This is a genomic window from Niastella yeongjuensis (genome assembly GCF_900110245.1).
Taxonomy (GTDB): Bacteria; Bacteroidota; Bacteroidia; order Chitinophagales; family Chitinophagaceae; genus Niastella; species Niastella yeongjuensis.
On the sequence record NZ_FOCZ01000020.1, the window covers coordinates 1 to 57,671 of the forward strand.

Annotated in this window: 37 protein-coding genes and 1 pseudogene (1 of these 38 running past the window's edge); 13 read left to right on the top strand and 25 right to left on the bottom strand. The window is 42.5% G+C overall.

Annotation, left to right across the window (positions count from 1 at the left end; all coding sequences use genetic code 11):
- The 7 genes from BMX95_RS35360 to BMX95_RS31450 form a co-directional block, all read right to left on the bottom strand.
- On the bottom strand, positions 1-183 hold a 183-nt coding region (locus BMX95_RS35360; RefSeq protein WP_218149835.1), incomplete at its 3' end, for a hypothetical protein.
- 870 nt (positions 184-1,053) lie between these two features.
- Positions 1,054-1,179 carry a hypothetical protein gene (locus BMX95_RS35745; protein ID WP_262493615.1) on the bottom strand — a complete coding sequence of 42 codons (126 nt, stop codon included), beginning with the start codon at positions 1,177-1,179 and terminating at the stop codon, positions 1,054-1,056.
- 202 nt (positions 1,180-1,381) lie between these two features.
- The gene (locus tag BMX95_RS31430; protein WP_081203081.1) at positions 1,382-2,707 is read right to left on the bottom strand and encodes a YopA family protein; all 1,326 of its coding nucleotides are present in this window, start codon (positions 2,705-2,707) and stop codon (positions 1,382-1,384) included.
- Positions 2,708-3,128: 421 nt separating this feature from the next.
- Positions 3,129-3,737 (bottom strand): hypothetical protein, encoded by a 609-nt coding sequence (locus BMX95_RS31435; protein WP_081203082.1) that lies wholly within the window; start codon positions 3,735-3,737, stop codon positions 3,129-3,131.
- Positions 3,738-4,526: 789 nt separating this feature from the next.
- Positions 4,527-5,216: a hypothetical protein gene (locus tag BMX95_RS31440; RefSeq protein WP_081203083.1), complete on the bottom strand. Its 690-nt coding sequence runs from the start codon at positions 5,214-5,216 to the stop codon at positions 4,527-4,529.
- A gap of 274 nt (positions 5,217-5,490) precedes the next feature.
- The gene (locus BMX95_RS31445; RefSeq protein ID WP_081203084.1) at positions 5,491-7,872 is read right to left on the bottom strand and encodes an arylsulfatase; all 2,382 of its coding nucleotides are present in this window, start codon (positions 7,870-7,872) and stop codon (positions 5,491-5,493) included.
- A gap of 56 nt (positions 7,873-7,928) precedes the next feature.
- Complete coding sequence (locus tag BMX95_RS31450; RefSeq protein WP_218149836.1) at positions 7,929-10,244, bottom strand: arylsulfatase; 2,316 nt, start codon at positions 10,242-10,244, stop codon at positions 7,929-7,931.
- A 266-nt stretch (positions 10,245-10,510) separates the two neighbouring features.
- Between BMX95_RS31450 and BMX95_RS31455 the strand changes: the two genes are divergently transcribed.
- From BMX95_RS31455 to BMX95_RS31480, 5 genes are all read left to right on the top strand, one after another.
- Entirely contained in the window at positions 10,511-11,965 is a 1,455-nt protein-coding gene (locus tag BMX95_RS31455; RefSeq protein ID WP_207631627.1) for an arylsulfatase, read from the top strand.
- A gap of 410 nt (positions 11,966-12,375) precedes the next feature.
- Positions 12,376-12,990, top strand: a complete 615-nt coding sequence (locus BMX95_RS31460) for a sugar O-acetyltransferase (RefSeq protein WP_207631629.1) — start codon at positions 12,376-12,378, stop codon at positions 12,988-12,990.
- Positions 12,991-14,028: 1,038 nt separating this feature from the next.
- Complete coding sequence (locus tag BMX95_RS31470; RefSeq protein WP_081201842.1) at positions 14,029-14,769, top strand: SDR family NAD(P)-dependent oxidoreductase; 741 nt, start codon at positions 14,029-14,031, stop codon at positions 14,767-14,769.
- Positions 14,770-14,849: 80 nt separating this feature from the next.
- Entirely contained in the window at positions 14,850-15,452 is a 603-nt protein-coding gene (locus tag BMX95_RS31475) for a TetR/AcrR family transcriptional regulator (protein ID WP_081201845.1), read from the top strand.
- Between the two features lie 28 nt (positions 15,453-15,480).
- Positions 15,481-16,383, top strand: coding sequence for an NmrA family NAD(P)-binding protein (locus BMX95_RS31480; protein ID WP_081201975.1), 903 nt, complete (start codon positions 15,481-15,483; stop codon positions 16,381-16,383).
- A 46-nt stretch (positions 16,384-16,429) separates the two neighbouring features.
- Here the strand turns inward: BMX95_RS31480 and BMX95_RS35905 are convergent, their stop codons facing one another.
- The gene (locus BMX95_RS35905) at positions 16,430-16,525 is read right to left on the bottom strand and encodes a glyoxalase superfamily protein (RefSeq protein ID WP_394334988.1); all 96 of its coding nucleotides are present in this window, start codon (positions 16,523-16,525) and stop codon (positions 16,430-16,432) included.
- A 396-nt stretch (positions 16,526-16,921) separates the two neighbouring features.
- Positions 16,922-17,587, bottom strand: a complete 666-nt coding sequence (locus BMX95_RS31485) for a restriction endonuclease (protein WP_081201847.1) — start codon at positions 17,585-17,587, stop codon at positions 16,922-16,924.
- Between the two features lie 195 nt (positions 17,588-17,782).
- On the opposite strand from BMX95_RS31485, the gene BMX95_RS31490 reads away from it, so the two are divergent.
- Both BMX95_RS31490 and BMX95_RS35160 read left to right on the top strand, forming a co-directional pair.
- Positions 17,783-18,310 (top strand): hypothetical protein, encoded by a 528-nt coding sequence (locus BMX95_RS31490; protein WP_207631631.1) that lies wholly within the window; start codon positions 17,783-17,785, stop codon positions 18,308-18,310.
- 1 nt (position 18,311) lies between these two features.
- Entirely contained in the window at positions 18,312-18,488 is a 177-nt protein-coding gene (locus tag BMX95_RS35160) for a hypothetical protein (RefSeq protein WP_165758987.1), read from the top strand.
- 211 nt (positions 18,489-18,699) lie between these two features.
- On the opposite strand, the gene BMX95_RS31495 is transcribed toward BMX95_RS35160, so the two are convergent.
- The gene (locus BMX95_RS31495; protein WP_081201849.1) at positions 18,700-19,194 is read right to left on the bottom strand and encodes a reverse transcriptase domain-containing protein; all 495 of its coding nucleotides are present in this window, start codon (positions 19,192-19,194) and stop codon (positions 18,700-18,702) included.
- The gene (locus tag BMX95_RS35165; protein ID WP_165758989.1) at positions 19,195-19,359 is read right to left on the bottom strand and encodes a hypothetical protein; all 165 of its coding nucleotides are present in this window, start codon (positions 19,357-19,359) and stop codon (positions 19,195-19,197) included.
- A gap of 345 nt (positions 19,360-19,704) precedes the next feature.
- On the opposite strand from BMX95_RS35165, the gene BMX95_RS31500 reads away from it, so the two are divergent.
- Positions 19,705-20,295, top strand: coding sequence for a hypothetical protein (locus BMX95_RS31500; RefSeq protein ID WP_081201851.1), 591 nt, complete (start codon positions 19,705-19,707; stop codon positions 20,293-20,295).
- Positions 20,296-20,633: 338 nt separating this feature from the next.
- Here the strand turns inward: BMX95_RS31500 and BMX95_RS31505 are convergent, their stop codons facing one another.
- Together BMX95_RS31505 and BMX95_RS31510 are read right to left on the bottom strand one after the other, a co-directional pair.
- On the bottom strand, positions 20,634-21,779 hold the full coding sequence (locus BMX95_RS31505; protein WP_081201853.1) for a WG repeat-containing protein: 1,146 nt from the start codon (positions 21,777-21,779) through the stop codon (positions 20,634-20,636).
- A 1,735-nt stretch (positions 21,780-23,514) separates the two neighbouring features.
- The gene (locus BMX95_RS31510; RefSeq protein WP_081201977.1) at positions 23,515-25,635 is read right to left on the bottom strand and encodes a S9 family peptidase; all 2,121 of its coding nucleotides are present in this window, start codon (positions 25,633-25,635) and stop codon (positions 23,515-23,517) included.
- 612 nt (positions 25,636-26,247) lie between these two features.
- Here BMX95_RS31510 and BMX95_RS31515 point away from each other — a divergent pair.
- Positions 26,248-26,847, top strand: coding sequence for an HdeD family acid-resistance protein (locus BMX95_RS31515; protein ID WP_242673170.1), 600 nt, complete (start codon positions 26,248-26,250; stop codon positions 26,845-26,847).
- Positions 26,848-26,964: 117 nt separating this feature from the next.
- On the opposite strand, the gene BMX95_RS31520 is transcribed toward BMX95_RS31515, so the two are convergent.
- The 11 genes from BMX95_RS31520 to BMX95_RS31570 all read right to left on the bottom strand — a co-directional run bounded on the left by BMX95_RS31520 (position 26,965) and on the right by BMX95_RS31570 (position 54,260).
- On the bottom strand, positions 26,965-28,449 hold the full coding sequence (locus tag BMX95_RS31520) for a hypothetical protein (protein ID WP_081201858.1): 1,485 nt from the start codon (positions 28,447-28,449) through the stop codon (positions 26,965-26,967).
- A gap of 232 nt (positions 28,450-28,681) precedes the next feature.
- Complete coding sequence (locus BMX95_RS31525; RefSeq protein ID WP_081201860.1) at positions 28,682-29,116, bottom strand: DUF4265 domain-containing protein; 435 nt, start codon at positions 29,114-29,116, stop codon at positions 28,682-28,684.
- Between the two features lie 2 nt (positions 29,117-29,118).
- Positions 29,119-33,603: a DUF6443 domain-containing protein gene (locus tag BMX95_RS31530; protein WP_081201862.1), complete on the bottom strand. Its 4,485-nt coding sequence runs from the start codon at positions 33,601-33,603 to the stop codon at positions 29,119-29,121.
- Between the two features lie 67 nt (positions 33,604-33,670).
- Positions 33,671-37,645, bottom strand: coding sequence for a DUF5977 domain-containing protein (locus tag BMX95_RS31535; protein ID WP_081201864.1), 3,975 nt, complete (start codon positions 37,643-37,645; stop codon positions 33,671-33,673).
- Between the two features lie 72 nt (positions 37,646-37,717).
- On the bottom strand, positions 37,718-41,662 hold the full coding sequence (locus BMX95_RS31540; protein WP_081201866.1) for a DUF5977 domain-containing protein: 3,945 nt from the start codon (positions 41,660-41,662) through the stop codon (positions 37,718-37,720).
- Positions 41,663-41,994: 332 nt separating this feature from the next.
- The gene (locus tag BMX95_RS31545; RefSeq protein ID WP_081201868.1) at positions 41,995-45,942 is read right to left on the bottom strand and encodes a DUF5977 domain-containing protein; all 3,948 of its coding nucleotides are present in this window, start codon (positions 45,940-45,942) and stop codon (positions 41,995-41,997) included.
- A 45-nt stretch (positions 45,943-45,987) separates the two neighbouring features.
- Positions 45,988-46,530: a thioredoxin domain-containing protein gene (locus BMX95_RS31550; RefSeq protein WP_081201870.1), complete on the bottom strand. Its 543-nt coding sequence runs from the start codon at positions 46,528-46,530 to the stop codon at positions 45,988-45,990.
- 27 nt (positions 46,531-46,557) lie between these two features.
- Positions 46,558-50,724: a DUF5977 domain-containing protein gene (locus BMX95_RS31555; protein WP_081201871.1), complete on the bottom strand. Its 4,167-nt coding sequence runs from the start codon at positions 50,722-50,724 to the stop codon at positions 46,558-46,560.
- A 419-nt stretch (positions 50,725-51,143) separates the two neighbouring features.
- The gene (locus tag BMX95_RS31560; RefSeq protein WP_081201873.1) at positions 51,144-51,542 is read right to left on the bottom strand and encodes a hypothetical protein; all 399 of its coding nucleotides are present in this window, start codon (positions 51,540-51,542) and stop codon (positions 51,144-51,146) included.
- 62 nt (positions 51,543-51,604) lie between these two features.
- Positions 51,605-52,255 carry a response regulator transcription factor gene (locus tag BMX95_RS31565; protein ID WP_081201875.1) on the bottom strand — a complete coding sequence of 217 codons (651 nt, stop codon included), beginning with the start codon at positions 52,253-52,255 and terminating at the stop codon, positions 51,605-51,607.
- Entirely contained in the window at positions 52,245-54,260 is a 2,016-nt protein-coding gene (locus BMX95_RS31570; protein ID WP_165758990.1) for an ATP-binding protein, read from the bottom strand. The genes BMX95_RS31565 and BMX95_RS31570 overlap by 11 nt, the downstream gene beginning before the upstream one ends.
- 176 nt (positions 54,261-54,436) lie before the next feature.
- Between BMX95_RS31570 and BMX95_RS31575 the strand changes: the two genes are divergently transcribed.
- The 3 genes from BMX95_RS31575 (at position 54,437) to BMX95_RS31585 (ending at position 57,265) form a co-directional block, all read left to right on the top strand.
- On the top strand, positions 54,437-55,006 hold the full coding sequence (locus BMX95_RS31575; RefSeq protein ID WP_081201879.1) for a hypothetical protein: 570 nt from the start codon (positions 54,437-54,439) through the stop codon (positions 55,004-55,006).
- A 279-nt stretch (positions 55,007-55,285) separates the two neighbouring features.
- Complete coding sequence (locus tag BMX95_RS31580) at positions 55,286-56,944, top strand: ATP-binding protein (protein ID WP_081201881.1); 1,659 nt, start codon at positions 55,286-55,288, stop codon at positions 56,942-56,944.
- Positions 56,945-56,986: 42 nt separating this feature from the next.
- Complete coding sequence (locus tag BMX95_RS31585; protein ID WP_177193737.1) at positions 56,987-57,265, top strand: hypothetical protein; 279 nt, start codon at positions 56,987-56,989, stop codon at positions 57,263-57,265.
- A gap of 13 nt (positions 57,266-57,278) precedes the next feature.
- Here BMX95_RS31585 and BMX95_RS35765 read toward each other — a convergent pair.
- A pseudogene (locus BMX95_RS35765) lies at positions 57,279-57,428 on the bottom strand (sulfatase-like hydrolase/transferase); the annotation flags it as partial.
- Positions 57,429-57,644: 216 nt separating this feature from the next.
- Here BMX95_RS35765 and BMX95_RS31595 point away from each other — a divergent pair.
- Positions 57,645-57,671, top strand: partial view of a M57 family metalloprotease gene (locus tag BMX95_RS31595; RefSeq protein ID WP_081201883.1) — the beginning only. 714 nt of this gene lie beyond the right edge of the window; 27 of the gene's 741 nt are visible here — the first part of the coding sequence; it begins with the start codon at positions 57,645-57,647; its stop codon lies beyond the right edge, outside the window.

Here is a 57,671-nt window from a genome sequence, read left to right on the forward strand (position 1 = left end):
CCTGATAATCTGTTTTAATATACTCATCGTAATCGTTTTTCCAGCCATTCTTTGCAGTTGATGTTCAAAAAGCTGCAAAGCAAAACGATTACAGAAAAAGCGCCTGAAGTGGTCAGCATCGCCGGAATGGCAGACGCGTAAAGTCACGATGGTGGTCAACATTGCCGGAATGACATCTGGCAACTTTGTGCACCAGGGTGGTCAGCATCACCGGAATGATCCGGAACAAACCAACAAATAGGTGGTCAACATCACCGGAATAATCAAATCAACTTACTTAGAGAAGGGGTGGTCAGCATGGCCGGAACAAGTGGTCAGCATCATCGGTACAGGTGGTCAGGATGGATCGGATTATACATTATGGCACTGACACTAAGGTGGATCAATTCCTGAATTTGCACTTCAAAGAACAATTTCCGCTTCCTTCAAGTATCGTGGATATGCTGGGTGACCATTGTTCATATTACCGGTGGCTGCTTGATCTGGAAGGCCACGATTACAGTAAATTTTCTGCCGAGTGGGTATGGCACGCCTTTACAACCTATTACCAGCGGCACTTGAGAAAAAGCGCAGCCTTACGATCCAAGCTGCACGAGATTTTCACCAAAACCAAGCGTCAGGATATTGGCAACCTGCTAATCAAACTTTATGTCGGACCGGAGCTTTGAGCCGCCGCTGCTTACAAAATAACTGCAAAAAGATTTGATTTCTGTTACTCTTTTAAGTGCATTTTTACACTTAGGTCAGTTATCAACGCCAATTATGAATATAATCAAGAGGAAGTGCTGGCCGAGAGATGTAGCTTAAAAAGGCTGTAACTATTCAAAGTGTAATATATGGTGAAAGGGTTCAAATAAAAATACATTTCAGAACCTGGGTAAATTTTGTTACGGTTCATCGATAAGCGTTCCTAATATTTTCCGATAACTTATTTAGTTATTAACTCCTAAAAACACAGATACATGAATTTAGAGATACGGCTATAGTACTTTTGCGCAATCAAATTAAAATTTAGTATTGATTGTATTTAACGAAGCCACTAATACTCTAGCATTATTTACCTTTAGAATTAAGAAACATTCTATAATATTCTTCTTTGGTTGTTTTTTTCTTTTTGGTTACTTTATATGCAGGTTCAATATTTTTTTCTTTGTTAGCCAGCACTTCTATCTGTTCCATTATTTTTTGATATTCGAGGCTGAGAAAAGGGCTTAATTGTTTACGCAAATGTCAAAAAGTAGCAATTACTTCCGGTAAATCGATGTCCTTAGTTGTTTGTATCTTTTTAAGTGCTTTAGCCATGTTTTTTATATTTGTTCAATAATCATTTTACAAAGGCAATTGATTTAGTTTTTATAGAGAATGAACATTAATCCGTTAATTAGAATTTCTCTGTTTGAATAACGGAAGCATGGGTTACACATCTATTTGTATATTCCCCTTTATAATTCATGATGTATAAAAGTGTCAATTCTATGTATAATAAACCCAGTTGCATTGACTGATAAAGAGCTTCTCCCGAAATGTCCTTTAGCTTCTTTCGCTTATCTTCATTTCCATGAACTATTGCATTCCTAATTTCGACAATTATCTCAGGCCCGTCTTTGCCATCAGCGATTTGCTTAAGAAATTCTAAACCATCAGGGATTTCATGAGTTTGCTTAATTAAAAATAATAATAGTCGAATCTTATTTGATGCTGTAATGTTCCGAGAATCGCTTCCTTTAATAATTTTATTTTTTTCGACTACTTGCCAATTGAATAATAACTCCAAAGCATTTTGAATCATCATAATGGAGCCTTCGGCATAGCCAGAACCTTTATTGGCTTCAATATACCAATGAATTGAAGTTGTTAAACAGTCGAAATCATCGGGATCTTTATTAATAAGCAAGAAATTACTCCAAAGGTCTTTTAGGCCATCAATTCGAAATTTAGGAGACCACGACCAAACTGTTTTAAATTGATCAACGTGTCTTGAGTTATAATTTTGCCATATTAATTGTTCATTGGCGACTCCTTTAATGAACATTGCCGAGGTCCTGCTGCCGTTGACAAAACTCAAAAACCAATGCAAGCATTCTAGTGTTGTTTTTGCCTCGTCAAAGTTTAATGACCCCTTCTTTTTAGTGAGCATTCCTGAATAAAGAAATATATATCCTCCATAACTCTCTAATTTTCTATATTGAGTATTAAAATCAAATATTTTGTCCAGCGTGATAATGTATTTGTCATTCTCTAAAGTAATTCTGCCCTTCCTGACATTTGTACCCGTTTTAATACCTTCCCCAATAAATTCTTTCAAATTAGGAATCTCAAAAATTATTTTGTCAACTTGTATTTTTCTATCACCCCAGGTAATCTCTCCAGTGAGAATGCCCATATATGTAGTTCCCGAATCACTATTTATGGAATTTAATAATATTAATTTACCCAGCAAACTACTATCTATTAAGACATCCCGTTGCTCATTATTCATTTGTTCGTTTATAAGACTCTTGCCTTCTAGTATTTTAAAATGCACCCTTGTCTGAAAAGTGGGGAGCCAATTAAATGTTATAGAGCCTTCGCATAATCTTTGAAGATCTTTTTCTTTTAAAATAAATTGGCCATTATATATTGTAATTGTTTCACTTGGGCTATTTGTGGTGGTCATTGGAATATTCCCTTCTGGAACTTCCTTTAATAATTTTTCTATGATTTCCATTGCAGTTATTTTTGAGTCAATACATTGTATTAAACACCTAACTTAAAGATACCGGGAAATAAACTTCTTGGACCTAACATGATTCAGTAATATCTTTTCATAAGCAATTTTTGACAACTTTATCACGTTTACAGTTGTGTCAGTCCCGTTATGTAAAACAGCCTTGTACTCGCCATCCTGTACTACACGAAAAGCATCCTTTTCAGTACGCCAAAGTAAAAACCAGATATAAACTTAGCCATCCATACTCCAGATATACATATTTTATAATTAAGTAGAAAATTTAAAACCATTATAAACATACATATTCTTTCGCATAACCAAGCAATTGTACTGACACCCGGAGATAATAATCATCCAGGCTTAACTGATGTGAGCTTAATTACTGTTTAAGAAATTTACTACAATTGTTATAGGCTGCTTATTGTCTGTCCATAGGTTGAAAGTTATTAAAGACCCAACCGAAATGTCTTACCGATGATATTGCTCTATTTTTTGCGCTTGTCTCTAGTTTTTTCTTAAAAACGTCCGCGATGTTATCCTGCTTCGGCAAAAAGTCACGCCAAATTATTTTGTCATAAAAGTCTGGTTTAATAAAATGAATTTGGTCTGGATTGTAATTATATATTTCAAAAGTCCGATACTTTAACAAGTCAAGTATTTTTTGGTCGGTGTCTGTAAGTTTAGCCAAAAAAGCTGGAGTCAAAATGATATTGCTAAGGCAAGTGTATTTATAAAAATTATTTGGGTCGGAATAGATATGATTAAATTGTAAGTCTCTAAAGTCCCTTGTCTTTACCTTATTTGTCCAACAAAAAATGTCTTGTGCGCAGCGGTTGTCGTCATTCATAAAGTCATTGGTAATTTCTCCTCTTTTCGCTGGATTTCTGACGATTTTGAAAATATTTTGGTTATTCAAGTCACGAATGGTGTCGGGATGAGCGAAGTATGTCAGAGAAGCAATTGCTTGTTCTTTGCTTTTGAATTCACTTTTTTCAAGGATGTCTGTCAGTATTTTGTTACCATCCATAAATTGCCTATAATGTTTGTATTTGCGCTATTGTACGCTACTTTTTTCTAAAAAACAATCTTTGTAAATTATTATTTTTAAGCTATTTAGTAAAAAGAACGCGGGGATTACCAGGTAGCACAAATACAGCTACTTAAGTTGTAGATCATCACCTGGTATTAAATTTTTTTTGATACTCCATACCTTATTCCCACGAATAATTAGTTGAGTCATACAAACTTCCATAACAAGGTTTCGATATGGCAGCCATATGATTGTACTCCCCTAGTTGTAGTTACTACAAAATGTCAAAATTTGCAATATAATCAAACCATAATTATCGAGGTTTCAATATGTGAGGGTAAAAAACAGGTGATTTTCACGTTTTTTATTTAACTGTTTTGGTTACCCCGGTTCAGGAGCTTCAGTTAAGAATTAAAAAATGTATAAAGAGGAGGAGTTGCAGCGGTCGGTTTTGCCATTTTGTCATTTAAATTAAACGGCCACTTTCATTCTTACCAGTTCCCATTGAGGCTTACAAACGCACCTAAAATTTTTAAATCCTCGATCAACAGGTTAGACATTCGTCCGGCTGACCCGACCAAAAAATGAAACCCTTCAAATCTTTGAGTTTGAAGGGTTTTTTAATTTGAATAATATTGTATTCATTCTTTCCAAAAGCTTCATCGTGCTTATTTTGAATACCTTAGAGAAGGTTCGAATCCATTTGAAAGCACAGCTTCATTTTATTTAATATGCTATTTATTGACAACTGAAGGTAACTAGTACATTATCTGTTTCCTTGCTCCCTTAATAGTTTAAAGCATAAATTTTATTCTTCTGAAAAAGTCTTATTAATTTGTCGTATTCATCGATGTATGTTTTTATATCATTCAGTCGTGTTTTTTCATAATACGCATATGCTACGTGGTAACGTATAAGTTTGTATTTCGATTTAGAAGCGAGCTCAATACTTGTAGTTGTGCCATCCAGGAAGCCGATACTGTCCGAGATATTAAGAGCACTTAAGGTTTTTAGATTCCACAGATTTAGCAAATCTATACTATCAACTATTTTTGTTGAGAAGGTTTTCGATATGGCTAAAAAACTGTCGATTTTGGGTTGTGTAAAAGGGTTCTGGTTTCCAAAGTTGTCCTTGTCGTAGTTCTCTTTCGTGCAATAAACTCTGTAAAAACTTAAACTAACGGTTGAGTCCAATATTTTTAGAGAATAAATTTCTTCATCTGCAGCCATTCCAAAAACAGAGAACTGTCGCCAAACTCTTATCTCCAAACTGTCAGAGCCATCGTACAGTCTGTTTAAGCCAATTGCTTTGCAAATGTTATTATAATGGGCAAGTTCCTCGAAATCGAATTTAGCCCTTCGATTATTTGCTGTGTCTTCTAAAATTCTTTCAAACTTAGTTTGAACTAAATTTGGGTCAGGGTTTTTACAACAGAAAAGTGCTAAAAGTAAAAGTGGAAGTATTACAGTTTTCAAAATCAGGATAATTTTTATTTAGTAGTTTATAGTTTTAACAGGAAGTTATTTAGATTTCTGATTTCGTTAGGCAGAAGACCTAACTAAAATTTTATCCGACCTCTTTCAGTTTTAAACATTCAATATATGTGTAAACTGTTGAATTTCCAATATATCCATTAGAAGCAGGTTCGAAATTTGTCCAGTCCGCCCGACTTTATGCGATTTTGATCGATAATGAGTGATTTTGGTTATTTTTTGTCAGTTTTCAGCAGTTTATCTGTGATGGTGTTACCTATTGCCTTGCCATCGCAACCGTATATCGTTCTTCAGCGCCGATTATATGATCAGCATCCTTAGCTTTATCGTCTATGTCAATTTGTACCCAGTTTACCTTCCCATTGAATTTATTTCCTTTCGGCCCATAATCTGCTGAAACCGGTTCGCCCAGGTCGCATCCTATCTCCAACGTTTCATCCATCGAAAAAAATAAGGCATGTGTACGGTCAATGTGGCCTTCACCATCCTTTTGGCCGTCGATATAAAGGGAAACTGCACCTCCCTTGCCGATGCCGCCCCCATCATAGGTGAATTCCATTCTTACCTGGTATAGCCCAGTTTTCAATGATGTGGTGGAGGCTACTTCAAAGTGCAGCATACCCAGGAAATTGTAGTAATACTTTAATTTTCCCTCATGGGCATAAAAACTCCAGCCGCCCATGCTTCCCCCCTGGGCAACGATCACGCCTTTTGCCTCAGGTTGAGAAACTACAATCTCAGCCGTAACCGAGTGCGATTTGTTTTTGGTATTAATGACTGCGTTCTCCTGTATACGCCGCATACCTGGAAATAAAAGTTGCGTTGATCCATGTACAACTGATGGCCTGCCTGCAATATCAGGATTTGCCCGTTCTGCCTTACGGTCATCCAGGGGAAACACATTATACTTAGCTGCCTCCAAATCAAACAGGCGCTTAAGCTCGGCCAGTTTTGCCGGTCTTTGTTTTGCAAGATCCTGTGCCTGCGACCAGTCCTTTGTGGTGTCATAAAGTTCCCACACATCGTCTTCGAGTGGAGGTTGTGCGCCAACAACTACCCATGGCAGATTTCCATGTCTTGTAACGGCAGTCCAGCCTTTATGATAAATGCCGCGGTTGCAGACCATTTCAAAGTATTGTGTCTCGTGCCGTTCTGGAGCCTTAGCGTTATCAAACGAATAGATCATGCTAACGCCATGCATTGGCTCCTGCATAACGCCATTCACCAGCATTGGAGCCGGCAGCTTTGCAGCTTCGAGAATGGTAGGTGCTACATCAATTACATGGTGAAACTGTGAACGAATTTCTCCTTTGGTTTTAATGCCCTTAGGCCAGTAAATTATAGTACCGTTGCGTGTGCCACCGAAATGTGAGGCTACCTGTTTGGTCCATTGATAAGGAGTGTCCATAGCATGTGCCCAACCTACTGCATAATGGTTAAAGGCTTTTGGCCCACCGAAATCATCAATACTTTTAAGAAGGAATTCTGGCGTCATTAGATCCGGCGCTTCGCCTACAGCTATCTCGTTGAAGGAACCAATTAAGGTGCCTTCAGCCGAAGCTCCATTGTCCCCGATAATATAGTAAATGAGTGTATCATCCAGGATCCCCAGGTCGGTAAGCGAATCTATGACGCGGCCAGTGTGATAGTCGGCAAATTCCAAATAAGCTGCATAGATCTCCATCTGGCGTGCCAGTACTGGCCGAAGCCGTTCTTCAGTTTTGTCCCAGGCAGGAATTTCGGTTGGCCGTTTGGTTAATTCGCAATCAGGTGGAATTACGCCGAGTATTTTTTGGCGAGCAAAAGTTTCTTCCCTCACTGCATCCCAGCCCTGATCGAATTTGCCTTTATACTTAGCGATCCAGTCTTTGGGAACATGGTGTGGAGCATGTGTAGCGCCGGGAGCGAAGTAGATAAAGAAAGGCTTGTCGGGCATGAGTGATTTTTGTTGTCTTATCCAACTGATCGCCTTGTCTGCCAGATCTTCCATCAGGTGATATCCTTCTTCAGGTGTTCGGTCTGGTTCTATAGGAGTGGTGCCGTCATAAAGTGCCGGGTGGTACTGACTGTTTTCTCCACCAATGAACCCGTAAAAGTGCTCAAAACCAGACCCTGTTGGCCAATGTTGGAATGGGCCCAACGGACTCGACTCGAAGACAGGCACCTCATGACATTTGCCGAATTGGGCTGTTGAATAACCATTGAGTTTAAGTATTTCAGCCAGCGGCGCACAGGTGTTGGGTCGTAGCGAATTGTATCCTGGTGCCGAGGTGGCTATCTCCGTTATTCCACCCATTCCTACAGTATGATGATTGCGGCCAGAAAGCAATGCAGCCCGGCTTGGGGAACAGAGGGCCGTGGTATGAAACCGGTTGTATTTAAGTCCTTGTTTGGCAAGTTTCTCAGCCGTAGGGGTTTCACAAGGTCCGCCGAATGCACTTGATGCGCCGAACCCCACATCATCGAGAAGGATCACCAGTACGTTAGGGGCACCGGTTGGTGGTCGCAATGGGGTGATTGGCGGAAACTTTGTTTCCGGATCTTTTGCATCATACGTAGTTAAGCTAATCGGACGCCGGTCGGGAATTGGCAATATTTCACGCAGGATCAGATCATTTGGTTTTATTTGGTTTTCCATTATATAAATATTTTATCTGCTTATTTCATAGATTTCTAATTCAGGTTTCCATCAAATCACTGTATCGCCATAGCTAACCTGGCCCTGATCTCATGCTGGGCAGCCAGGTCTTCAAACGTTGCCTCACTGACATCAACCATAACTTTGATTATTTCACCGGTAAAGGCAAACGGCGATTCATATATATCCGAAACCGGTGAACAGGTGTCGCAGCCAACATCGAAACTCTCATTGGCTGTGAAAAAGCCAGCTATCTGTTGTTCAAAACGTCCTTCACCGATCTCTTTTTCACCCAGCCGAAGAATGACATTACCGCCGGTACCGAACTTTCCCTGTTTATCAACTTTTATTTCAGCAGATAGTATATGATGACCTGGCGGAATTTTTTCAGTAGATGACACCCGATAATGAATTTCATTGTAGTAATTATGTTCCCAATGAAGCTTGTCATCTTTAATAAAGAGCGTGAACCCTCCTGATAATCCGCCGCAGCATACAATCACTCCTTCAGCCCCGGTTTCGGGTATTTCCACCTCGGCAGCGAGGGTATGATGAACGTTTTTGGTATTGGGTGATGACCGCTCACCTATGCGGATGGTGCCAGCAGGATATACGAATTTTGTTTTGCCCCGAAGGTGACTCGGTCTTAATGATGGATCGGCACGTTGGGCAAAGCGGTCATCGAGCGGAAGTACATTATATTTTTCTGCTTCTTTCATAAAACGATCCTGCATTTCCCGAAGTTTCTTAGGCTCTTTATCAGCAAGGTCGTTGGCCTGCGAAAAGTCCTCCTCGATATTATAAAGCTCCCAGATATCCTTGTCAAAGCTGGCCCCACCGGCGGTTTCCCAGGGAAGCCTGCCGTGCAGACATCCGGCTACCCACCCTTCGTGATAAATGGCACGATTGCCAAGCATCTCAAAGTATTGGGTAATACGCTTGCCTTTGGCCTCCTTATCTGTGAAGGTGTAGGCCATGCTGATGCCCTCGATCGGTTTTTGCAGTACGCCGTTTACTTCACCAGGTTCAGGGATGCCTGCTACTTCAAGAATGGTTGGAGCAATATCAATAATGTGGTGAAATTGTGAGCGTATTCCACCATGGTCGCTTATGCGTTTCGGCCATGAAATAACAAGCCCGTTACGGGTGCCGCCGAAATGTGAAGCAACCTGCTTCATCCATTGGAAAGGTGATGATCCGGCCCAGCACCAACCAACAGGGTAATGATTTTCATGTAACGGACCGCCAATCTCGTCTATATGCCTGAGCATAGATTGTACATCGTCCTTGAGCCCGAGCTGTGTCTTCATGTTATTGAGGGTGCCGTTGAGTGAGCCTTCCGCGCTTGGGCCATTATCTCCAACGATATAAATAATCATTGTATCATCGCGAAGCCCCATTTTTTCAATGGAGTCTACCAGCCTGCCAATTTGGGCATCGATGTGTTCAAGAAATCCTGCGAATACTTCCTGCAATCTTTCGTATAGTCGTTTTTCATCTGCAGAACAGGAATCCCATGATGGAATAGAATCAGGCCGGGGTGTGAGCTTTGTATTTTCCGGCACCAGGCCCAATTTCTTTTGATTTTCCAGGGCTATCTCCCGCTGGCGATCCCATCCGTGACTGAATTTCCCCTTGTATTTGTCGGCCCATTCTTTATGCACATGATGCGGGGCATGACAGGCACCAGGAGCGAAATAAATAAAGAAGGGTATTTCGGGTGCCGCTGCCTTCTGCTGACCAATCCAGCCGATTGCCTTATCGGTGATCGCCTCAGAGAAATGCCATTTTGGATTGTCATGAGGCGGTTCAACAGGAGCGGTATCTTCAAAGAGCGGCGTGTGCCATTGACTCGACTCGCCGCCCTGGAACCCATACCAGTAGTCGAAACCTTTACCTACCGGCCAGCGATCGAATGGCCCTGCTGCACTGAGCTCGTGGTCGGGTGTATTGTGCCATTTGCCAAAGGCAGCAGTGCTATAGTAATGACCCTTCAATATCTCTGCAACACAAGCTGATTCCTTCGGCCATAGCGCATCATACCCTGGGAAGCCGGTAGCCATCTCCGAGATGACACCGTTGTGAACAGAATGATGATTTCTACCAGATAGCAATGCAGAACGGGATGGTGTGCACAATGCGGTTGTATGAAAGCGATTATAGCGAAGTCCCTCATCTGCCAGTTTTTGAAGTGTGGGTGTGTTGGCAGGGCCGCCAAACGTACTTGTTTGACCGAAGCCAACATCATCAAGCAGGATCACCAGGATATTGGGCGCTCCCTTAGGCGGTGTGGGCAAAGAAATATTATCCGCTTCAGAGTCAGCGTAGGTGTTGCCAATATGGCCATGGAACCCGGGAGTTGGTAACGGCAAAACATTTGACAGAGAGGATGACTCCTGCTTTCTCTTACCATTTGTATTGCTTTTATCTTTATTTGATTTCATGTTTACTTTTAAATAGTTAAATGATTATGTGGAAACACTGGCGGGTTTTTCCTGTTCGGCTGATCCCGACCCGGGAGTTCCCTTCTATAAACTAAAGACACTATTCACAATACATTTCCCCCTTTTAAAGTCGATAAATCTGCCAAAAAATAGAATTTAAAAGATGCTTGCCTGGCGAAACACTATGGTGAGATGTGTCTATTAATCAAATGCTATGCTTAAAATTTATAAAAAGAAGTTTTGCCACATGGGTGTTTTTTCTGATTACAGGATGCCTGAATCTGTATGCTCAGCAAAAGCCAAATATTGTTTTTATCCTTATGGACAACCTTGGCTATGGCGAAGTTGGTTGCTATGGTGGTGGTGAGATCAGAGGCGCACCCACACCCCGGATTGATAAGTTAGCAACCGAAGGCACACGCCTGACTAATTTCAATGTAGAGGCGCAATGTACCCCCAGCCGTTCGGCAATTATGACAGGACGCTTTGCTATTCGTTCAGGAACACATTCTGTTCCAACCATTGGCGTGAAAGATGGTCTTACACAATGGGAGGTGACCATTGCAGAATTACTTTCCAATGCCGGCTATCAAACAGCACACTTCGGTAAATGGCATCTCGGGAGCGATCAGAGCAGGCTGCCCAATAGCAATGGCTTTGATGAATGGTATGGCATTCCTCGAACGACGGATGAAGCCATGTATCCCTCACAACCAGGTGCTAAAGACGCAGGCTTCCCTTTTATGTATGTAATGGAAGGTAAAAAAGGGGCCTCCAGTACGAATCTGGCTGTGTATGATCTCGAACAACGCCGCCTGATCGATGCAGAAATCACCCGCCGGTCGATTAATTTTATGCAACGAAATGTACAGGCAAAGAAGCCCTTCTATATTTACATTCCTTTCACCCTGGTTCATTTTCCCGCATTGCCCAATGAAAAGTTCCGTGGTAAGACGGGCAACGGAGACTTTCCTGATGCCCTTGCCGAGATGGATGACCATGTTGGTGAGATATTAGATGCTATTGACCGGCTGGGTATTCGTGACAACACTATCGTCGTGTTTACAAGCGATAATGGTCCCGATCCCACAGCCCCTTCACAAGGTTCCTCCGGTCCGTGGCGCGGTTATTATTTTACGCATATGGAAGGTTCGTTACGAACACCTTTCATCATTCGATGGCCCGGTAAGATCCCTGCCGGTCGCGTCACTAATGAGATTGTCCATGAAGTGGATACCTATACAACATTTGCAAAAATTGCCGGCGCAGTACTTCCTGAAGACCGCCCTATAGATGGGGTGGATCAATCTGATTTTTTCTTTGGTAAAGTCACTTCAAATCGTGAGGGATTTCCCGTTTTTGTAGCCGACCGCCTGGAAGCGGTAAAATGGAAACATTACAAAATGAGTTTTTACGAACAGGAACGTGATTGGTGGAGCCCTGCAACCAGGCTCGGAGTGCCTCAAATTTTCGATCTTTATACAGACCCTAAAGAAGAATATCCTGCTACTTTAACGCCAATCGCCTGGGTTGCAGATCCCATGATGAAGATTATTGGTGAGTTTGAAAAAAGTCTGGCGAAATATCCCCTCATCAAACCTGGTACTCCTGATCCCTATCAACCGCCAAACAATAAAAATGTTAAATAGAATTGTGAACTTCTCCTTCCTGAAAACATGCTACTATTTATTGAAGTTTATTACATATTTAAGTCTTTGAATTTCTATCAAATTCTCTAAATAATGGTTCGAAATTTGTCCAGTCACCCCGACGAAAAAAGCTTCTGGTAAAACAAGGAGCTTTTTCATTTATGAGGGGGAATTGTTCTTTCACGGATCAAGTTAAAAGTTATTCAACAGTTCGCTTAATACGCTTTCCACGATTCTCTGTGGTAACATTGTGGCACCACATGTTCCCACAATCAGTGACAAACCTATTTCTCTTGGAAGAATTTACTGCCGAATATTAGTTTTAACGAATATGTTAGATATTTTCTTTAAACAAGTGCTTCATATCTTTTACTAAAATTCCCGATTGCTGGTTAATAGTTGATCTGATTTTGAAAATTTATTTCCGTTTCTATACGCACGGCATTAATTTTATTTCCATGATATATAAGAATGATGATCGCACCAGAATAATTTATAGGAGGACACCAGAATCAGCAGCGATGGTGGCAAACACCAAACGGGCAATGGAAATCACAACTGCACTTAACCGTTTAACCTTTAGCGATACAGATGAGGTTCGGGCATTGTTCAGTCAACTCATCAAAAAAGAGGTGGATGAAGGTTTTATACTAATTCCTCCATTTTATACCGCTGGTGGAGACGAAATCCGTATCGGACGCAATGTCTTTATAAATCAGAACTGCACTTTTTATGACCTTGGCGGCCTGGACATTGGCGACGAAGTAATGATCGGACCGAACGTAAGCATCATTACTACTGGACATCCGATTGAACCTTCACAGCGTCGCTCCATCACAATAGGAAAGCCCATCGTAATTGGAAGAAATGTTTGGATTGCAGCCGGCGCAACGATCATTGGAGGTGTGACTGTGGGGGAAAACTCGGTTATAGCTGCAGGCTCAGTAGTTACCAAAGACGTTCCTCCCAACACGCTCGTGGGAGGAAATCCGGCTCACATTATTCGTTCGATCGATGATAACTAAAAGTTGATCCGGTTTGAAAAGCAAGTAGAATTTAAACTTATGCGCTATCATATATTAAAGTTGGTTATATAGATAGCAACTATTCCTAAAAGCCGCCTCCATATCAAGAGGCGGTTCTTTGGAGTATAATTATGAATTATTCTTAATTATATATTTGAGTTGTTGAATTGCTGTCAACCTTCTAAAAACTGATTCCGGGTAGAGCAGTTCGTTGCCTCCCCGCCCCCCACAGACCCGTGCGAGCAGCTTTCCGGCACACGGTTCCTCCATTTACGGTTTCGCTAAAAGATTACTATGATAGATTCTTAGCCTTACAAGTGGCATCCATTCTTCCGTTAGCTTTTTGATCTTTTCCCATGACCAGACGCGTTTGCCTCCACGGTGGTTGAGCCAGTTGTGAAGTAATCGTATTGTCTGATAATAATACGAGTTCAATCTTCGAGCTTCGGCCACCCAGGTCGCAGAATATGATTTCTATTTCCCCTATACACCCACAAAATTGGGATCGATGCTGTATTTATTCGCATGTTTTCTGAAATACGGCTGACTTAATGACGGTTGCCATTTTCAGGTTTGCAAATGCAGTTTTACGGTCAAATCCCTGACCTCTCTGATCTGAATTCCTATTAAAAACATTTAAATTTTACGAAGATAATATGTTGTATAACGATCGTTTTATACAAATTATCCCTATAATTCTTTATTTAAATTCATAATCAACTAGTTAAAACAAAAAAACATATAATTATCAGTATTTAGTGCCAATAATATTTCAAATAAAATAAAAAGCCGGCACAGAACGGGATGTAATTCAATGTTTGTCAATATTATAGAACAAATATGCTCTCGGAGCCAAATTTTGTCAATAGCTCCTAAATGACTCCTATATATACCGATCTGTATATAATTTCTCTAGGATCGGGTAAAAAAGAGGCAAAACTTACGTTTATAAAACAAATACAGTGTATTTATTCGAAATTTTACTAATTTTGATAAACAGATATACCGTTCAGTATTTAGATAAACTTTCAAATAAACATGGAATCTAAACAATTAGTCCTGATCACAGGCGCAGCAAGAAAAACCGGGATTGGCGTAGAATCAGCCAGGCAACTGGGCAAATTAGACTATAAGATCATTATCACCGCCCGGGAGCTGGACAGGGCCCAGGAAGCCGCTCAGTTGCTGGTTGACGAAGGGTTGGACGCCGTGGCAATGGCGCTGGATATTACCGACGAAGAGCAGGTAAAAGCGGTTGCCGCTACTGTTGATCAACAGTATGGTAAACTGGATGTGTTGATCAACAATGCGACTCAGTTTCCCGATCAGTATCATATTGTTGATACCGATATGGAAAAAATTATCAGCTCATTCAACACCAACTTCTTTGGCGCCTGGAGAATGATCAAATACTTTACCCCCCTGCTAAAGAAAAGCGACAATCCCCGTGTCGTAAACTGCTCGTCAGGCTCAGGTTCAATTCAAGGCGAACCCGGTGAATACACGCTGGTCAATCCATGGAGGGATTTTATCTCCGTTTATTCTATAACAAAATTGGCTATGAATGGCCTGACCATGAAGGCGGCGCATGACCTTGCCAAAGAAGGCATTTTAGTCAATGCGCCAATTCCCGGCATGACAGCCACCTATGACATCTTGAGCAATGCCGGTGGAAGGCCGGTGAGCGAAGGCGCCGCAAGCATAGTATATGCAGCAACCTTACCGAAAGGCGGTCCAACCGGCAAACATTTTAAGGACGGCATGGAAATCGGCTGGTAATTCAACCGGCAAAAGAATTGTCCGTTGCCATTCAATGCAATAGACGAAAACCGACCATTCGACCCTTTCAAATTATTCGCATGAAATTTACTCCAAGATCAGAATCTACCCGTCAGCAGATCATTGAATCAACTGCGGAATTATTCAACAAAAAAGGTTATTTAGGCACCTCAATAAGTGACCTGGAAAAAGCAACCGGCATGACAAGGGGAAGTATTTACGGCAACTTTGAAAATAAAGAGGCCGTAGCGCTTGCCGTATTCAATTATAACTGGGACCTGAAAAGGGAATTGCTGGCGGAAGCTACCAGAAATAAAGCAGAGTTTAAGGATAAATTGTATGCGCATGTGCTGGCGCATCACCCATCCACAAAAACGCCGTTTACCCCAGGCGGCTGCCCCTTACAAAACACCACCATGGAGGCTGATGACACTTTTGAAGCGCTCAGGGAAAAAGCCGCCAATGGATTATTGATTTGGACAAAAGACCTGACAAATATTATCGAAGAAGGCATTAAAGCCAAGGCTTTCAAAGCTGACACGGATGTGCTCGGTACGTCCCTGCATATCGTATCGTTGATTGAAGGCGCCGCGCTTTATGCCCGGTCAACCAGGGATATGAAATATGTGAAGCGGTTATTCGACACAGCCAGGGATGTCATAAACGCCATTTGCGAAAAATAAATTGAACCAAAAATTAAAAACACAAAAAATGAAAATTATTGTAACCGGTTCACTGGGTAATATCAGCAAACCACTAACAGAGATCTTAGTCAAAAATGGTCACGAAGTCACTGTGATCAGCAGTAAAGCTGAAAAAAAGAATGCCATCGCGGCTCTGGGCGCTAAAGCAGCCATCGGCTCCTTTGAGGACATCAAGTTTCTTACCGAAACTTTCAAAGGTGCTGATGCCGTTTATGTTATGGAAGCAAACGACGTAAGCCAATTCTTTAATCCCGAATTTGACGCTATTGCCTATAACATCCAGATCGCAAAGAACTACAAGGAAGCAATTGCGGCATCCGGAGTAGAAAAAGTGATTCACCTCAGCTGCATAGGTGGCCACACCGATAAAGGCGTAGGCCTGGTTGCGCTGCACCATGGCGCAGAAACAGCATTGAACGAGCTGCCCGCAAATGTGCAGATCAAATTTATGCGCCCGGTAGGTTTCTATTATAACTTACTGCAATTCATCCCTGCCATTAAAGGCCATGGAATGATCTTCGCCAACTACGGCGGCGATGAAAAAGAACCAATGGCGGCCGTACAGGACATCGCAGACACCATAGCTGAAGAATTTGATAAACCGTTCACCGGCCGTACCGTTCAATACATTGCAAGTGACGAAGTTTCGATGAAAGATGTCGCTAAAGAAATAGGCAAAGCCATCGGCATACCGGATATGCCATGGGTACAAGTGCCTGACCAGGACTTTTATAATACCCTTTTGGGTTTCGGAATGAGCCCGCAGGGAGCACATGCCTTTACAGAACTGAATACCGCAAGGCGCACCGGGTTGATGTACGAAGACTACATCAACCATAAACCCCAGCTTGGGAAAGTGAAAATTGCAGACTACGCAAAAGAATTCGCTGCAATTTACAACCACCAATAATCACAAAAACAATGGAAGCTGCTAAATTGATCATTGTCGAAGTCGTCTATTCCACAACATCCAGGGTAATAATATGAACTCTCGACCCGGAACAGCCATCCCCATGATGCTCCGTCAGATGAAGGGTAATATCCGCTTCGATCCAACCAAATGTTAAACAAAATCGACCTTACACGATCGTGGCGTATATGATTGAATATTACGAATTTAGTTCAGCGACCCGCCCTAAATCTGCCAGGAAGCGGTTCCGGGTAGAATTGCATCCCTGATAAAGGAAGGTTTAAGATATATTGAATTTTATAAGATTCTTAAGTCGCTGAATATCCATCAAACTCTCTAAAAACTGGTTCGAAATTTGTCCAGTCAACCCGACAGAAATTTACGAGCCCTTTCAAGTCATTGGATTTGAAGGGGCTTTTGGGTTCGAAATATACTTGTTGAAAATGGAAAGTCACGCTTTATGGTTCGAATAAAGAGAGTTCTGATAACAATACCTCTTGGGAAGTTGAGATAAGATGACTAACAGGATGTATGAATACTAATCGTCTATATCATAGAACAGCGGTTCTCCATCCCACAGTGTATATAATTTTTGTTGCCCCCAAAATGTAACAATCCCGTTTGAATCAATTTCTTTCCGTGCCCGGAAAACGTGCTCCTTTGTCTTAAAATTCAAAACAGAAGCATCCATTCGTGGTATTTCATATCCTTTGTGATTATATGGCGGATCGATATAACGAACCGGTTTACCCGAAATATCCATTAACAACGATACATGCGGGGTATCTTTTAAGACGATTGCGAATTGATTGGTGACAGTATTATACCCTGTTTGTGCAACAACAGCCTTTCCAATAAGCCCCTTTGATGAAGAATCATTTAAAATATTTAGAATGTAACTATCCTGAATAGTTTCACTTTTATCCCTAATAATACGAGTAGATATCTTGCTGCACCACTCTGCTACGTTGGTCGAATCAGCTAAAACAAGCCTACCTCTCTGTTTCTCTGCAAAATTCCGAGCTTGTGGAAGATATCTTGAGGTTGTTACAAATAATCCTCTATTTGCCTTTTCTTCTTCAACGATCATACTCAGGGCGGCCACTGCATCAAATTTGATCGGCAAGTTATCTTTATATTTTTTTACTTGTACCAATGTTACTATTTGGTCGATTTCATCTTTTTGGTACAAGGTGACATCAATCCCTTTCTTCTAGAACACTATCATCCATACTACTTTTAGTTATATTGTATTTAAATTTAGTAAAATATTTAGTAATAATATTGACTTCCAACTGTAGTTATCGCATGGCTTTCGTTGTCAAATAAAATAGCAAAGAAGTCTCTTACTTGGATGACTTTCGCAAACGATTCGAAAAATTTTAGTAAATTTGCTAAAGTGAAGGATACAATATATCATATTGGAATTGAGATAGATAGGCTTACGAATAGCATGACAAACACCATCTCCGGCGATAGTTTTCCCACGGAAATTTTGCCATTGACAAAGGCCGATTTAAAAAGTATTACCAGAAAAAGCGGATGGAAATTTAATTGGAAGTCGGAAATTGCATTAGATGACAGAGACGTATTTAAACTAACTATCGAAGGAAACCCTCATATTGTGCAGGGCCTGATTAGCCTGACCGATATGAATGACCATATCTTTCTTTGGCTAATAGAAAGTGCCCCTTTCAACCTCGGAAAGCCAAAGCTCTATGAAGGAGTTCCTGGAAACTTGGTTGCGTTTGCCTGTAAGAAGTCAAAAGACAAAGGATATGAGGGGTGCATATCTTTTACATCCAAGACCAAATTGATTGGACATTATGAAAAAACACTTGGCGCAGTACATCTCGGAAATCACCGCATGATAATTTATCCGAATGCTGCAGAAAAATTAATAACTCGATACTTTAATACAAAATAAAATGGGATACATTAAAGAACCTAAAGGGGTAGATTTTGTAATAGAACCCATCCCTTTAACACTGGAAGATCAGCAGATGATCAGCAAGGCTATTGCCTTGTATAAAGCCACTGGCAAAATAACAAAAGCTCCAAGACGCAAAAAAATACGTAATACAGGTAAGAAAGTCAAGAGCTGATCTTATTTATTAGTACATAGCATATGTTTAAGTTGTTGAATTGCTGCCAAATCTTCTAAAAACCGGTTCCGGGTAGAGCGGTTCGTTGCCTCCCCGCTCCCCCACAGACCCGTGCGAGCAAAACGGATAAGAAAACTGTCGCCTTTCAGTAGCGGCTGTATTTGCCTGAAGAACCATTCATCCAACACATAGTGCAGATAAATGTTACTAATCAGTGGGGAGATCGTTCCCCTGGCGGAGTACCCTCAGTCGGATATATAAGCTGTCCGTTATCCAATACGCCGGCTTTGAGCCATTTGTCGATCATCTTTCTAATCACACCATCTTTTATCCTAAGGTCAAGGAACTCACGTAAACATTGGTGGTTAATACTCCCGAAGTAGTTTTGCATATCAGCATCTATAATATTGCGATTGCCTTTCCAACTTACCTGACTGCTTAATTCTTCCAATGCCTGGTGTTGTGATTTTCCCGGTCTGAACCCATACGAGCCGGGATAGAACATATCCTCATACACCAGTTGCAACACCCTGGTCACCGCCGTTTGCAGCAGCTTATCTTCTACCGTAGGCAGGCCCAGTGGCCGAAGTTTCCCGTCCCCTTTGGGTATATGAACCCGCAGGATGTTAGGTGCCCGGTAATTGCCGCTTTTAAAAGCGGTTAACAACTGAGGGATTCTTGTTTCCCGTTGTTTGTGATAGTCCATTCACGTTTCTGCATCCACGCCAGTGGCTCCCTTTTTGTTCAAGGAGTCAAAGCTTGATCGCAGTAATGGCTCATCAATGAACTCATGCAGGTTCGTAAGTGCTTCAAACCGGTATTTCCTGGCCCGTTCTGCTATCTGCATCTCTACTGTTAACATCTTTTCCATGTATCTGGTACATTTGGATGTTTCTAAAATGCAATTCCGTAAACAGGCATCCCCCTTCCTTACTAAGTGGCTTTCATGGAACTGATTTTCCACCCTTCTATCAGTACTATGGGGATGCTAAGACTGCCTCCGCCCTTCTCTTTACCTGCGATTTCTCTCGGTCAGGATACCGTTCTTATCTACTGTTCCTTTCAGATAGAGTTGTCAAAAAGCAATAGCAACATCTAGTTAGCTTTTGCAATTCTATTGAATTTCACCTAACTTACCAAGCTGACGGATCACGGACTCCAGCATTTCGCCAAGCCTGGACCGTTAGCGATACCTTAAACAACCAACTATCCATAAATGAAACTATTGCTACCATCACTTCTGTTTCTATGTTCTTTCACTCAGACACAAGACAGAATCGTATTTAAAACCCGCTCCGGCGATAAGATAATCGTGTCAAATGACATTATTCATTATAGTGGCAACCCGGTAAGTAAGACAATAGAAGCAATCGTTTATAACAGCAAATACAACAGACTTATTGAACAGAACTCCAGGATTCTGTTATTTCTGGAAATTGATGGTCGCCCGAACTACAACACGATAAAAGCCTTTGATCTTAAAAAGCTAAAAGCAACGGAGCTTGCTGAAGTTGTTTATAATGACAAAACACAAGGAATTGGGTCAGCACCATTCACCGATATGGACGGAGATGGTAAAATGGAGTTCGGGGGCTTTGACCTTACAGAATGGTATGACTCAAAAGATTCGATATATTATAATCCATCACAATATTATGAAATTAGCGATGGCAAAGTAAAGTTCGATTCATCACTTACCAGGAAGATGGATATAAAAGTAAATGGCGTTTACTTATCAAAGCCATTGGATAAGGACAGAAATTGTTGTGTAGTGATTAAAAAGCCTAAAACGAAAAGTATTCGTTGACAATTAATTCCCTTATTAATACCAGATCTGATCATCTTACTGTAATCATCAGTCGGTAAGAATGAAACAAAGTTAAATGCTAATTGATAGCGCTCGTATGACTTATCAAGATCGTTTATATCTTTATAGCATTGGGCTATGTTTAAATACAGTGATGGATAAACTGTTTTAATTTCTGTGCTTCCTATACTGAGTGCATGATTCAATGCGGTTTCATTCCATTTCAGTTTAACTGCAAAAGTGCTTTGGTGTTGGCAATATAATGAGCAACTATAAATTTTTCAACGTCAGTTATGACAATACTGTTTTCCGGATCGAATTGCATCATAATATGATTGTTAAAATTTATTTTTTCCGAAGAATCTTTCTGCTTTTCTGAATTTCAGTTCAATGGCGATGTTTCCCTGTTTATCCATATAACCAGCGTATACAACACCGTCTTTTACTTCTTCTATGTTAATCAGGCCATATGCATACTGCGGATAGTCCTGTGAGAAGTATAGTCCTTGCCCATCTGTAATCCGAACAGGGCGTGTTTGGAATTTATAATCAACTACAGTATTATGATTTTCATCAATCACTCCCCAAAGATTATCCTTCTTTGCAATGGCCAAGCCCTCTGAAAAATTAATTAATTCATCCGCAGGATTATACGTGCTGAACGGAATTGGGGAGTGGGGACCTTTATATTCTCCCATAGGCACTATCAATATTCCTTCATCATTAATGATGCCTCTTTCCCCATCTTCATTTTCTACAATTAATTGCCCATTAATGAATGCTTCATCATAAGTATATGCCGCATCACTTTTATAAAATTGTATTGCTGACTTTATTTTCCCCTGTAAGTCCATTAATCCAAATGAAGTTGTCTGTGTATGGTAATCTGCCCATCCAAATGCGATCAGCTTTTCGGACATTATTTCCATATAGGTGTATTTGTGAGGGAGCGTACTTATTATGTTACCGGTCATATCTATCAGTAATCTTTTTTTGTGTGCTTCCACAAAAGCCAACCCATGAGTGAAATGGGATAAGTTATGGTATTGGTTTTTTAATACCCAGTCTCCCTGTGTATTAATGATGCCCCATTTGCTGTTTTCTTTCACCATACAAGTATTTTTATGAAATATCTTCACCTGGCTGAATCTGTATGGTATTGCCAGTTCTCCATTTGTATTGATGAAACCCCATTTTTTATTTTTGCTCACAGCGGCAAATCCATTATGAAAATTATCTGCTGCTCCAAAGGAAAAATCAGTGATAAGATCTCCATCCATATTCATGAAACCGAACTGCCCGTTTAACATGGCTTTATATCCTTTTTCCTTACCATACCGGCCGGGGGATATCTTTTCCAGTTTTACAAAGCCTTCTGACCATGAATGAATGTCTTCAAAAACAGGTTCCAGTACATTGTTGCCCTGAAGATCAATCATCCCCCATTTTTTTCCATCCGGCGATACCCTTGCAAAAGCTTTCATAGTATTAAAATATGATAATATACAATCTAATATAATTTAATCTGTAGAACAAGTATTGACCACAGGATAGTTTTATCGTTTTTGCTAATACAAAAATATTTAATAAGGAAGTAAGAACTCCTTCTGGTATTCTTGCCAGTTATTTGACTTATGAGTAGACTGAGCCAAATAAAACAATTTAAATGTGGCGGAAAAAAGGTAAGCACTGAATTTGCATAAATGCCGTTAAAATAAATAGAATGTGTCTCATAATATTATGCCTAACGGTTCAGCATTGCAGAATCCGTGGTATTAGAATTCCTGTCAGCCGATAACTGAAGCCAAATTGAAATACAAAAGTTGAAGATAAAAATAATAGTTCAATATTAAGAGTGTATTATATTCACAAACTGGTAAAACATTCCTTATAACAGGATAATATTACAAACAATAGCACACCCTCAGCAGTCGCTGTCTACGCTTCGTGCAGGCATTACTGCCTACTACGCAAGACTCGCTTCCGGTGGTTGACTAAACCTTACCGCACAGGATTGGATACCTGTCGGGTTGTGTTGAAGTGTTTCATTTTCCTAAATCCCCACTTCACGGGTTTTGCACAGTGCGATAAACATTTGTCCAGTTGTTCCGACCCAAATGGACAGAACGGCTTTTATGCCGTCCTGTTTTTCTTTATACTGATTTAAGCCTTTAAATGGAAAACAGGAAAGATTTCGATGTTTACAATGGAATTGGAATAGTACGATTAAGAGTAAGGTGTTCGTTAGTTCGTGTGCCCGTTTGTGCTTAATTTTGCATTCTAAGTTCTATATTATTTCTGCTGCTCAAACATGTCTTGCAAAACGTTTTCTCTAACGTTATAGCTAAAGTGACGTTCCTGGCTCCGCGGAAATGTTGTTTGATCTCCTTGCACTTGTTCTATATGCTTTTCCCTATTGATCCTTATACAAGATTGCCGGTTATCTTATGCCAGATTCGGTGATAAGCCGGTATTTCTCCCACCAATCTGCCTGCGAAATTGCACTGTAATGCCACTGAAGAGTGGCATTACAGTGGCATTCTGGTGGCATTACAGTGGCATTATTACCGGGGAAACGATATAGATGGAACGAATCTGACCAGAACCAGATAAGGGAATGTCTCGGGTTTGCGCCGGGTCTTGTTCGGGATTTGTTTTGCTTTTCCCGAAGAAAACCCGGCGTTTCCCTTAGGGAGACCCAAAGAAATCCCGAACAATGATGGGTTCAAACCCAGCAGATTTCAGGAACAAAATCGAAGACAAATACAACTAATTCAAACAATTGGGAGGTATTTTTCCGTTAGAAGGATTTACAGGCAAAGAACAAGACCTAAGCTATAACGTTAGAGAAAACGATTAGCATGCCGTTCCGTTGAGGAGTGTTATTTTTTATAGATCGTGGAAGCATGGAGGTTTTAAATCGATTTAGATTTTGAAAGGCATGTTAGTTAGTTCATACCTGTTTTAAGGATCCCCTTCTGGGAGGGACCAGAGGTGGGTTTAGACATTGAATGTGTAACGCAACTATAAAAAGGCGTAAAACACAAAGTTAAGCTCTAACGAGCTAATATATTTCAGCAAAATTACACTTTCCAATTATGTTGTAAAGTAGCCTGCCTTTTCCAGTTTTCAATTTATCGGATTTCCATTTAACTAAATGTATTATTGATAAAAAGGAACAAACCCACCCCTACCCCTCCCAGGAGGGGATTTCTATGCTTACGGCTTATAGCTTACAACTGAATTCCTGTCAGGCGGTTCTACGCCAAAGAACTTTCTTACAAAGAAATCCCGCTTCCTCAGACGGCCGTACGGTCCACCATCACTATGGCCCATACCGGGAACCACCAGCAGATCGAATACCTTACCCGCCCTGATAAGGGCACTGGCAAAACGAAAGGTTGACTCTGGCGGCACATTGTTATCGGCCTCCCCTACAATCAATAATAACGACCCCTGCAGTTTGCCGGCATTGGTGATATTGCTTTGCGCGGCATAATGCGGCCCAACGGGATAACCCATCCATTGTTCATTCCACCATTGTTTGTCGATGCGGTTATCGTGACAACCACAGGCCGATACTGCCGCTTTATAAAACTCAGGATGAAACAACAAGGCACCGGCTGAGTTTTGTCCGCCCGCAGAAGTGCCGTACAACCCCACCCGTGACGTGTCTATATAAGCATATTTTTGGGCGAGGGCTTTTATCCAAAGGATCCGGTCGGGTAAACCGGCATCGGCCAGGTTCTGCCAGCACACATCGTGAAAAGCCTTGGAACGATTGGCCGTACCCATACCATCACATTGTACAACTATAAAACCCAATGCAGCCATGGATTGCATCTCCCCATAATTCATAAAACGTTTTGGAACAAACGCATCCTGCGGACCGGCATAAATATTCTCGATAACGGGATATTTTTTAGTACTGTCGAAATTGGGCGGACGGCAAACAATACCCCAGATATCGGTAATACCATCGCGGCCTTTCGCCACAAATACTTCGGGCATGCGGATGCCCAGGCTTTGATAAGCGGTTATATCAGCCCGTTCTATTATGGAGATGAGTTTCCCATCTGTTGTTCTTCGCAATTCGGTGACTGCAGGCAGATCGGGCCGGGAATAATTATCGAGAAAGAATTGCCGGCCGGGCGAAAAGCTGCACTGATGACTGGCATTGGCAGGCGTGAGCGAAACCAGGTGCCGGCCATCGAACCCGATGCGGTAATAATGAATATTGTACGGATCTTCCCCCGTGTTCATACCACTGGCCTGAAACCAGATCACGCGTTTTACTTCATCAACACTATCCACTTTTCGCACCACCCAGTTGCCGTGCGTAATAACGTTTTTAACGCTGCCCTTTACCGCATCTACCAGGTACAAATGATTATAACCATCTTTCTCACTGCTCCAGATGATCTCATTGGTAGCAGCCGTATACCAGGTAAAGATGCGGCTTTCGTAAATAAAGGTATTCGTTTGCTGATCGATGAGATTACGTGTAAAACCGGTATTCACATTTACTTCAATGATGCGATAGCGCTGGTGACCGCGGTCTGCTTTCTCAAAGGTAAAAAAGGTATTGTCGTTAGTGCGCCAATGCACCCAGGGATAGTCGAGGAAATTATACAGTTCTGTTGCAGCCTTCACCAGCTTTTTGTCGGCTATGTTCAGGGTGTACAGCACATAGCCGGTAAATGGATCACCGGGCTGCGCATACTCGTGCGACTGTAAAATGCCCCGTGAGGAAGTGTCTACGGATGACAGCACATAATATACCGGCTTTTCAGCCACAGGGTAGCTGTGAAAAACAACCAGGTGTTTGCTATCGGGCGACCATTGGATATGTCCGTACGGGTTAGTGGTGTCACCGTCAAAAGAACATTGCCTTGTTTCACCGCCTGCCACCGCGCGCAGAAAGATATTTCCAGCCTGTATAGTAGCGATCCATTGTTTATCAGGCGAAGTACTATCGGAGGGGCGCTGACGGATCCAGCGGCTTTTGATGCCGCCAGTGATGATGCCATTGTCGTTGGTAGTGCTATATTGGGTGCTATCGGCCAGTTTTGTTTTGGCGCCCGTACGGGCTTCCACATACCAGTATTCTTTTGAACTATCGGCCAGGGTATTGCGGTACCAGAAACCTTTGTTATCGGGTTGCCAGTGGGCCCTTACATTTCCCTTTAATACCGCATTTTTGGCCAGTGAATCGAGGCGGATGGCGTTTTCATAAGCGGCGAGCACTTCCGTGCGGGCAGGTTGATAAGGCGGTAGTGACTGCGACCGGGCAGTATATATACCGGTGATAAGGAGAAGCCAAAGCAGGGGCCTGTGCATATGGTTAATTTTGGTGCTTCCACTAAAATTAACGCAACGGGGCTGGGTGGGGATTAATAAGACTAACTTATTGTTTACCGATATTGACCGGTTTAAACAATAACAAGAACTATTGATGTAAAAGTTAATCAATGGAGCATTGCCAAATATTCTGAACAACCAAACAGGTACAGGAACACCGAATACCGAACCTGACAAAACCTTTGAAAAGGCGATAGACATTATCAGATCAAACCCATAAAAAGGGGTAATCTCGTTTTGTCATTTTATACGTAACTTTAATAGGTCAATTTCACAATCCGCGCCAGGGGGAATTTTAAAACGCTTTTTTAAAACAACATTCAGGAACTTCTTTAACGCCTCATGCAAGTATAGATAGCAGGACTTTTCAGACATGGATAATTTCCCACAAAATAAAACCTATCCTCACCACAATCGATCCCTGGAAAATAATTGACACCATTTACAGCAATCGCAGAATTCCGAATAGATCCTGACAATGAAAACAGCAAAGAATAATCAATTCATTGCTAACATATAAACCTTTAAATTATGACTACTTTTCTTAAAACAATCAGGAATACTATCAAACATTGGTACATTCCACTGATAGTGGGGCTGTTATTTATAGCCCTGGGTATTTATATACTTACCTTTCCAATAAAAACTTATTTAACCCTGACGGCATTTTTTACGATTTCTTTTATTGTTACAGGCCTGTTGGAAATATACTTTTCTATTGTAAATCAAAAAGTGATTGACGACTGGGGCTGGCATTTAGCAGGAGGAATCCTAAGTGTGCTGATTGGCATTTTATTGATAGCGTATCCTGAAATTCCTATTACTACGCTGCCTTTTGTGATTGGGTTTAGTTTATTGTTCAGGTCATTTCAGGGTTTGGGGCTGGCTTTTGACCTGAAAAATTATGGCATTTTAAATTGGGGTAACCTGGCGTTGGCAAGCACTATTGGAATTATCTTTTCATTAATCTTACTGGGGCACCCCGTATTTACAGCCATTTCCTTAGTGACAATTACGGCATTAACTTTTATTTGGGTTGGGATTTCAGGTATCATACTGGCCTTTAATATGAAGAAATTAAAAAATCTGCCTAACCAATTAAGTAATGACCTGAAATATAGAATAGAGCAATTAGAAAGGGAATATAATCAACAAATACATTCACCTAAAACTACAGCACACGCTGTTTAATCATTTTAAATAAGCACTTGTGAATTTTATGAGAGATGACCCTGGGGCATTCAAGAAAAAGCCGCCCCGAGAGGCGGCCAAGTATTTTTTCATTAATCTATCTCCTAAACTATTCTGTTAAAAATTATACCCTACCCTGAACTTAATAGGCTGGGTGCGTGGTACCTGCTGGTAGCTCAGGAAATCGAACAACAATTGCAGTTTGGTCTTTTTGAAGAATTTGCTTTTTACGGAAACGATCTTACTGATACCAATGAGCCCGCTTTTTGACCAGGAGGAGATCTCGTTCCAGTGCATGACTGTATTTGTGTTTAAACTGTCGGAGCCGATAGGTTGATAATTGTATTCCAGTCCACCGCTGAGGTAAAAGCTGCCTTTCAGCTTTACGTCGATGTAGGACCGCAGGCCCATACCCTGATTAGTAATCTTAATGTGTTTGATATCCTGCCCCCACCCCATTTTATAGCTGGCGCCAACACCTATCGTATTTTTATCATTGAGCTTATACCCTACCGATAAACCAACATCGGTGGTAACAGGGAAGAAATTGTTCTTGGCTGTTTGCAGGTTGGTACCATATTCCAGCCGTTGCCAGAATGATTTGGTACGCTGGTTATTGGGTTTGAAATCGGGTATCTCCATATCGCCGCTGCCACTGCCGCCCAATTTGTTCAATTTATCCTTCAACGTGTTTAACTGTGATTGCGCGGCCTGCAGGTTTTGCTGCACCATTTGCTGGGCATTCGGGCCGCCGCTCGCGATCTGGTTTTGGATCTGCTGCTGCACCTGGGAGCGGGTTTGCAATCCGGCCAGGCTTTGTGGCGTACCGTAATTGTCAGGCAGGCGAAACAGACTGGCCAGTTCGCTGTTTTGCTTCATGAAGCTGCTAAAAGCCGGCAGTTTGTTCAGGAGCGACAGGCCTTTCTGTACCATTTTATCGGGATCGTTCAGCATGTCTTTATACTCCTTCAGCTGTGCGCTGTAGTAATAGGCTTCTTTCTGAAAACCGGCAAATTCATCGGTCAGTCCTTTGGGCAGGTTGGTGATCTGACTCAGCGATCCTTTTATCTGTTGTTTACGTTGTTGTATAAAGGCTTTTACCTGGTCGGCCTGTTGCAATTTCCCCTGGAGCTCATTGACCTGGGAAAGTGATCCCTTCACTTTGTCCTGCACTTCTTTCGACTGCGACAATACCCCGCTATTCTGCTGCAGAAAGGCCAGGCTGGTCTTTACAGAATCAACCATGGGCATATAGGTGCCGGAACCGCGTTTTACCGGGAGGCTGTCTTTATTGATACCGGCAATCATTTTATCATACTGCTCATCGATATTACCAAAGGTTTGCTCGGCTTTGGCAGAATCTGTCTTTGCCAGCTTGCGTTTCATCTTCTTTTCCTTTTTCTTCAGGCGCTCGAGGTATTTTTCGGTTTGTTTGGTCAACCGGTCTTCCAGGCTGGAATATTTGCTCTGGACCTTACTGAAAAACGTAGTAGGAAAATTAATGATCTTATCAACCACGGGTTCTTTTTCCTGAGCCTGGGAGCTATTGCAAAAAAGCAGGCTGAGACAAAGGAACGGTATTAGGAGTAAGATTTTTTTCATGTGGAGGCTTATTTTGGTTAAACCGGTTGGGATTATACGAATGTAAGACACGGTTTGCATCTAAAAAAGAAACATTAGTCCCAATTGGTAGACGTGCATTTTAGGCAATAAGTGTGTGGATTTGGGGGATGGGCGAACAGATTCGTCAGGTGAAAAGTGAATAAAACCAGCCCCTTTATTAAATGGGGCTAGTTCTATTCCAAATTCACTGGCTCTAACTGATAAAAAGCGATTAAACACTGTGCATTAAACAGGATTCTTCATATGTCCAATTTCCGGTTTCCTCACCATTATCCAGATATTCTTTGACAGGCTTATAATTAACATCAACAGGAACGTTAACTGCAATTATTTTTCTTTCCAGGAAGACTTCAGATTCGCAACCTAAATGAAGCAATTGCTTTCTTATTTCTTCAATAATTGAATCATTAAAAGGAAAAACTCTTATGGTACTATTACCGGAAACAGCTACAAAATCGTCGAAATAATAAGCATTATCTTCCGTGTCCAATTCAACTTTTATAGTATCCCCCAATGCTATTCGGTTAGCGATGAACGGAATATTATCTACAATATAGTATTCACCCTCTTCGGTACACCAAAGGCCTTCGGTTACAAAATGATCATCAACCTGTTGAACGAATAATACTTTAATGCTCTTGTCCATTGTTAATTATTACTTTTTTTAATATTACAAGTACGACATAAGGTTTGACCATTATCTGGCGTACCACTTCCATTTTTTGATTTCGCCGTTACATGATCAACATGAGCTTCATTGCTGGGAGGAGTAACTCCTGTCTTATGCTGTTTTGGATCTACTACTTCAACACCACATTTTTTACATTTCATCACTCCACCATTTTGCTCTTTATTAAGGTTATTCACGGCCTTTTTACCTGCACGTGTAAAGTCCTGGCCTGGTCGTTGTTTTTCACTTAACTTATTGGCTTTTTGTTGAGCCGGCGACGTACTTTGACTATTACCTGTACTTGAACTATTTGACTTGTTAACATTGACTCTTCCATTTTGAGAAGTCAGGTTACCTGCGCTTTTAGTTAATACAAAACCTCCATGAAGAAGCATTCCTCCGCCGATTGCTGCCGTAGGGCCAGTTACTTCTATAGAAAAACCTCCTGAACCAGCTGTAACGGCAACCGACGTTGATAATAACCCTCCCCCGGCAGTTCCTTCTCCGGCACCTTGCACTATTCCGGCTTCATCAGCTACATCTAAGGCCTTATTCCACGATTCAGCTACTTCAGGGTCTTCAATTATTCCACTTGACGCTACGAGACCTCTCAAATTAGAGCCCGGTAGGTTATTGTCAATCGTTCCTACTATCGCCCCACTTACGCTTGCAAATGCTTTCTTTAATCCCAGACAGCAACCATTTGCCTCGTCGCCTTCGTCTCCTAACGGGTCGCTATACCTTATCGGAGCATCATTCATGGCATTGTACGGAGATACACTCTCATAACCGTCTACCTTAGGATCTATCTGCCACCAACGTCCTAACTGGGGATCTAATTCGCGTAATTGAGCGTCATAGATATCAATTCCAAGCTCATTTACTAATTCAATTCCATTAAACTTTCTTTTATTTTCAGCATAATCACTTCCCTTTACCGCTTTACTACTTATCCCCGCCATCGTTAACCCAAACGGATAATAATGGGTCTCTTCCAGTAAAGGTCCCGTGTGATGTGTTACCTTCAGATCGTCAAAGAACACATCCCAGTTCTCGGTCTCATTGCTGACGTAAATATACAAATATCCGTTCTTAGTGATGTTGATGTCGTTTTCAAAGAGGGGAGTAACCGATTCGGCTGCCCCTACAGGCTTTGCACCGCTTTGCGGAAAGGTGTTTACATATTTGAACTGTTCGTCAACCAGCACCCAGTTCAGGTAAGCTTTTGGCTTACTGGGCAGGTCAATATTATTATCCTGGCGGAACCCTGTCAATGCGCCCTTCAGCGGACTGTTAACAGGATCACTTAAGTCTGCCAATGTTCCCTTTGCCACTCCTGATGCAGATACAACGCCACCAGCCAGCGAAGCAAGCACATCATTGAACAGGTCTACGGTTGGCTGGGTAGTTCCATTATGATACAACGACCGCACCGCTATATCCACTACATCGCCTGCCATTACTTTCAGTACAATGCCGGGTCCTTTCTTTTGGAAATTCCCATTCACATGGGCTACCGTCTCATTAGGATCTACTGCACCACCACCGGGAAAACCTGCTGTGCTGGCCGGATACTGGCTTGCATCCAGGTTACTGAATAACTGATTCTCCTGAGCACGGGCGCCGGTCTCCATGGTAGCCACATAAACATGGTCATCTTTTTGTTCGGTGAGCACCATGCGTACGTTACCCAAATGATCTTTTAAAAAGTAGTCGAACTCATAATGTGCCGCTATTCCGTCAGCAGCCGGTAAATACCGCAATCTCCCCTCCTCATGCGACAAAAACTGCAACTTATCGGTATAACCGAGGCTGGACAATTCGGATTTTTGATATGACTTTGTTTCATAAACAGCATCACCCAAATAGGTGGTGGTGGTAGTAACATCCCCAACGTATTGCTGGTTGTTATAAGTAGTGGAAACATTGTACTCCACAACTTTTTTCTGCAGTTTGTCTCCACCGGCATCATAGGTATAACTAATAAGTCCTTTATCTGTACCATCGTCGCCTTTCACGGCAATGATTTCGGGCAGGTTCAGGTGATTATAAGTGATAGCGCCACCCGAAGTCATAGCTTCATCAACAGTTACACCTGGTATTTTGATGCCTTTATTCTGATCTGCAACCAAATTCCCATTGGCATCGTACCCATAATCATTGCCACTGGTATTCTTATCATTAAAGTCGCCCAGTCCACTTCCTTTATCATCACTTACGGTCATGAGCTTATTACTCAACTCCCCTTTATAATAATGATAAGTAAGGTTATCGATCCAGGTACTGCCGGTTAATTTCAACCCCCATTGCTGCATACGAAGGATATTGCCATTGACATCATATGCTTTTGTGGGGTCAAGGGAGCCATCGCCCAACTTCATTGTGTAATCAACCTTGCTGTTATTCCACAAATGATCTTCGGCGTTTTGTTGCGTAAAATTGGCTTGCAATAACCGGTTGGCGTTATCATATATAAAATCGTACTTACGCCGGATATCATCGCCATCACTTTTCCATAACATACCGGTTATATTGCCATCATAAGCGCTTTGTGCAAACACCTGGCCGGCTTTATTGGTGGTTTTGTCATAACCCAATTCAAAACCAAACTTCCGGCCATCGGTTGTTTGTCCTTCAGTTGCCAGGTAATCGCGGTTAACCCCCAGGGCCCAGCCCTGAATATTATAATCGTACGTAAGCGTTTCCAATCCTCCACCATTGTCATAAGAAGGAGCCAGCTTTTTTGTTTTCAGTTGGCCTAACTCATTATAAGTAAGAGCTGAAAGCGGTTTATAAGCAGCGTTGCTGCCAACTGCCTTTTCAAGCAATGACAATCTGCCCAGATCATCATAGCTTTTCTTTGTGGCTACCTCTATAGCAGGATTACTTCCATTAACCTGATTTACATGATTTCTTACAACCTGACCTGAAAAATTGTATTGAATAGTGGCAACATCCAGCCCGCCTGTTATATTAATGCTTTGTGTTTGCACCACCCGCCCCTTGTCATCGTACAGGTTGACAGTTGATAAAAACTGGTTTGTGGTACCAACCACCTTTTCCCGGGTCCAGGTTGCAATTCCCTTAGTTAAGGAAGAACTACTTGATGGGAACCCATCTGCATTTTCTGAACTACCCGCATTCAGGTAAGCACTGTAGCCGCTTGCTTTAAAGGAAGACTGAAGTCCCGATGGAAGACCGTTATAGTTGTCGTAATGGGTCTCGGTAAGCAAATCATAATTACCTGTCGGATTGGGATAGTTGATGCTATTGTAGGCACTTGACAAGTGAGTAGTAAACGCGGTGTTATCTGTCCAGAACCCTGTTTCTATCGAGCGGTTAAGCTCATCATATTTTGTCACGATCCATTTCCCCAGTGGCCGCAGGTTGCCGTCTTGCGCCATCACCAACCTGTCCCGGGTATCATACACCATATATACTGCTTCAGCTCCCGGCACTTTCCGCATGGTCATTCTGCCTCTGGCATCATATTCATACCGAAAACACAGCTCATCCAGTAGACTGGCTGTTAGGCTCCAGTTTGTAGTTGGTTTGGCCAATTCCTCCACCGCCTTTGGCTGGATCACGCATCTTATTTGTCCAAGGTCATCATAAATATAATATGTACAAAGCCAGCCAGCACAATCTCGTCCTGTACCATCATCCTTAACGGCGTTCCCGTTGATATTGTCCAACAATTGCACCTTCTTCAGGATCACCTCCCCTTCCTTATCTGTAAACTCGATGACCTGGTTTCCTTTTTCATCTTCGGTTATATTTTTATAAAGCGTTCCTGCAGCATATACCCCATTGGTAGTTGGGGTACTATAAATCCCCCAATCTCCCAGTACGTCCTGCACATTCCAGATCCGCACCTGGTCTATGTCAGTGTTCGTCCAGTATTTTGCCTTGTCGCCATTGCCATCATGCACCCAGCTATTACCAGCCGCATAACTTCTGTCGACTCTATTCAATGGTGAGGACTCAAACTCTGTCTTTGAATAAAAGAACGTCTCCCCCTGTCCTTTTATGGGTGAAGTAAGAGCATTGCCATAAAAGTTGGCTTGCTGGTCCCATGGATCAAGTTTAAAGGAACCATTGTCAGCGTTTGAAGCAAAGGGAAGATACTTTCTGATCTCTCTTCCAAACTCGTCATATGTTTGTGCGTTCACCAGGTCAACCGGGAGGCTGCCTGTTGCCAAGACGCCCTGCCTTACGACAGTTTGAACAGGCCGGCCCAACCCATCCACATATTGGGTGGTCATCTTTACGTCTTTTAAGGGACGGCTTGTTAGCACATTAGGATCGGTGATGGGTGCGTTCGCTTCCCAGGTCCTAACATAGTTTACGGGACCTGTATAGTTGTCAGGTTTAACAGGTGTAGCATCCTGCGCATGAACTTGTGAAACTACAAATACACTGAGGAGTGCTATGAGTTTTAAAAATGCTGCTGGCCGGTACATGATGTTCGATTTATTGGTTGATGGCAATTATTTGTTTCCCTTTTAAAGCTTCTTTTATTGATGGTCATTAATCAAATGCAATGAAGTTTCCGGACGGCCCCTCTGTAAAGTATATTCCCGAGAAGGTTATGGACCCATAACCCGAACCCGTAGTGCCTGCCACTGAGTAGAAATGTGAACTACTACCCGAGTCATTCGGCAAAAACGTGACATCAAAAGTCCCGGCCGGAACCACAAACTGTACTTCATATCCACGAGGGACGTTCAAATAATAACTCTCCTCTTTTTCGTAATTATACAATATTATATCACAGTCACGCTCACCCTGATTCTGGAATGTAAGGTATGCATTGCGGTCTTCGCACGAACCCCAGCTATTAGCCTGCCATTGTCCGTTTTCATTTATATCGTCTTGAGCCAGTTGATTGGCTGCGGCCTTTGAAACAGTTGAACTGTATTTGCGTTCGGGAATCGTATAAGTATACGTAGTACCAGTGTATCCGGGCTCACAGTCGTTCTTGGTAAAGGGTTTACCCATTTCGTCGTTATACCACGTGCAATAGCCATTTGCGTTGGCATAGTTTTGACCATTCGCATTAATTTCGTCCTGCGCCATCTGGTTAGCGGCGTCAAGATTATAGGCAGCATACTTATTGGCAGGCACTGAGTAGGTAACACTAGAACCAAACCCTCCTTCAATACAATTATTCTTTGTAAATGGCTGGCTCTTTGCCACGTTATAGCTGGCGATCACACAGGTTCCGTTTTTATCCGCGTAAGCCTGTCCATTTGCATTGACATCATTTTGGGCAAGTGCATCTGCATTGGGACCAAAATAAGTATTGGCAGGAACGGTATAGGTAACCGGCGTACCGGCATTTCCGGTAGTACAGCCACTTCTGATAAAGGTTCCACTCTCTGCTGAATTTCCACTTAACGGACAGGATTCTGTCTGCCCTGCATAGTTGTAACAATATTTCTTTACAATATTATTATCCTTATCCCTGAGATGAATAAGCCGGCCAAACCCATCATACTCATAATAAGTGGTACGACCGTTGGCGTCTGTTGAGCCGGTCATCCCAACAAAAGGTTTGTACGTGTAGGTTTCAACTAAAGCACCGGGTATATTGCGAAGATTATTTAAATGTGTTCTAAGTGCCGCATCGTCGCCATTACCGGTGGCGCCGTCTAACACGCTTTGTGAGATGTATGAATTAGCAATATCATAAGTAGTGTTCAGGATCTTAGCCACCGGGTACCTTGACTGATACCCCCACAAATATATTTCCTTTACATTATTGGCTTTTTGCTGCTCCAGTATATGGCCCATGTTATCATACCGGTTAAATGTTGCAGTAACCTCCTGGGGATTATTACCGGTTTGATTTTCTACGGATTGAGGTACAAAGACATTTGAAGCAGGATTGTAATAGTTGGTGACTGTCTTTTTTGTTTGAACTCCATTAACGGTGGTTGTAGCTTCAATTACCGGAGAAATTATATTTCTCCCGTTCATGGTATTGTAAACCGGCACAGAGGTAAGATCGAATGGGTATTTATAAACTGTTTTTACCAACTCATTTTTACTGTTTACCCCTTCTTCACTTTTCAATAAACTATTTGTATGGTCATAATCAAAAGTTTTTTCCGTTTTGATCACTCCATTAGGGGTATACTCCTCGATTACACTATGAAGCAGTAACTGATTGCCGGTTCTGTAATTACGAAACCCGTAGCCATAAACACTGCAATCATAATTATGATAATCCCGGGCCGCGACATAATTATCAGTCTTCGTAGGCGCCCCGATCCCATCTGTTCTTGCCCACATAACATTAGTATGCAAATAAGTGGGCATATCCCAGGCTTCATCAAATGCCCATGAGCCATACTCATTAGACTCCTGTTTTATTAAATCATACTGATCATTCCCATTTATGGTTTTAGTATACTTATAAAATGCCTTGTTTCTCAACTCAGGTTTGGACCAGGCATACGCGGGATTTGAAAATTTTCGAGGCTCAAAATAATTCTGATGATCATTTACAATAAAATCTCCTAACCAGTCATCGCCTGTATCCCAACCATAGCTGCTCGTTGTCTTTTGTTTTGGAATTTCGTCTTCCAGGTAATATTCGTTAACGGCATCGTATTTCACCACGCCGTCTGAAAAATCAAAATGCACATAAGGATCAGCAAAATAATCACGGGTACGGTAACCGGCATACTCTCTGGTATTATCCGTATAATAAGCCTGCCAGAAACGCGCAACGTTACCTGTTGTCATCAGCAATTTAAGATAGGATGCCTTTTCAGGGTGTAAGTTACTGTTCAAATATCCCCTGCCATCTTCATAAGTTCCATACTTGTAGATCTTATGAATATTTTTACCTCCATTCCCAGGCTTCGAGATCACCTCTTTTATTCGCAATCCCGGGCCCTGCAGGATTGCCGGATTTGTAATTGGTGTGTAATAAGGCGTAAAATCATACTGGTTTCCTTCGTAAACAAATTCAGTTTCCCCGCCGGTAGGATACTTAATAGTCCTCAACATGCCCAGTTTTTTCGACTCCTCATCTCCATCCCTATTAATATTGGAAAAACCAACAGTTTTAAAAATCGGGTCTCCGCCCATAGATATTGTTGGTGAAACATATTCACTTCGATAAGGCAACAGATTATAAACACCGGAACTAAAGTATCCCCACCAATCTTTCATTATAACCGAAGCCTGACGGCCATAAGTCTGCGGCGTGTTTAAACCAGGCTCATAATAACTGAAATTATATTGCTCGTTGACCAGGTTTGGGTCTTCGCCATAAAAAGACAGATTATCCAGATAGGCGAGTTCAGCTTCCCCGGCATGTTTGGTAGTGGTGAATTTGACTTTTTTATAGGGCGTTGCTCCTTTATTAACAGTCATGTCGGTTAACCATCGATCATAAGCACCGCCGTATGCATAGTTAAATGCTACAGATCCACCATAAAACTGGATGCCGCTCACTGTTGGTACCGTAGTTGAATATGTCTTTGAATTGCTCACCGGATCATTTAGTTCAAAATGGTAAGTAACTATAAGACTTCTTAAATCATCTGCATAGTCATCAAGTCCCTCATTATCGCGAGATAAAGCGGAGGTGGAGGAACCATCCCTAAGCTGATCAAGAATATTCGCAGTTTGAGCAGAATACCTGATATCGGCGTTTTTGGTAATATAGGAAAGTGAAATCTCATCGGTACCATCACTTGAAATAACTTTTGTTAAATACCAGCCGGTAGGAAAACTGCCAATCCTCCCTTCATAACCGTCCCAATCCTCTGAGGTTTCAACGGCATTGACGGATGATGCATCTACCTTCCCAAAAACATATTTGGTGCCATCCACATCGGTTATATCGATACTTTCATAAAAACCTTTATCTCCGCCCCTATGCAATTCAATTTTAAGCGATTCAAAAGGAATGATCATCGGCACTTTTACCCCGTTCACATTCTTCAAAATAAAATGGCCCTGCTTGCCATTTGGCAAAGCATAACTGAAAAGATCAAACTCGGAGTCATATGTTGGCGCATAAGTTTGCGCCGGGGTCATCACGTAAGGGATCTTCCCATCCGGACACGCACTGTACAACTCCTCAAAGGAAGGCGTTGAATTAGTATAGAACTCATGAGGAGTCAAAAAATTCCATTCGTCCGGAGCTCCTTTCATGGTACGGGTTACCAGGCCGCCACAATTCAGGGTCCAACGCATACCCAACGTACCGTTCATTTCATCTGCCATTCTTCCCGATGCGTGAAAACTTATGGTAATGGGCATAGACAGTTTTCTTCCGGTAACCGTGTGAAGCGGAATGGTGATATTGGTCAGCCCGGCATAATCGCTCATTGGATAGTCCCCATACCGGGTGAAAGCCAGGGATTGGGGGGATGGCTGGATCACAGTAGGCATAATATAACTTGCCTGACCAACCGCTTTGGTAATAGCAAATATCAATAAGGGATAAAAGATAAATGGGAACCGCCTGGTTGCGTTCAACATATTATTTCAGTTTGCTTGAGATCGTAATTATGGTTGTTGTATTCGCTAAGGTTTTTACCTCCTATTAATTCACTAATCGAAACTAAAGCTGTTGCAATCCGTTCCTATACTCAGGTAAATCGGATCGAACGTGATGCCGCCAATGCCTCCCCAGGAATGACCACATCCCAACTCGTAAAAATGCCACCTGTCGCCACCGGTATCCGGCGCAAAGTCAATTTTATATTTGCCTGCCGGTATACTAAGCGGCACTTCACTTGCATTGGGGGGAATTACTATAAAAAATTGATCTTCTGTATCATAATTATAAAACCAAATATCAATGCCATCATTGCCGTGATTTTGAAACAGCAGGTGTGCATTTTGGTCTATGCAATCACCCCAGGTGTTAGCATAGGTCTGTCCGTTTTGATCCAGATCGTCCAGAGCCAGTTGATTGGCAGCATCCTGAGAAGTTGTTGAACTATAGCTGTAGGCGGGCACTGAATAGGTAACCGTAGTACCAATAGGCTGCCCCCCACAATTGTTTTTGGTGAAGTCCTTGTGTTGTTCCGCATTATACCAGGTACAATAACCATTGGCATTGGCATAGTTTTGACCGTTTGCATCGATCTCATTCTGAGCTAACTGATTTGCGGCATCCAGATTGTAGGCAGCATACTTATTGGCAGGCACCGAATAAGTAACGGAAGAACCAACTCCCCCCTCAACACAATTATTCTTTGTAAATGGCTGGCTCTTTGCCACATTATAGCTGGCGATCACGCAGGTTCCGTTTTTATCCGCATAAGCCTGTCCATTTGCATTGACATCATTTTGGGCAAGCGCATCTGCATTGGGGCCAAAATAGGTATTGGCAGGAACAGTATAGGTAACCGGGACTCCCGCATTTCCAGCTGTACAACCGTTTTTAATAAAGGTTCCGCTCTTTGCCGTATTACCATTTAACGGACAGGATTCTGCCTGCCCTGTATAGTTGTAACAATACTTCTTTACGATATTATTATCCTTGTCCCGGAGATGGATCAACCGGCCAAACCCATCATACTCATAATAAGTAGTACGGCCATTGGCATCTGTTGAGCTGGTCATGCCAACAAAGGGTTTATAGGTGTAGGTTTCAACTAATGCACCGGGTAAACTTTGACGTAAGCTATTTAAAGAATTCCGGAATGCCCCATCGTTGCCGTTACCGGCAGCGTCCAATACACTTTGTGGCACGATTGCAATGGCAGCGTCATAGGTACTGTTTAAAATTTTAGCTACCGGGTACCTTAACTGATAGCCCCACAAATACACTTCTTTTACATTATTAGCTTTTTGCTGCTCCAGCACATGGCCCAGGTTATCATACCTGTTGAAATTGGCGATGACCTCCTGGGGCTTATTGCCTGTTTGATTTTCTACTGACTGTGGTACAAAGACATTAGAAGAAGGATTGTAATAGTTGGTTACCGTCTTTTTTGCTTGAACTCCATTGACGGTAGTGGTAGCTTCAATTACCGGAGAAATTATATTTTTCTGGATCATGCCATTGTAAACCGGCACCGTGGAAAAGTTGTATGGATATTTATAGGTTGTTTTTACTACCTCATTTTTACTATTTACCAGCTCTTCGCTTTTCAGTAAAATAGTATTTTGATCATAATCAAAATTCTTCTCTGTCCTGATCATACCATTGGGCGTATACTCTTCAATTACGCTATGATACACTTCCTGTTTGCTACTTGTAAAATGTCGGTATCCATAACCGTAAACACTACAAAAGTTATTATGATAATACCGGGCTGAATTTTTCCAACCAGCCTTGTCAATTTCGTGATAGGCACTGCTGGAAGTTGTTCTTGAATAGACCACATTGGTATGTATATAGGTAGGCATATCCCAGGCCTGGTCATTTCCAATATAATCATAATTATAAGCCTCGTTTCTGATTATACTAAACTGGTTATCCTTGTATTTATAAATAGATTTATTTGCCAATACGGCTGTAATCCATGCATTTTCCGGATTGACATACATCCTGTGATTATAAATAGGCTCTTCCCGGTCATTAACTATAAAGCTGCTTATCTGCTCGTCATCGTTCCAACTATAGCTATTCGTTGTTTTTTGTTTAGGGACGTCATCTTCCATTAAATATTCACTAACAGTCTGGTATTTGATTTGCGTGCCCGACAAATCAAAATTCAAGTAAGGATCACCAAAATAATCGCGGGTCCGATAGCCGGTCTGACTCTCTCCTCCATAAAAGGGTGGAGAAGCAGTTGGGTCCTGCCACAGCCAGAAATGCATGCAATTACCTTCTGCTACCATCAAATTTGATTGTGATAATGATCCAGGGCGCAAGAGCTCATTGATATACCCTCTTCCATCTTCATACACACCATATTTGTACAACTTGTGAATGTCTTTTCCCCCATTACCGGGCTTTGAGATCACTTCTTTTATTCGTAACCCCGGCCCTTCCAAAGTGGCCGTATTTTGGGGCGGTTGATAGTAGGGATAATTGGCATACCTGTTTCCTTCGTATACAAATTCAGTCTGCCCGCCGGTAGGATAAGTTATGGTCCTGAGCATACCCATTTTTTTATAATCCTCATCACCCTGCCTGCTAACCTGATTACCAATATCCCTACTGTTAAGATATATATTGAGCAAAGGTGAAATAGCTATCGTTTGTGCCGGTAACAGCCCGGCAGAATTGGAATAATAGCCCCACCAATCTTTATATCCTGCCGAATAGCGAAGAGGCTCAACGTACCCCTCATAATAGCTGAAATTATATTTTTCATTGACCAGGCTCGGATCTTCTCCATAAAAAGACACATTGTCGAGATAGAAGAGTTCCGCTTCCCCGGCATGTTTGGAAGTGGCGAACTTGACTTTTTTATAGGGACCGGACCCATTGCTGACAGTTATTTCGGTCAACAATTTATCAAAAGGACCTCCCTGTGTATAGCTAAAAGCAACAGAGCCGCCATTAAACTGGATGCCACTTAGGGCAGGCACATATGGGTTATCAGTTCCTGAGTTAACGACTGCGCCGGTCGTTTCAAAATGATAGGCAACTAAAAGGTCTCGTAAATAAAGCGAATAGGGGTCTATAGTTTCAGTTTGCCAAAAAGTTGAATTTTCATCATCCCTGTTCCTATCGTAAACAGTTGCAGACTCGGAGGAATAATATGGATACACGGTGCGCCCGAAATAGGAAAGCGAAATTTCATCAGCCCCGTCACTTGAAATAATTTTTACCAGGTACCACGCCGTAGGTATATTCCCCCCCAGGAGCCCATTTTCAGTATCCCAGTTGGCGGTAGTTTCGATGGCGTCGGTAGTAGTTGCATCTATTTTTCCAAATCTATACCTGGTTCCATCCACGTCTGTTATATCAATCCAATCATACAAACCATTGGAGGTAGTTTCACTCTTTTTGAATTCAAGTTTGAGCGGGTCTAAAGGGATGAACATCGGTTTCTTTACCCCGTTCTCATCTTTCAAAATAAAATGACCATGTTTCCCATTGGGTAATGAGTAATTAAAAATATCAAACTCCGTGTCGTAAAATGGGCCGTTAGCAAATTTTCCATCAGGACACGCGCCGTACAGTTCATCGTAGGATGGCACATGATCGGGGTTAACGACGTATGGTTCAAGATAATTCCATTCATCGGGTGCTCCTTTCACGGTACGGGTTATCAGACCGCCGCAATTCAGGGTCCACCGAAGACCCAGCGTACCGTTTATGTCGTTAGCCATTCTGCCCGATGCATGAAAACTCATGGTTATGGGCAGGGAAAGCTTCTTACCCGTAACCGTGTGAATGGGAATAGTAATATCCGTAAGCCCCGTATAATCCGACATGGGATAGTCCCCATACCTGGTGAAAGCCTGGGACACGGGAGATGGGTTCAACACAACGGGCAGCTTATAATTTGGCTGTCCATTAGCGTTGGTAATGAATAATAGCAATAAGGAATAAAAGATCAGTTGGAATCGCCTGGTTGCGTGCAACATATATTGTCAGTTTGCTTGGGATCGGTAAAATGAGTATCCTGTTCGCCGCTAGCGAATAATTATTTAACTACCATATAGAAGGAAAATCAACAGTTTTATCTATCCTGGAGTGTATCTTTTACCAATAAGGATAACGAATGGTATATGGCGCATAAAGTTAGTTTTGGCAAATCAGGTAATATAAGCGTTTAAAGATAAATGTCTCTTATTAAATGGGCTTGGTTAATTTATAAGTGTGTTGTTTTGGCAATAGGCGTGTTGATTGGGGCGATAGACGTGCTATTACAGTCCCCTCCTACACCCAGGTATAATTAGTTTAATTCTTCTATTCATTAATCAATACTTATGTAACCACCAGCCGTTCCCAACTGCAGGTATACTCCAGTGAAGGTCATAGAGCCCTGACCAGTAGCAAAATAACTGCCCGCTACCGAATAGAAATGCCAGCCACTGCCCGAGTCATTCGGCCAAAATGTGACATCATAAGTCCCTGCCGGCACAGCATATGGAATTTCACCACCAGGAGGAATATTTACAGAATAAATGGTGTCTTTTTCGTAATTATACAACGATACGTCACAGTCATGGTTGCCTGAATTAGTTAATGTCAGGTATGATCTTAGGTCCTGGCACGAACCATAGATATTGGCATAATATTGCCCGTAATCGTTTATCTCATCTTGGGCCAGTTGAGTGACTGCTGTTTTTGATATAGTGGAGCTGTAAGTGTTGGCATAAACTATATAGCTATATGTTTCACCGGTGAACCCTGGCTGACAATCATTCCTTGTAAAGTCTGCGCTCATTTCGTCGTTATACCAGGTGCAATAGCCATTTGCATTAGCATAGTTTTGACCATTGGCATCAATCTCATTCTGTGCGAGCTGATTGGCGGCGTCCAGACTGTATGCTGCATACTTATTGGCAGGTACCGAATAAGTAACGGAAGAACCAAATCCACCCTCAACACAATTATTCTTTATAAATGGCTGGCTCTTTGCCACGTTATAGCTGGCGATCACACAGGCGCCGTTTTTATTTGCGTATGCCTGTCCGTTTGCATTAACATCATTTTGGGCAAGCACATCCGCATTAGGACCAAAATAGGTGTTGGCAGGAACGGTATAGGTAACCGGCGTACCAGCGTTTCCAGCAGAACATCCACTTCTGATAAAGGTTCCGCTCTTTGCTGAATTGCCACTTAACGGACAGGATTCCGCCTGGCCAGTATAATTGTAACAGTACTTCTTTACAATATTATTATCCTTGTCCCTGAGATGGATAAGCCGGCCAAATCCATCATACTCATAATAAGTAGTACGGCCGTTGGCGTCTGTTGAGCTGGTCATCCCAACAAAAGGCTTGTACGTGTAGGTCTCAACTAATGCACCGGGTAAATTTTGACGTAGCAGATTTAATGTATTCCTGAATGACACATCATCTCCATTACCAGTGGCTCCATCCAATAAATATTGGGGAACAATTGAAATAGCAGCATCAAAAGTACTGTTCAGGATCTTAGCAACCGGATACCTTGACTGGTATCCCCATAAATACACTTCCTTTACATTATTGGCTTTTTGCTGCTCTAAAATATGCCCCATGTTATCATACCGGTTAAAGGTTGCTATAACCTCCTGGGGCTTACTACCCGTTTGATTTTCTATGGACAAGGGTACAAAGACTTTTGTCGATGGACTGTAGAAATTAGTCACCGTCTTTTTTGTTTGAATACCATTGACCGTGGTAGTAGCTTCAACAACCGGAGCAATTATATTTTTCTGGCCCATCTGGTAATAAACCGGCACACCGGGAAAGTCGTGCGGATGAGAATAAGTTGTTTTAACCAGTTCATTTTTGCTGTTTATCTGTTCTTCGCTTTTCAACAACCAGTCATTGTCATATTCAAAATTCTTTTCTGTTCTGATCACTCCATTAGGCGTATATTCCTCAATTATAGATTGAGCCAACTCTTGTTTACCAGTTGTGTATTTTCGATATCCATATCCATAAATACTGCAATTTCCAAAATGATAAGCCTTAGCTGTATTATACCAACCCATTGCATCAACACTACCACGGGTACTACCAGGCCTTGAATATATTACATTTGTATGCATATAAGTGGGCATATCCCAGGCTTCATCATCCAAACCAGAACCACCCGTATATTGGTATGCTTCGTTTCTTAATATATTAAACTGACCATTCGTGTATTTGTAAATAGATTTATTACTCAATACAGGTGTATACCAGGCAAATTCCGGTTGCGAATATTTTCTTGGATACTCAAGCTGTTGATCATGATCATTTACAATATAATTGCTTACCTCTTCGTCGTCGCTCCAGCTATAGCTGTTCGTTGTTTTCTGCTGAGGAACATCGCCTTCTACCAGATATTCACTAACAGCATCGTATTTTATCTGTATTCCTGATAAATCAAAACTTATGTAAGGATCACTGAAATAATCCCGGGTCCTGTATCCCGTCTGATTTTCTCCTCCATACTGTGGTGGGTCCGAATGAGGGACCAGCCATGTCCAAAAATGCATGCAATTACCTTCCGCGACCATCATATCTTCACGTGATCGGGACCCGGGGCGTAAAAGTTCATTTATGTGTCCTCTTCCATCTTCATATACACCGTATTTGTAAATCTTGTGAATGTCTTTACCACCATTACCCGGCCTGGAGATCACTTCTTTTATTCGTAAACCCGGGCCTTCCAGGGTTGCTGGATTTTGAATGGGCGTATAATAAGGTGTAAAATCATACCGGTTCCCTTCGTATACAAATTCAGTTTGCCCACCCGTAGGATAATTTATAGTTTTAAGCATCCCTATTTTTTTGTAATCCTCAATCCCATCTCTGCCGACGTTAAAACCTATATACCTATCATAAGTCCTAATTCCATAGATTGGTAAAATATGAACATATCTTTGTGGTAACTGATACATATAGGGGCCAAAATATCCCCACCAATCTTTAGATGCAAGCGATTCGACCCCACGAGCAGGCATCCATGTACTACCTGGCTCGTAATAACTAAAATTATATTTTTCGTTGACCAGGCTTGGATCCTCTCCATAAAAAGACAAACCGTCAAGATAAAAAAGGTCAGGTTCCCCGGCATGTCTGGAGGTGGCAAATTTTACTTTTTTAATAGGTATAGATTCCTTGTTAACGATCATCTCTGTTAACAATCGATCATAAAAATTCACGACCGTATAGTTAAATGAAACAGAGCCGCCACTAAACTGGATGGCACTCAAGGTTGGTACTGTTGGATTCTGCCCGGAAATCTGGTTTACATCAGTTTGTTCAAAATAAGAATCGCCCACTAACCCTTTTAAATATTTCCGATAATCATCCTCGGTGTCGTCTTCCCAAAACCACGAATCGTCGTCCCTGCCCCTGTCCCAAACGGTTGCAGTTTGGGTGACATAATCCGCATTTATGTACCGGCTGCCATAGGTAAACGAAATCTCATCTGTCTCGTCACCTGAAATAATTTTTGTCAGGTACCACGCAGTAGTTACCAACCCAAGCTTTCCTAATTCCGTATCGGTACTCGGGGTAGATTCCAATGCATTCCCTGTTGATGCATCAATTTTTCCAAATCTATATTTGGTACCATCAACATCAGTTATATCAACGCATTCATAATAACCATTGCTTCCCGGATTTGACAATTCAATTTTGAGCGATTCCATAGGAATAAGCATCGGCACCTTTATCCCATTCACATTCTTCAAAATAAAATGCCCGTGTTTCCCATTTGGTAAACTATAATTAAAAACATCAAACTCACTATCGTAAAAAGGCATGGGAATCCCTGATATTTTTCCATCAGGGCATGCGCTGTATAGTTCCTCATAGGATGGCTCCCCCCTATTGGGGTCTATCGCGTAAGGGGCAAGATTGTACCATTCATCAGGCGCTCCCTTCACGGTACGTGTAACCAGGCCGCCGCAATTCACGGTCCAACGTATGCCCAGTGTTTCATTTACTTCATTGGCCATTCTCCCTGATGCATGGAAACCCAGTGTTACAGGAAGGGAAAGTTTTTTTCCGGTAATTGTATGAAGTGGAATGGTAATGTCAGTCAGGCCGGTATAATCAGTCATTGGATAATCCCCGTACCGCGTGAATGCCTGGGACTGGGGAGAAGGCTGTATCACAGCGGGCAGGTTATAAGCTGGTTGTCCATTAGCGTTATTAATGAATAATAGGAATAAGATATAAATAATTAACGGGCATCGCTTGATTGAGTGCAACATATTATTTCAGTTAGCTTGAGCTCGTGAAAATGGTTGTTCTGTTCGTTAAGGATTCTTTCTCTGTGGTTTTGTAAGGATCTTTTCCATTAATGGATGGGCAGGGGTAAGATTTGCACCCATTACAGCATACAACTCGCCGCTTTCATCTACAAAGAACTTGGAACCCACTCCTCTTACATCCTGGTCAAAATGGCGGTTCTGTTCTTTATGCGTGAGCCATTGAAAAAGTGCGGACTGCTGCGCACCTTTATTCACATTCATTCCTTCAGAAATGAGGATATGCGCATCCTTATACAGGCCTTTCAGCTTATCTGCATCCGCGGTTTTAAATCCGGCTTCTATTGAAGGGACTCCAACTATAACCAATGTACTCCGGTATTTATCCTGCAATTCAGCAAGCTGGCTAGCCCTAACTGTGGTATCCTCAGCGGAAAGGGACAGTACTACAAAAAGCACCTTTTTCCCTTTGTATTGGTTTAGATCCAGACTATTCCCATCAAGGGCCTTAACGGCCACACTGTAAATATCACCTGAAGGGCTAAAAGAAAGTAAAACAGTCAATGCGATCAAACTAAAGAAATGTTTCATAAATTTTATTTATTGTTTTATAGTTCATTAATTAATATCAATGGAGTTACAGTACATATCTGCATCCGGTCCGAAGTATACTCCGGAGACGGTGACGGCGTTAAAACCAGAGTTGGTGTTACCACAGCCCACGCTATAGAAGTGAGAACTGCTGCCCGAATCATCCGGGAAAAAAGTAACATCATACGTCCCTGGGGGAATAGCAACCGGAAAACCGCTTCGGTAAGGCGGAATATTTACAAAATAATATTCATCTTTGGCGGCATTATAGAAGGACACATCAAAATCATACCCTTCCGAATTGTTGAATAGAACATCCACCGTATTTATAATGCAGGACCCATTCGCGTTGGCATAGGCTTGTCCGTTGTCAATTAAATCAGCAAATGCTTGCGCATAAGCATCGTCATAACTAATGGTAGAACTGTACTTATTTTCCGGAACTATGTATTGGACCGTGGTACCCCTGCTGCCACTCGGGCAATCATTTTTATCAGGGTTTACTGACATCATTGGACTATACCACCTGCATTCACCATGTGCATTGGCATAAGCCTGTCCATTTGCATTTGCTTCGTTCGATGCCTTGTTGTATGCATCACCCAGACTGATGGTTGAACTATACTTGTTTGCCGGGACCACATAATCTACATAACTGCCAACTGCAAGGCTGGGGCAATCGTTCTTTTGAAACCCGAAGGCCCACTGCTTATTATACCAGGTACAATAACCATTGTTATTCGCATAGTTCTGGCCATTGGCATCAAGATCGTTTTGAGCTAACTGATCAGCGATTTGCTGGGTGTATGAAGTGTATTTGCCGTCAGGCACCGTATAAGTAACTGACGAACCAACTCCTCCATCGATACAATTATTCTTTGTAAAGGTCCCGCTCTTTGCTACACTATAGCGGGTGATCACGCAAGGCCCGTTTTGATTGGCATATACCTGTCCGTTTGCATTGACATCATTTTGCGCCAGCACCTCTGCATTGGGACCAAAATAGGTATTGGCCGGAACGGTATAGGTAATCGGTGCGCCAATATTTCCGACGGTACAACCCTGTTTATAAAAAGTCCCGCTTTTTGCCGTGTTGCCTCCTGTTAAAGGACAGGATTCCGATTGCCCGGCGTAGTTGTAACAGAACTTCTTTAAAATATTATTGTCCTTGTCCCGGAGATGGATAAGCCGGCCAACCCCATCATATTCGTAATAAGTAGTACGGCCGTTGGCGTCGCTTGAACTGGTCATACCAATAAAAGGCTTATACGTGTACGTTTCAACCAATGCACCAGGTATATTACGAAGATTATTTAAATGCGCCCTCAATGTCGCATCGTCTCCATTACCCGTAGCGCCGTCCAACACACCTTGTGAGATATATGTATTGGCAATATCATAAGTAGTGTTCAAGATCTTAGCCACCGGATACCGTGACTGATATCCCCATAAATACACTTCCTTTACATTATTGGCTTTTTGCTGCTCCTGCACATGGCCCATGTTATCATACCGGTTAAATGTGGCAATTACCTCCTGTGGTTGATTCCCCGTTTGATTTTCTATGGATTGAGGCACAAAGACACCCGATGACGGATTGTAATAGTTGGTGACCGTCTTTTTTGTTTGAACCCCATTGACAGTAGTGGTAGCTTCAATTACCGGGGAAATTATATTTTTCTGGATCATTCCATTGTAAACCGGCACAGCGGGCAAGTCGAATGGATATTTATATGTTGTTTTTACCAGTTCATTTTTACTATTAAGCCCTTCTTCGCTTCTTGTAAAATAAGTGGGATTGTCATAACTAAATATTTTATCTGTTTTGATTATTCCATTAGGCGTGTACTCTTCAACTATAGTATGCTCCAGGAACTGCTTGCCGGTTGTGTATTTACGAAATCCATAACCGTACACGTTGCAATCATACTGGTGATAATCCCTGGCGGTATTTTTCCACCCAGTATAGTCAACCCCCGGGTCCAGCATACCATGAGCTGGTCTTGTATAGATCACATTGGTATGCATATAGGTGGGCATATCCCAGGCTTCGTTTAAATAACTAAAACCCATTGAATAACCGTAAGACTCATTTCTGATTTTGCTAAACTGGCCATTATCGTATTTGTAGATAGCTTTATTACTCAACACAGGCGTAAGCCATGCCATTTCCGGATTGGCAAATTTCCTGGGATTAAAAATAAGCCGGTTATAGTCATTCACTATGAAGTCGCTTATCTGCTCGTCGTCATGCCAGCTATAGCTATTGGTAGTTTTTTGTTTAGGAACTTCGTCTTCTATCAAATATTCACTAACCGCATCGTATTTTATTTGTGTGCCTGATAAATCAAAACTTATATAAGGATCACTAAAATAATTACGGGTCCGGTAGCCTGTCTGACTTTCTCCTCCCCATTGTGGCGGATTCGTACCTGAAACATGCCAGGTCCAAAAATGCATGCAGTTACCTTCTGCCACCATCAAATTAGCGCGTGATGCCGATCCCGGACGCAAGACCTCATTTATATACCCTCTTCCATCTTCATAAGTGCCATATTTGTACACCTTGTGAATATTTTTACCTCCATTACCGGGTTTTGAGATAACCTCTTTTATCCGCAAACCAGGTCCCTGTAAGAGTGCCGGATTTTCGATAGGCGTATAATAACCAGCATAATCATACTGGTTCGCTTCATAAACAAATTCAGTTTCCCCCCCGGTAGGATACGTAATAGTCTTTAGCATCCCTACTTGTTTATCTTCGTCTCCGTCTCTGTTAATCTGTCCGGGATCATAACCAATAACCTTGTCCGGAAAACTAGGACTCGAGGGACCAATGGGCGACATGTCTACCGTTCTTTGCGGCAGCAGTTGATGAGTAGGACAATAATACCCCCACCAATCCTTATATCCGGCCGAGATGTAATCAGGAGATAAAGAATTAACAGACCCTGGTTCGTAATAACTGAAATTATATTTTTCATTGACCAGGTTCTGATTTTCCCCATAAAAAGATACATTATCAAGATAGAAAAGGTCAGGTTCACCGGTATGTTTGGAGGTGCTGAATTGGACTTTTTTATATGGAACGGACTCCTTTTTCACTGTCATTTCCGTCAACAATTGATCATGGGGACTTGCCTGCGCATAATTAAATGTAACAGAACCGCCATTGAACTGAATGCCACTCACAGTAGGTACGATTGGAATATTACTGCCGAAACTAACGTCAACGCCGGTCCATTCATAATGTGAAGAAACTAAAAGGTTCAGTAAATACATTGAATATTGATCATCTTCAGCATCCCAAAACCACGAATCGTCGCTTCTGCCTCTATCGAAAATGGTTGCAGACTGGGAGGCATAATATTGAAAAACGTATCGACTGGTATAAGACAAGGAAATTTCATCTGTCCCGTCACTTGAAATGATTTTCGACAGGTACCACGCAGTAGGCACCTCGCCAAGGGTTCCTGTCTGCCTATCATAATCCGGCGTAGTTTCAATTGCATTTCCTGTCAATGCATCTATTTTTCCGAATCTGTATAGGGTACCGTCAACATCGGTTATATTGATATACTCATAATAACCCGAGCTATTTCCAGCTTTTGCAAATTCAATTTTGAGCGGCTCCAGGGGAATGAACATCGGCACCTTTTGCCCGTTCTCATTTTTCAAAACAAAATGACCGTTTTTCCCATTGGGCAAACTGTAACTAAAAATATCGAACTCACTATCGTAAAATGGGCCATCAAATTTTCCATCAGGACACGCGCTGTATAATTCATCATAAGTAGGCGGTGAACTATTGAGGGGAATAGTGTAAGGAGTAAGCATGTTCCATTCATCGGGTGCGCCCTTCACCGTACGGGTTATAAGGCCGCCGCAATTCATGGTCCAACGAATACCCAGCGTACCGTTTATTTCGTTTGCCATTCTGCCAGATGAATGGAAACTCATCGTTATAGGCAGGGAAAGTTTTTTACCGGTAACCGTGTGAATAGGAACAGTGATATCGGTCAGCCCGGTATAATCCGACATGGGGTAGTCTCCGTACCTGGTAAAAGCCTGCGACTGAGGAGAAGGCTTAAGCACCGGTGGCAGATTATAGGTGGGCTGGCCAGTTGCATTGGTAACTAATAATAACAATAAGGCATAAAAGACCAGCGAAAATCGTTTGGTTGCGTGCAACATATTTTTCAGTTTGCTTGAGATCGGGTAAATGAAAGCCCTGTTCGCTGAAAGCGAATAAATTTTTGACGGCAGTAATTGAAAGGGAAATCTGCAATTTTAGTTATCCCGGTGGGCTATCCTGTGTACGGACTGAGAAAAAGGAGCGGTAACATTTACAATCCAGGATAGCGAATGGTTTATGGCGCATGTTGGCAATGTTAGTTTGGCAAATCAGGTATTATAAGCGATTAAAGATAATTGTCTCTTTTTAAAAGCCTATATTAACTTTATAAGTGTGTAGTTTTTGACAATAGCCGTGTTATTTTAGCCGATAGACGTGTTATTGACAATTGTACAGTAAAAGTAAATAGCTCATCTGTGATGGAAAACAATTACCCATGGCTTTTAGTACCCGTGAATTTCCAGGGCAAAAAAACATTTCACGCCGCATTGATCTTCACCTGGTACAACAGGTTGCCTACATTGTTGCTGATGTCTTCTAAAATGAGCGCCTGCTCCTGGCGGCTGAGGGAATTGCGGCTGCCAAATACTTTTGCAAGGAGTTTTAGAAATGAAGTGTGGTCTACAGGAGTGAGCGTATGATCGAGGTAGGTGAAATGCTGCTGGTATTTATTCACCAGCTCATTGATGTACTCATTTTTCTGCTCGGCGGCATAACCTACCAAATGCGGGGTCAGGTCCTGGTAAAATTTCCACCAGGAATCAAATTCACCGTCATGGTCGCCCAGATTGCGGCTTCTGCCCCGCACTTCCGTCAACAGATTCCTGCCGGTATCTTCCAAATACTGTAATGACCTGATAAGATTATTTTCCTGCATAAAAAAGGTATTGGGTAGGTCACTACGAATTTACCATTCCTGCCCAAGCTTTCCATCCTTTTTTAGCCCAATAATCCCATTTCCATGGCCACTTTTACCGCAGCCGTAATGCTTTTAACATTGAATTTTTGCATCAGGTTGCGACGATGCGTTTCTACCGTAAGCGGACTTACATGCAGTTGCACGGCAATAGCTGCACTGGTTTGACCATCGGCCGCCAGTTTCAGTACTTCCTTTTCGCGTTTGGTGAGCGCAGGCAGCACCTGCCAGTCACGGGCCGAAGGCCTGGCCATGATCTCCCGGGCTTCGCGGCTGAAGGCGATTTGTCCGCTCAGCGCTTCATTGATGCAGGATACCACTTCGCCGGCCGTACAGTTTTTGAGCAGGTAGCCGCTGGCCCCGTTCTGTAACATCCGCATAATGGTACTGCGTTCATTGTGGTTGCTGAAAGCCAGTACGCAGGTATCGGGCGATAATGTTTTTACTTCCCGGCACAGATCGATCCCATTGATATCGGGCAGCGTAATGTCTATCAGCACAATGTCGGTGCCGGTACCTGCTTTCTTTATAAAGTTCAGGAATTCGCCGCCGGTACTGAAGCAGAGGGTACTTACATAATCATATGCCTGCATCAATACTTTTTGTAACCCTTCCAGTACAATCGGGTGGTCATCGACTATAGCAATAGTTATCTTTTTCTTATCAGCCAACATGGAATTCAATATTTATGGTGGTGCCTGCGCCGGGCGATGATTCAATGTCGAGGTTACCTTTCAGGTAATCGACCCTGTTCTTTACATTCGTTAATCCGATCCCTTTTCCTACTGTTGCCTGTTCGGTTGTGAAGCCTTTGCCATTGTCTTCTACAGTGATGTAAAACGTATTTTCATTCATACTGCATTGCACCAGGATGGCAGTGGCGCCTGCATGGCGCACGGCATTGGTAAGCAATTCCTGTACAATGCGAAAAATGGTCACCTGCATATCCTTTGCAATATTGTTTTCAATATTTAAAGCCTGAAAGTCTACCTGCAAAGCGGGTGAGGTAAAGGATTCACAAGTTTCTTTCAACGCTATTTCCAATCCTGAATTCAATAACGACTCAGGCATCATATTTCGTGCTATCCGCCGCAATTCATTTACAGATCTGTCGAGCTGGTTAATGATCACCGGCAGATCTTTTGCGATCGCATCTTCATTGGTGGCGGGTGATAATCTCGACAGGTTGATCTTAACGCCCGCAAGCATACCGCCCAACCCGTCGTGCAGATCGCCGGCCAGCCGTTTGCGCTCGCGTTCTTCGCCCTGTAATAATGCCGCAGCCAGCTTCAACTGTTGTTGCTGACTGATATCCTTCAGTTGTTGCTGATGACTCAATTCCCTCTGCGCAACCAGTTTGCGGCTGTTGCGGTAATACAACCAGCCCAAAATGGCCACTGCCAGCAGGAAAAGACTAAAGCCGGCAAACGAAAAGGCCAGCAATTGATTGTTGCGCGATTTCAGATCGGCTTTCTCTTTGGCTGCCTGCAACAAGGTGATCTTTTTCTGGTTCTCGGCATTGTTGTATTTCTTCTCCAGTTCTATGATATCGTTCTGGAATTTGGCGTCGTACAGGCTATCGCTTAATTCAATGTATTGGGAGGCCCAGTCGTAGGCTGCCGATTTATTGCCTACTGCGGCATAGGTTTCTGCCAGGTCTTTGTAGTAAATGCGTTTATCGGTAATGAGCGTGAGCGGACTGTTGATCATCTCATGCATCACCGTCAGCGCTGCGGTATAATCTTTTTTGCTGAGGAGGGCTTTGTATTTGGCGATCTTCAATCGTTTAACAGCATAGGCGGCACGGGGTTCATCCTTACCCAATGCAATCCCTTTATCAAAACTGGCCACCGCTGCACTGTATTGTTTGTTGCGGTCGAAATAAGCGCCTTCGGCATAATAGTAAGTCAGGTACAGGTTCGAATTGGGTTTGGGCGCCAGAATACGGCTGGCTTTATCGAGGTATATTTTGGCAGAATCGAGCTTATGGCCATATACATAATTCTCCGCAGCATATACATTCACTTCTACCAGGGTTTCAATACGAATGGCATTATCCATGGCCGAGCGTTCAATATGATCGATGGCGCGAAGCAAATACCCGGCAGCATCCACGCGCCGGTCGGCATTCATAAAAACCGTGGCGATGGCCTTCTCCACATTGCCGATCAAAAAATCGTCTTCCGATTGTTTGGCAATGGGCAGGGCCTTGTTCACAAAAACATCCATGGCATCTTTTTCACCGCCCTTCATCTGTTGCAGGGTACCATAAGCGTGCAGTACGTACCCGCGCACCTTGTACGCTTCTTTATATGGGAAGTGCTGCAAGGCAGAATCGCCTTTCAGCAAAGTAGCTTCGATCGCTGCAATATTTCCGGCGGCATACAGGGTTTGGGCTTTATAAAACCAGGAGGCCGCTTCTGCAAACGAGTGTGGCTGACTTAAGGCAATACCGCGGTTGAGGTAATCCCTAATCTTGGCCGTATCGCCAATAAGCCGGCAAATGGAGGATAATTTAAGGTAGGCATAGGCTTTTGCACTATCAGTTGTTAGTGCCGCCGCCTCTTTTTCCTTTTTTGCCACATAGGCGGCATCGTCATCCAATGTGTAAACAAGCTGGGCGCTGCAAATGGGTACAATAATAAATAGGAACAGGATTGTGTAAAGCGTTCTTCTCATTGCTGTTATACGTTTGGCCGTTCGATTAAACGTCAAAAATAATCGAATACCCATACCTTTTAAATTTCATATTAAAAATACCGGAAAACCAGTAGAAAGAATTACTTAACCACCGGTATATGCGGCACTTTAATGCGTTTATAATTTTGTTTCAATTTTTAAATCAATAACGGAACATGAAAAAAATAGCTTTAGTGCTGTTTATTGCAATTATCTCCGCAACAACCACACACGCTCAGTTTTTTGAAAAAGGTACAAACGTTGTCAGCGCCGGAATAGGACTTGGCGGTAATTTCGGCAGCTATACGTATGGCTCACAAACACCCGGTTTAAGTCTGCAATATGAAAGAGGCGTTTGGGACATTGGCGGTCCCGGCGTGATCAGTTTAGGCGGTTATTTAGGTACTAAGAGTTACAAATATTCCGAGGATTACGGTCCATATCACGCCACGCACAAATGGAATTATACGATTATTGGTTTACGCAGCGCGTACCATTACAATGGCATCAACAATAAAAAGTTCGATGTATATGGTGGCCTGATGTTATCGTATAACATCCTTAGCTATAAATACAGCGACAATGCCGGCAACAATGGTTTCCATGCAGCGGGCAGTTATAACAGCGGCCTGGGGCTTTCTGCCTTTGTTGGCGGCCGCTATCTGTTCACAGAGCATATTGGCGCTTTTGCCGAACTGGGTTATGGTGTTTCTATCCTGAACCTTGGTTTAGCTATTAAATTCTAAGCCCCCTCCAACCTCCCCCCATTAGGGGGAGGCTTTCCTATTTCTTACTTCTTACCTCTTACTTCCTACCTCTTACTTCTTTAATAATAACCCTGATCAACTAAGTAATAAACATCCCCGCTCACACAATATTTCGCTTCCATACCCACTCACCTTTAGCTATCTTGCTGCTTATTGCTGTTATTTTGCATAACAGATAATAAATTCAAAAAAACTGCATTTATATTAAGGCGCCATTCCTGCTACAATGGGGAATGGGTTAAACCCGAAAGGTCTATTTTGAAGCGTAGCATTGTTATACACAGGAAGATAACATGGTTATTACTTTTCTCCGTTATTACGCTTGGCGTAGCAAGCGGGTTTATCTATTCCGGCAAACAGAATATCGAAAAAAGCAATTCTTACATCAATCAAACCTACGAGACCATTGAAACACTTCAAATGGCCGTAACCTCGTTGTATGAAACAGGAGGTGTTACTTCCGCCCTGCTCGATTCGCTGGAAAAGACAACGCAGGTAAACAAAGACCTCCAACATGCCCTTCCCACCCTGCGTGAATACGTTGCCGCTAAAAAACCTGTAGCAGAAATCAAACAGCTGCTGTATTACATGCTCAACGAGGAAAAGCTATTACTGGCTGCCAGAAAGGATGCCAATATTCTGGTAAACCAGCATGTGGCCCTGGTGCTGATCCTGGGCCGGGTGGGCGCATTTCTTTTTGTAGTGATCATTTTGTTTATGGTAAACAATGACATTACCCAACACAAAACCACCCAGCGTAAATTGATTGCCGCTATTGCAGAAGCCCGGCAGGCCCGAAAAATGCAGGAACAATTTCTCGCCAACATGAGCCATGAAATCAGAACACCCATGAATGGCATCAAGGGCATGACCGATCTATTGCTGGAAACCCCGCTTAGCGAAAAACAGCAGGACATGGCAGGCATGATAAAACGTTCCATCAATACCCTGCTGGTGGTGATCAACGACATCCTCGATTTTTCTAAAATAAAAGCCGGCAAATTGCATATTGAAAAGATAGACCTCAGCATTCGTGAGGTATTGAACAGTACCCGTTCGCTTTTTGCACACCCGCTGCATTCAAAAGGATTGCAGCTGCAAATGTCAGTTGACCCTAACATCCCCGATTGTGTAACCGGCGACCCGCACCGGTTGAACCAGGTATTGAACAACCTTATCAGCAACGCTATCAAATTCACCAACAAGGGCAGCATCAACATCGATGTAAGTATCCAGGAACAAACTGCTGAACAAATGGTCGTTTGTTTCAAAATAACAGATACCGGTGTAGGCATCCCCGCCGAAAGCATCGGTTATATTTTCGACAGCTTTTCACAGGCCAGTCAGGATACTTCGCGCCGCTTTGGCGGTACCGGACTGGGACTTACCATTTGCAAACAATTGCTGCAATTACAGGGCGGTGATATTTCCGTGACCAGCACCGTAGGCAAGGGTTCTGTTTTTCAATTTTATCTGACCTATGGATTAACCAATAAACAGGCTCCCGAAGCGCCTGCACATTCCGGCACCCAGGAATACAACAACCTGCTGGCCGGTAAAAATGTACTGGTAGCTGAAGACAATGAAATAAACCAGAAGCTGATCGAATTTGTATTGCGCAAAGCCGGTGGTGCCGTAACCATCGCCAATAACGGCGAAGAAGCTGTGAAGTATTTACAACAGGATAAGGTATACGACCTTATTATTATGGACCTGCAAATGCCTAAAATGGATGGCTATGCCACTACCTACTATATCCGTCATCAACTGCGTTTAACCACCCCCATCATTGCCATGACGGCTACTGCCATGAAAGATGAACAATGGCAGTGTTTGCATGCAGGCATGAATGAATATATGACAAAGCCATTCGAATTTGCAGAGCTGTACAAACGCATTGTGCAGTTGGTTGATTGAAATCTCCAACCCGTTATCTACACGAAGCCAAATTCGGACTGGATGTATATTTTCCCGACAGACTGGGACCCCGGCGCCGCAGCCAGCTTCGGCACCACCACGCAATTCCAGGAATATAGAAAACTGGCTTCCACCAAAGGTATCCCTGCAGGTAAAGCCGGAGAGGCTGCCGATGCACTGGCCAAATCAACAAAAAAGATCGGGGCGGAGTATGTATTTCCTTACCTGGCGCATGCGCCCATGGAACCATTGAACTGCACCGTAAAAATTTGCTGCTTACATCTTCATCAGGCAGGCCTATTTTATTACCGGGAGGAATAGGTGCATTCAACCCGCTGCGAGTGCAGTACCGGCCGGTTAAAAGCGACACACGCGACGGCGTGCAGGTAGGAGAAGAAACCATATACCCGGTGGCCTTGGTGCTTTTGGCTGCCAGCTGATCGAGAAAAGGAGTTTGAATAAGCGGGTTGCCATAACAACTCAGATCGCTTTAGCCCATATCGTCGGTAAGCACAATAATGATGTTGGGGCGTTGTGCGGCTGCCATTAATAACCGGATACAGAACAGGGCACTGAATAGCAGTCGTTTTTTCATAGCTATGAAGATAGGTATTTAGCGAATTGTGCTCCAGTATTACCGGAACCTCATCGCCTAATTTTAAAAACAAGAACCTTATTTATCACTTTAAACAAAAACTACATGAGGAACCGATCATTCCATCTTGCA

Excerpts from the sequence above, each read along its gene's own strand:
- BMX95_RS35745 (WP_262493615.1), bottom strand. The coding sequence starts at position 1,179 with ATGGAACAGATAGAAGTGCTGGCTAACAAAGAAAAAAATATTGAACCT.
- BMX95_RS31430 (WP_081203081.1), bottom strand. The coding sequence starts at position 2,707 with ATGGAAATCATAGAAAAATTATTAAAGGAAGTTCCAGAAGGGAATATT.
- BMX95_RS31435 (WP_081203082.1), bottom strand. The coding sequence starts at position 3,737 with ATGGATGGTAACAAAATACTGACAGACATCCTTGAAAAAAGTGAATTC.
- BMX95_RS31445 (WP_081203084.1), bottom strand. The coding sequence starts at position 7,872 with ATGGAAAACCAAATAAAACCAAATGATCTGATCCTGCGTGAAATATTG.
- BMX95_RS31470 (WP_081201842.1), top strand. The coding sequence starts at position 14,029 with ATGGAATCTAAACAATTAGTCCTGATCACAGGCGCAGCAAGAAAAACC.
- BMX95_RS31475 (WP_081201845.1), top strand. The coding sequence starts at position 14,850 with ATGAAATTTACTCCAAGATCAGAATCTACCCGTCAGCAGATCATTGAA.
- BMX95_RS31480 (WP_081201975.1), top strand. The coding sequence starts at position 15,481 with ATGAAAATTATTGTAACCGGTTCACTGGGTAATATCAGCAAACCACTA.
- BMX95_RS35160 (WP_165758987.1), top strand. The coding sequence starts at position 18,312 with ATGGGATACATTAAAGAACCTAAAGGGGTAGATTTTGTAATAGAACCC.
- BMX95_RS31495 (WP_081201849.1), bottom strand. The coding sequence starts at position 19,194 with ATGGACTATCACAAACAACGGGAAACAAGAATCCCTCAGTTGTTAACC.
- BMX95_RS35165 (WP_165758989.1), bottom strand. The coding sequence starts at position 19,359 with ATGGAAAAGATGTTAACAGTAGAGATGCAGATAGCAGAACGGGCCAGG.
- BMX95_RS31500 (WP_081201851.1), top strand. The coding sequence starts at position 19,705 with ATGAAACTATTGCTACCATCACTTCTGTTTCTATGTTCTTTCACTCAG.
- BMX95_RS31505 (WP_081201853.1), bottom strand. The coding sequence starts at position 21,779 with ATGAAAGCTTTTGCAAGGGTATCGCCGGATGGAAAAAAATGGGGGATG.
- BMX95_RS31510 (WP_081201977.1), bottom strand. The coding sequence starts at position 25,635 with ATGCACAGGCCCCTGCTTTGGCTTCTCCTTATCACCGGTATATATACT.
- BMX95_RS31520 (WP_081201858.1), bottom strand. The coding sequence starts at position 28,449 with ATGAAAAAAATCTTACTCCTAATACCGTTCCTTTGTCTCAGCCTGCTT.
- BMX95_RS31525 (WP_081201860.1), bottom strand. The coding sequence starts at position 29,116 with ATGGACAAGAGCATTAAAGTATTATTCGTTCAACAGGTTGATGATCAT.
- BMX95_RS31530 (WP_081201862.1), bottom strand. The coding sequence starts at position 33,603 with ATGTACCGGCCAGCAGCATTTTTAAAACTCATAGCACTCCTCAGTGTA.
- BMX95_RS31535 (WP_081201864.1), bottom strand. The coding sequence starts at position 37,645 with ATGTTGAACGCAACCAGGCGGTTCCCATTTATCTTTTATCCCTTATTG.
- BMX95_RS31540 (WP_081201866.1), bottom strand. The coding sequence starts at position 41,662 with ATGTTGCACGCAACCAGGCGATTCCAACTGATCTTTTATTCCTTATTG.
- BMX95_RS31545 (WP_081201868.1), bottom strand. The coding sequence starts at position 45,942 with ATGTTGCACTCAATCAAGCGATGCCCGTTAATTATTTATATCTTATTC.
- BMX95_RS31550 (WP_081201870.1), bottom strand. The coding sequence starts at position 46,530 with ATGAAACATTTCTTTAGTTTGATCGCATTGACTGTTTTACTTTCTTTT.
- BMX95_RS31555 (WP_081201871.1), bottom strand. The coding sequence starts at position 50,724 with ATGTTGCACGCAACCAAACGATTTTCGCTGGTCTTTTATGCCTTATTG.
- BMX95_RS31560 (WP_081201873.1), bottom strand. The coding sequence starts at position 51,542 with ATGCAGGAAAATAATCTTATCAGGTCATTACAGTATTTGGAAGATACC.
- BMX95_RS31565 (WP_081201875.1), bottom strand. The coding sequence starts at position 52,255 with ATGTTGGCTGATAAGAAAAAGATAACTATTGCTATAGTCGATGACCAC.
- BMX95_RS31570 (WP_165758990.1), bottom strand. The coding sequence starts at position 54,260 with ATGAGAAGAACGCTTTACACAATCCTGTTCCTATTTATTATTGTACCC.
- BMX95_RS31575 (WP_081201879.1), top strand. The coding sequence starts at position 54,437 with ATGAAAAAAATAGCTTTAGTGCTGTTTATTGCAATTATCTCCGCAACA.
- BMX95_RS31585 (WP_177193737.1), top strand. The coding sequence starts at position 56,987 with ATGTATATTTTCCCGACAGACTGGGACCCCGGCGCCGCAGCCAGCTTC.